This is a genomic window from Bythopirellula polymerisocia (assembly GCF_007860015.1).
In the GTDB taxonomy this organism is placed as follows: domain Bacteria; phylum Planctomycetota; class Planctomycetia; order Pirellulales; family Lacipirellulaceae; genus Bythopirellula; species Bythopirellula polymerisocia.
Genome location: NZ_SJPS01000001.1, coordinates 1 through 57,671 on the forward strand (window position 1 = coordinate 1; position 57,671 = coordinate 57,671).

The window sequence follows — 57,671 nt, forward strand, 5'->3', positions numbered from 1 at the left end:
GCAAAACTCGCTTCCAGTTGCTGGTCAGGCTCTACTGGACGGGGTTCTCACCCGCAAGGTTCCGCTGAAAGGTTTCAAAGTTGTAATTTACATCTCATTCCCCTTTCCCAAGCTTTGCTTGGCGCAACTGATGCAACCTCAGCTTCTTAGCACGACCGTAAAATTCCGGCGGTGGCTTGACCTCTGCAGGAAATAGCCAGCGTTTTGGCCTTCTGAGCCCTACTCTTTTGTCTGCTTTACTGCCGCTAAGGCTGACGTGACCCGAATCTTGTCGCAGATCGAGCAGACGACCACGGCACGGAAGCTTACTGGCGGTGTCAGGTGACGAAAGAGAGTCAATTCACGCTGGATACTCAGTGCTACTGCAATCCGTCGGATCGTTCCAAGCGCGACTTTGAAATGGCGCTGAGCCCTCGTATTGCGATCACTCTTTCAATCGGTTGCTTGTCGCGACATCACGATCGCGAACGGGAGCCAAGTGGGCATGCGATAGCGTTTTCGTATCAAATTCCCACAGATGGCAGGAAGTGGATAGACCAGTCGAGGCTATGTTATTAGGCTGCGACACAGTCATGACGTCTTGTTACGATGGTGTCCCGGCCCCAATTTTCTCGAGGGACAAATTCGTGCAAGAAGAACGCTGTCAAACAGCACTCACTATGCGTGGCCCGAAATTCCGTCTCCTGATCGACCGCCTGGGGTTTCTGGCGACTTTTCTTGAACGGCATTGGGTACGATAGGCGTTGTTATTTCTTGCAATCGAAACCGACCCGTGTCGGGCATTTTTCTCGAATCTGCTGTCTTAACTTTTTGGGCTTCACTATGTCACGAGACTTTTTATCATCACGTCGCGAGTTTCTAGAACGCGCGGCTGTCAGTACCGCTGCTCTAGCAGCATCCTCACCGCTCGCGTTCGGCCAGGCCGACGCATCGGCCAACGCTGACAAACAAGCCATGACCGTGCGCGGTCCGATCTCACCGAGCAAGCTCGGCACAACGCTGATGCACGAGCATATCTACTCCAACTTTACCGGCTACTACGAACTCACCTTGCCGATGTACGACAGGGTCGACAAGGACAAATACTTTGCAACGTCGCCTGAAGCGAAGATTCAAATGAAGGACCTTGCTTACCTGAATATGGGCGGATTCATCTTCAGCAAAGACGGCTGGAATCTGGCTGAAAAACAATTGATGGAACATGAGATCACGAGCTTTGCCGAATCCGGTGGGCACTCGATTCTGGAAGTTACACCTTGGGGCAAAGGGCAAGATGATGATTTCCATACGACGCTGCGGGAACTATCCGAGAAGACCGGCGTCAACATCATCTGCTCGACCGGTCTTTACGGTGGCGACGACCACTTCTGGTACGACGAAGCGCTCGCCATGTCCGACTCGCAATTGATAGAGACGTTTATGGGTCACGTGGAAAAAGGATTTGGAGATAGCGGCGTGCGAGCCGGTAGTCTCAAGACGGCTCCCAACGTTTGGACTGAAAACGAACAACGCGCCGCCCGCGCGGTCATCGCCGTGCAACAGAAAACGGGCTTGCCCTACACGATTCACCACGGTGCCAACATGGGGCCAAAAGAAGCCGAGGAAATGCAACAAGGTATTGTGAAGTTCGGAACAAACCCAGAGTGTACGATCCTAGCTCACGTTCAAAAATTCCTGGTGAACTACAGTCTGAAGTCGGTCGTCAAGAATCCCGAAGGTCGCATCGCGGTTGACCTAGACTTTTACAGACGGATGCTCGACCAAGGATTCATCCTCAGCTTTGATACCTTCAGCACGAACATGGGGCTAGAGCTATTCGAGTTTCTGTTGGAGGACAACGGTGACGTGCCCAACGCATTCGAAGGCGCCAGCGGTGACAATGATGTCGAGATGTTGGCAATGATTTACTTTTTAATTCAAAACGGTTACTCCAAGCAGATTGTATTGAGCCAAGACTGCTACTCGAAGGTTCACCTGCGTTCCTACGGCGGGCACGGTTACACTCGGGTTACCAATTTTGCTCTCCCACTACTGAAAAACGTCGGCGTCAGTGACGAAGCGCTGCATGACATGGTGGTCGGCAACCCTGCACGGTTACTAGCTGTGTAGCGGTCTGATCATCGGACGCCCGTCTCGGAATTACAAACACTGTCGAGCTAAGTCTTCAACCGTCGTTTCAGCGCTTCGCTGGGTGATTCGCCAAATTGCTTTCGGTAGCGTTCAGACAATCGCCCCATGTGAGTGATACCCGATTGCATCGCCGCCTTGGTGATCGCTCCTTTCAAGCGAGGAGCCGCAAAGAGGAATTGGCGAAAGCGATGCAGCCGCCGAAGCTCGAAAAAAGCCTGAGGACTCATACCGACCCAACCTTGAAAAGCACGAAACAACGTTCGTTCAGAAACTCGCAGTAGGCTGGCCAGTTCAACGTTTGAAGGGATCGATGAGTCATCTCGTCGGAGCGTATAGGCCACCGCCTGACTCACCAACAAAAAACCAGGGGTTGCACGCTCGACCGAATCGTGGACGTGGCCCTGGCAAGCGAACCATGGTTGTAGCACCTTGCGAAGTCGTCGTAAGACCGCATCGCGACGTGACAATAGATATAGTGAATCCGCTCGAGCAGCTTGAGTGTAGGAAGACGCGAGGGCATCCTGCTCGGTCATTCGTTTCACGTCCGCGCAGATGAGTTCCAAATCTTTGATCGCCGCGGGATCAAAACGTTGAAGCGGGGCGACGCAATCCAGATTCCAACCTAACGCTTGAACCAAGCGATCGTCCAATTCAATGCTCATCGAGCTTGTCGACCTGCCGAGTGCGTAATGTTGCTCATTGCCGCTTTGATAAAGCAGTCCGTCATGAACGTCGATCTCTTGACCTCGCCATCGCGTTGGTCCAACGGCATCCCGAACAAAACCAAATCCGAGCCCTCTTAAGAACGTCTCGCGAACAAGCATGGCCTGAGTTGCCGTGTGCCACTTGATCGCCACCCCAGGCAGTTGCACGACCCGCTCTCGAAAACCAAGTCTGCCAGCGGTCAGTTGGGTGTATTCAAAATCCCAACCCTCCGACCACGAAAACAACTCGTCAATATCATCAGTTGTAGTTTGCGTCGTTTCAGACTTGAAGTCCACAGGAAGAGGCCTCTCGAATCATGGAGGGAAGTGGCCCCCGAAATACTCTTGGGCGGAAAGAGTACGAACTTCATTTTGAAGTAGATCCGTTAACCATCAGGCTCGTACCGATCTTGGGCAAGTACGAATGGCAGGAATTCATCGGGACTTTCAAATCGTCGTAGAACGGACTGCAGTTGATCAGGTTAGGTGAACTTGGCGCTGACGGAACTCCTTGGAAAAGCGATTCGGCGTGGCTGATCTGGAAATTTCGCCATAATGGTTGCATAGTTCAAGGGGACGATTCATCTGTTCTTCGGTTCGACAATCGATTTGACAGTTCAGTTTGTGAATGACAATCGAAATCAGTTTTTTCTCACTTCAGCCGGGATTTCCCAATTGGAATTGCCTGAAACCACTCCAGGCTCGGAACGTTGCCTATTGTAGCAGAACGCGCCCCCCCGTTTTGCACAAATAACTTGCCACAAAAATCTTTCTTCCCAATGAAACACGACTAGCCGATTTTCGCTGGAAGATAATGCCAACGATTTCAGGAGGTAGTTGCGCCAATAGAGCCCCGCGAAGTCGTGAAACTGCCAAGTGGTGAAAGGAGCGGTGGAGACTCCTGTGAGGCCGAGCAGGCCGACGAGCCGTGGCTCAGCGACGCCTTGCTGGAGTGGGTGTTCGGGTCGACGTGGCGGGTCAAGAACTCATTGATGCGAGACACATTCAACAAACTCCCCCTTTCAGGGTTCCGGTTCGGAGGTGTGACGTTCGACGATTGTACTCCGACAAGCCGTCCTTGGTCGCGAGGAAAACCTACTTCGGTCGAATCGACCTCTTGCAGTTCGCGGATTTCCAAACTGCCCGAGGATGTACCATCCGATGTGACTTAAGCTCTCCTCAAACTGATGCAGGTGGTGGCGACCTCTTTCGTTACGCCACCAAATCGACAACAACTAATCCCTGGCTAGCGAAGTTCACTTCGACTACACCCTTCGGGCAAAGATTTGGTGTGTCCTTTGCACGCAACCCGTATGCCGTAACCCGCAAAAGAGTGAGACGCCAAAGCTAGTTACTGAGCTTGCCAGGACGCGGCGGCGTGGCAAACTGCCGCCAGAAACGGGGCTTGGTATGACCCGCCCTTTCCGGGGAAATTCCGGCGATTCTGCCGATCAATCGGCTCGGAAGGGAAAGGGTTCCAGGCTGAGCGACGCGGCAACTCGAACCCGCCACTTCTCCCCTCCGTAGGGGGGGCACCCCGGGCGACCGCTTGGCGGAGAGCGGTCAGTTCGGCTTCGGATTCCACTCCGTTGACATGATTCGTCCAACCACGAGATTTCTCCAACGGCCCTTCCGAAAGCGAACCACCGATTCCCTGGAATAACCGGTGGCTAGCGCCAATCCGCTCAAACATTAGATCCCATTTCTTAGGTTTGACATAGCACCAGGCCGGTGCGCAGCGGATTCCATTCGACGTATCGCAGTACTGTCCAGTAGTGCTCGTCGTCTGGGAGGGGAAACGCCTTAAAGCTGCCCTGCCATGGGAGAGGTACCCCCCCGCACGACGCTCTGGCCATTGTTGGGATGGGAATTTTCTAGAAAGAGGTTTGGCGAAATTAAAGTAGAATTCCCCCTTTTCTTCCTGCGATGCTTCCGCTGAAATCGCCGCAGCCATCCAAGTCGCCCTCTTTGGCATGCGCGGCGATCTGCTGGCAGCGTAGAGATGTCGCTTTAGTAGATCGATTCTGAGACTTTCCCGCGGAAGGTCCAATACACGATGACCGTATAGCTAAGTACCATCGGCATGCCAATGAGTGCAATGACTAACATGATACCTAGGGTTTTTTCACTTGAAGCGGCAGTGTAGATCGTCAGGCTGTAATCGGGATTGTTGCTGGCACTTACCAGATTAGGGAACAGGGCGACGCCTACCAAGGTAACTTGGCAAAGTATCCCGAGCGATGAGGAGAGAAAAGCCTGGCCGACTTTGCGGAGAAAGATGCAGCGAGGAATATTAGCAATCGCAAGTACATTGAGGACGACCGCTCCGATAGCCCAAGGGAAGTGCTCAAAGTTCAGCGTGGCGCGGGGTACCTTCACCAGCGTGTACATGGTCACAAGATTCCACAACACGAGATACAGCCCCCAAGCATGCCAAATCCAGCGATAAAACATTTTCTGCAAACTTCCGGCAGTTTTCAAATGTAGAAATAACCCACCGTGCAAGGCGAGCATCGCCACGGTCATGAGTCCCACCAGAATCGCGTAAGGACCCAAAAGGTCGTGAATGCCGCCGATAAATTCGCCCCGCTCGTTCAGTGGTATTCCCAGTAGTCCATTGGCCACCGTCACGCCAAATAGGAAGCTGGCCACGAGGCTTGCCGCGAAAAAGGCAAAATCCCACAGCCTACGCCACACGGCGGACTGGACCTTGCTGCGGAACTCAAGGCTCACGGCACGAAAAATCAGGCAGAACAACAGCAGCATGAAAGGAGTATAAAAGGCAGAGAAGATCGTCGCGTAGGCCTCGGGAAATGCGACGAAGAGCGCTCCACCGAAAGTAATCAACCAAACTTCATTGCCATCCCAGATCGGTCCGATGGAACTCATCACCAGCCGGCGCTCTTCGTCGCTGCGGGCTAAAGGATGAAGAATTCCGACGCCAAGATCGAATCCGTCTAAAATGGCATAGCCTGCAAGCAGTATTCTTAGCAGTACAAACCAAATGAGTTGGTAATCCATGTGAGATACTCATTCCTGAGAGTCGGTCAACGAATCATGGTGCTCCATCCACGAAGAAGCAGCCGCCAAGGCGCCGCCTCGCTGCGTGGAATCACTCTCGGCAAGGACCGGTTCAGGGCCATGCGAGATCTTTTGATGAAGCACGTATATCCAGATCACAAACAACAGAATATAAATTGCCGCAAACATGATGATCGATCCTAGCACTTGACCTGCCGAAACCGCGGCCGACACACCATCGCTGGTGCGAAGCCCTTGAGATTCGTCATAAACGAACTGCCCCGCTTCATCCAGTTTTGGTGAGCCTTCTGTCGTCCTTTCGAGCGAGGGATACACTATCCAAGGTTGGCGTCCTACTTCGGCAGCAACCCACCCAGACTCGTTCCCCGCGAAGGCAGGAATCACGGCCAGCACGAAAACCCACATCAGCCAGCGTTTTTCAAATAATCGTCCTCGCACACGCAGCCAACAGGCCAGTACGGTTGCCGCGATGAAGAACATTCCGATCGCCACCATGAGATGGTAACTATAATGACAAGGCGACTGGTGGACGATCCTCTTTCCGAAACTTATCGAGTCCGACGACCTCTTTCTCACGGTCTCCGAACAGTAGCAGTCCGATACCGCCAGGGATTGCCAAGTTCAATCGTACGGTTTCATTTTCCACATCGGGTATGCCGAGAAGGCTGAGATCGCCCGGGCCGCTGTGAAAATGGGCTTCGAACGCAGCCAGCTTAGCGGGCTGCGTTTCGTACACATTCTGTGCCTGCTTATGCCCGCTTACGAGAATGGCCAAGCTGGAAACCGTAGCGAGAATGAGTCCGCCCGTGAACGACCGTTCGGCAAACTCGCGATGCTTACCTTTGAGCAAATACCAGGCGGAGATGCTCATCACAAAAGCTGCTCCTAGAATAAAACATCCCAGCCAAACGTGGATCAGGCGATGTACGGTCGATGGATTGAAGACCATGGCCCAGAAGTCGGAAATTTCAGCGCGACGTATCACCTCGCCATTGATGACCCACGGCTCGCCGTCGCGCATCATCGGCACAATCTCATGCCCGGACGGAGTCTGTTGCCAACTATTGGCGACTGTGATCCAGATGGAGCTGAATATCGAACCCAGCGAAACCATTAGAGCTGCAAAAAAATGGAACCCTGGGCTGACTTTGTCCCAGCCGAACACCAGCACGGCCAAGAAACCGGACTCAAGGAAGAATGCGAAGATTCCTTCCGCGGCGAGTGCCGATCCAAATACGTCCCCCACAAAACGCGAATAGGTGGCCCAATTCGTGCCGAATTCAAACTCCATCACGATGCCTGTCGCGACGCCGATGGCAAAGTTGAGGGCAAATATCTTTGTCCAAAACCTCGCCGCTTCTTCGTATATGGACTCTCTCGTCCGGAGGAACATTCCCTCGAGGTAGACGATTACCACTCCGAGTCCGATTGTGAGGGGAGGGAACAGATAGTGGAACATGATCGTCAGGGCAAACTGAATCCGTGACAGCAGCACAACGTCAAGTTCGGCGAATATGGACATGGTTAATTGTATGAACCGCAAACGAGGCAAAGAGCTAACAAGCCATCACTACATCAGTTTTCTGATCGTGCCTGGTTCTACTGGCAGATGACTTAAAGAGCTGGCTACGGCGGCAAAGCACAATTCGAGGCTTCGCAAGTTGTTCCGTGCACTGTGCGACGGTTGGCGTTTCTCTTCGATCGCGCAGAGCAGTTCGCCCATCGTTCCGTGAAAACCATCAGGGAACCAGGTTCCTGTTAGCTCGGGTGAAATGCTTCCTTCCGACGTAATCAACTCGATCTGTTGGCTGGCAAGTTTCCGCCCGGCCGAGCGGATAAGCCCACGGCTTCCCGCGATGAGTGTGCGATCCCAAGAGCCACTCGGGACGTGGCCATCGAAAACTAGAGTCGCTTGGGCGTTCTCATATTCAATCGATGCTTGCCCCAGAAGCGCCGGTTTGATGGATTGTGAACTGGTCTTAGCTGTCGAGGCATAAACTCTCTGTGGCAATTGGTCGCCCATGACAGTGGTCAGAAAGTCAAACCAGTGGATCGCAAAATCGTAGAGAATCAACTGTTCGACGTTCTCGAATGCAGTTCCCTTGACCCAACTGTGATCCCAATGGACTCCGCAATGAACGCCAGCGATGTCGCCAATCATTCCGGAGTGGGCCACTTCGCGCAAGTAGCTGAAATGGGGCGCCCAGCGACCATTCTGATTGACGGCCAGTAGCACCCCGGATTTATCCGCTAAGTCGGCGAGACGCTCTCCCTCGTCCAGATTGAGCACGAATGGCTTCTGGCTCAGGACATGTTTGCCCGCTTTAAGACAAACGGTGATAATCGCGGGCCGAATGTCAGGGTGGGTAGTGACATCGACTACTTCGATATCGGCTAGTTTCAAGGCGTCACGGTAATCCGTAAATACCTGGGCCTCGGGATAGAATTGTTTCTTTCGTTTTTCGGCGTTCTGGCGATTTACATCACACAGCGCTGTCACCTGATAGCCAGCAGCTTGATACGCAGCCAGATGGTGCTCTGTGATGCCACCGCAGCCTATTAAAGCAATTTGAGGGGAGTACTTCTGGGGATCACGGGGAAGATACTGCAGCTTGGGAAACAATACTTCGGTATTTGACTTGGGGGGCATCGTCAAGAATTCTTTGGTAGGTGGCTGTTCACATAAGACGGCCAATAGCCTAGCAGGTTCCCCAGCCAACCGCCAATGTTTCAACGAAACCGAGGGAAATGAGACTATTGCCAGTCATTTGCCATACCAATTTGCCCTAGACGCGACCCTTGTAATTCTCTTGTTAAGTGCTACTTTGAGAGAGTACGAATCTGAATTTTTACCCGACACTTGTGCCCATGCTTCAAGGCTCCGCAAGGTTGGCGTCACCATATTCTGCTAGAGTGTTGATCAATGGCCAAATCAAGTGAAAACAAACGAATCTTGCTCGTAGACGATGATGCCGAAATCATTGAATCTCTGCGATTGGCTCTGGAAGCCCATGACTACGAAGTCATTATTGCCCGAGACGGCAATCAGGGTCTTGCCCTGATCGAGCGCGAATCGCCCGACTTGATTATCCTTGACATGATGATGCCCAAGCGAAGTGGGTTCTTGGTACTGGAACGTCTCAAGCGCATGGGTGACAAGCGGCATCGCATCATCATGATCACGGCCAACGAAGGAGCCCGCCACAAAGCCTATGCTGAGATGCTCGGCGTTGATGATTATGTCCGTAAGCCTTTTCCCATGGATCGCCTGATCCAAAGTGTGGATCGCCTGCTCGCCTAAGAGGAAATTGGGGAATGCAGGAATGGGGGAATAGTGAGGGAAAGATACCAAACAAAAATTCCCCCATTCCTGCATTTCTTCCGTTACTTCAACCGATCGCTAACGCGATGCGGCTAGTTTATGTTCTATGAGGCCTCCCCATGACCCTCCGCACCTGTTGGTCAATTCTCTTGGCATCGATGATTATTCTTCCCTTTGCGGGTTGCAATTCTCAACAAAAATCGCTCAATGCCGACTCAGCTACTTCGCCTGAGCAGCTAATCGAATACGTGGAAGCTTCCTTGCAGGAGATGCAAGCCTATAGTTTCAACTTAGACGTGCAACTCGATGTCACGGCACAGGGAGTCGAACAGAATATGGACTCGAAGTACGACATCAAGATTGAGAAACCCAATCGCTGGGCGATCGTACTTGAGTCGGGCACGATGGGTGGTTCTTCGGTCTCCGATGGACAGAATCTCACTTTGTTTTCCAAGATGCTTCAGCGCTACGCAGTAGAACCTCTCGATGAAAGTGCCTTAGCGATGGATATGCAAAGAGGGTCCAATCAAAACGCCATGCTCCTGGGGGCGGGTACATTCGTTGGTCTTTTTATGGGCGATGACCTCAAAGATTGGCTGCTTGATGGGGTTTCGGAATCTGACTTTGTCGGCGAGGAAGTGATCGACGGTGCGACTTGCCGAATAGCCAGTTTCCAGCAAGAAAATGGCATGCACTGGAAAATTGCCGTCGAAACGGGCCCCATTCCGTTCGTTCGCCAGTTTGTCTTGAAACCTGATTTCTTGAAAACGGCGGTGTCGCAAGCAGGCATGCCCGAGGGCATGGAACTGACGCTCAAGCTCCGTTTTGATAATTGGAACACCGACGCCCAATTCGGCGACGAGGTTTTTGTGTTCACTTCCCCGGAGGGGGCGAAGAAAGTCGATTCCATGTTCTCACAACTTGGCGGCGAGCCAGAGTTGCATCCTTTAGTTGGCGAACAGGCCCCCTCGTTTTCGGCTACGGATTTGGAAAGCCAGACGGTGCAACTCGATCAGTTCGCAGGTCAGGATGTGGTGATTCTCGATTTTTGGGCGACCTGGTGCGGACCCTGTGTCGATGCGCTCCCAATTATTTCGAGGGTTGCCAACGAGTTTAAGGACAAACAGGTCGTCTTCTATGCCGTCAACCAAGGGGAGACTGCTGACACGATCCGCGAGTTTCTGAGCAGCGAAGATCTCGATGTGCCGGTCTTGCTAGACCAAGAAGGGGCCGTCGGCAGTATGTTTCAAGTAAGTGGAATTCCGCAGACAGTGATCATTGACAAAACAGGCCGGATTCAGGTTGTCCATGTCGGATTCGGAGGCAATCTTGAGAAGCAACTCACGAAGGAACTAGAAGATATTCTCGCAGGGAAGGACTTGGCCGCCGCCGCACTCGGTGAGCAGGAACCCTAGCCCGTGAGGCACGCACTCTGGGAACTACTTCGCGGGCAACTCTATTGCTGGCCAGACATTGACTCCTGCTGTGACTTCTTTTGTGATTCCCGAAGTATCAGGATTGGCATAGCGACTCGGAAGTAAGTTTCTGCCATCGCGAATACTTTCTTCGCCACTGCGACGAGGGGCCCGCAATTCGACAGTGATCGCATATTTGCCGGGCTGTGCTCCGTCGCCACCTTTCAACGTCGTTACGCTAAACTGGCCTTGCTCGTCGGTTGTCGCCTGAGGTTGAGGAAGTTCTGCTGCTTGGCCCCCTAATGGATGCAATACCACTCGGGCTTCAGCAATTGGCTTACCTGATTGAAGCAAGGTGCCATGAATCGGCGCGAGCTCAGGACTTTTGGTCTCGCAACCGAGCAAGATACCCAGCAATAAGGCAAACAAGCCGCATCTGCCGAGAGCACAATGAAAGCAATACTCCGTTCCCTGGGATCTCATTCCGTGCTAGTTTCTCCACCTGCACGAGTTACCATGTCAGCCAGAGTTTTCAATGAAATGCTTTCGCTCAGAAACCGCACCGAGCCATCGGCATAGGCAAAATTGGCTCCCCCAGGATGCAAGCTATAGAAACAATGCCCCCACTCATTCGAATTATTGATGGACACCTCTCCAGGAATTATGCCAAATGCGGCCTTCCAAGGATTGCGGAGTCCAATTGGATAGGGATTATCCGTCGTGGCCCAGGCGCCACCCCGAGCCCGAATTGGTGGAGATCCAGTGTAATCGACTCCAAATAGCTGGCGTCCGCGATAAACATCTTCTCGGCCAGCACATTCACCCAAAAGAATACTGTTGGATGTCCCGTCGGAAATCGTGGTCATTCGATTGTGTTGATTGTTTTCATATTGCTCGCCTATGACTCCGTCGAGCACGGGATTGGTCGAGCCATCTGAAAGCAAATCATTCGAGTTCACAATTTGCTGGTCTGCGGGGAGCGAGAGATTGATGTCGGTGTGTACTCCCGTTGGGGGGAAGTAATCGCCACAGGCCCCTGTCTTGTTGGGAGGTGTGCTCTCAGGTTTATCCTGCAATCGATCTTGATCGGGAGTCGAAGGGCATAGGAGCAGTGGCAAAGGGACTTGGGCTATGCTGCGGTTTGGTTCCCGCCACCAATCCTCTTTGAGATCGTAGCCAGCGATGAGATTTCCTTGTTCGACAAATGGAAGTACAAAAGGTGCCCAATTGTTTTTGCCACGCGCGGGAGCCACAGGAGTCAGAGTCGCCAAAGGAAACTCCATGTGAGCACTTTCATAATTCATGAACGCGAGAGCCACTTGCTTAAGATTATTTAGGCACTGACTCCGCCGAGCCGCCTCTCGCGCCGCTTGAATTGCAGGTAGCAAAAGCCCCACTAGCACGCCAATGATTGCAATCACGACCAATAGTTCGACCAAGGTAAAAGCACATTTATATCGTCTCAAGCGATACCTCAACATAGGCTTCGTACTCTCTTTTCCAACGGTGTGCTTCTCATTTCGCCGTATCAAGTACACAATAGATGAATACCCTCGCTTCTGGAGTTTAAGTCCACTGGATATGCTGGTACATATCTCAATTTGCGACAGGTAGTGTTCGTTTTTTCGACACGCTTGTTTTAATTGCATAGAATTATGCGAGTCATACATCACCCGTGAGATCTCCACTTCGATATCAGATCATGTTTCCTTTGGTCGGGGTCTCACTCGTTAGCCTGCTAGCGGTTGCGTTGATCGATGCGTATCTTGCTACGACTGAAACACGCTCGACAATAGACCGTCAGTTGCAAGGAGTAGTTCATGTCCTAGCGACTTCCAATTTTCCACTTACCGACACAGTGCTCCAACAGATGAAGGAATTATCTGGTGCGGATTTCGTTCTGGCAGACCAACACGGCAATCACCTTTCGACCACATTGCGAGACTCAATTGTTGAACTTCCCGAAAGCAGCCTGAGCGACTCTGGTCAAAAGGTGGCCCTAGGCCCACAACTCACTGTTGCTGGCAAGCAGTATTTTCATTCCTCAGCGAAATTGCAGAATCGGACGACTAGAGATGGACCGGACATGCTCCATACCCTTTTCCCTTGCGATCAATACAATGCAGCTTGGCGAAGAGCCTTCTTACCCCCACTTGTTGTCGGCATCCTGGCCATTGGCGCGGTGGCAGCAGTTACCCAGTGGATTGCAGGCCGCATTAGCAATTCGCTCGGTGACTTAAGCACGGGAGTTGCTCGATTGGCGCAGGGAGAGTACGTGACTGTCGAACTACCTCTCAGGGATGACGAAGTGCGCGACCTGGCACAGTCGATCAATCACACTTCGAATCGATTAGCTGACTACGAACAACAGATTCGCCAAACCGAACAAGTCCGCACGGTAGCAATGTTGGGGGCAGGACTTGCTCATGAGATTCGCAACGCCGCGACCGGTTGCCGGTTGGCAATCGACTTGCATGCCGAAAACTGTGGCACTGTCACAAATGACGATGGATTAGCAGTTGCCAAAGGTCAATTGCAACTGATGGAGAATCGTCTTCAGAGCTTCCTCAAACTCGGCAAGGAAAACGAAAGCGTACCCAACGAAGAGGTTGATCTCAATGAGCTTGTCGAAAGCATATTGCCTCTGGTGATTCCAGCGGCCCGGCATGCCAAAGTTCAGATAGACTGGCGACCCGAAGAGATGCCAATCAAGGTGTTGGCCAACGCCGATACGCTCTCAATGGTGATCGTAAATCTACTACTAAATGCCGTCGAAGCCGCACAACGACATTCTGTGAATTCGTATACTCCGCCCCAAGTTCTACTGAGTGTCGGACGATCCTCCGACAATCAGGCAGAACTGCTTGTCTGCGACTCGGGAGATGGCCCTGCGACAACTATAGCCGAGAATCTGTTCCAGCCGTTTGTTTCTACCAAAGCCGAAGGAGTAGGATTAGGACTGGCCGTAGCAAGCCAAGTTGCTATTGCTCATGGAGGTAAAATTGATTGGTGCCGCCAAAATGGACAAACGGTATTTCGTTTTAGTGTTCCTTTAATGGAAAAGAGTTGATCCATGTCCAGAATTCTTGTTGTCGATGACGAGTCAGCGATCTGCTGGGGAATCAAAGAACTCGTTAAGTCGCTCGGGCACGAAGCGGAAATAGCTGCGTCTGCTGAGCAAGGGTTGAAGCTGGCCGCGAATTCTAGCTTTGATCTTTTGCTCCTTGATGTCCGACTACCGGGAATCGATGGGCTGACGGCGATGCCACAATATCGGGAACATCTGGGTATTGCGCCGATCGTGGTGATGACTGCTTTTGGAGACCTGGAGACAGCCGTTCGTGCCGTTCAGAACGGGGCGTATGAGTACCTGCTCAAACCGTTTGATTTGGCAGAAGTCCGTGCTACGATCAACCGCGCATTTGCCGCGAATTCCGCGGACAGTTCACCTGGTTGCACAAGGCTAGGCGAAAAGATGGTCGGCGAGACGTCCGTGATGCAGGAAGTCTTCAAGCGAATCGCGTTGGCTGCTAGTTCAGATGTTTCTGTTCTGCTGCAGGGTGAGCCTGGCGTTGGCAAGGTGGATGCTGCCCACGCAATTCACCATCATTCGTCCCGATCCACACATCCATTTGTGGTTGTCAACGCTGGGTCACTAAGTCCAACGATGGTCGAAACGGAACTCTTCGGACATACGCTTGGCACTTCGTCTAATTCAATTCAAGCACGAAATGGATTGCTCGCTGAGGCCAACGGGGGGACTTTGTTTCTCAACGAAGTTGCAGAGATTCCGTTGTCGATCCAAGCAAAGCTCATGCGTGTATTCGACAAGAGCGATGTGTTGCCTGCAGGATCCGATCGAGTGTTCAGCACGAACTTCCGCGTAATTTCAGCGACTAGCCGAGATTTGTCCCTCCGAGTCCAGGCAGGTGAATTCCGCCAGGATTTGTATTATCGCCTGAATGGATTCGAAATCACAATCCCTCCATTGCGCGAGAGAGTAGACGACATTCTGCTCTTAGCTCAGCACTATGCAAAGACTTTAGGAGGGGTGAATGCTTCTTTTGCAGAGAAGACTCAATTAGAGCTGACCAAGCGACAGTGGCATGGCAATCTGAGTGAATTGCATGATGCAATTAAGCATGCCATAGCTGAAACAGGGTCGGAAGTTATTCTCCCTTCACATTTGCCAGAACCCCTCCCTCTTCGGGCAGTAGAGAGCGAATCAACTAATCCCACTGAAACGTTGGAACAACTTGTAAGAAGGCGTGCAGCCGATTTGCTCGGCGATCCAGCCAGCGAAGGTCTGGTTTATGAAAGGCTTCTGGAAGAGATAGAGCCGACCCTGTTGCAAACTGCCATGGATCGCTTCGCCAATGAATATGCCCCTGCTGCTCGGGCTCTAGGTTTACATCGCACCACGCTTAAACGCAAACTCGACCAATATGGAATGGCAAAGTAAAGCCGCTTAGCGATTCAACTCAACCAAGCGCAATTGCACGCGCCAGAGGTTGCAACACGGATTCAACCGCATAATTGTCTACCACATGGCAGCACACCTCTTGCAGACGCTTGAGTACATCGGGGTAGGTTATTCCATTGGCCAAGCTTCCGTAGTGCCGCGCAGTGACGTACACGCTCAGTTGTTCTTCTTGGAATTCGCCTGTGCGAATCTGATAGGCGTTGGTTCGCGATTCGACACTCAACCGACATTGCAGCCGACACTCGTCATCCAGGGCAATCGTAATATTTGGTTCGTGGCTGATGATGGTCGCCCCTGGAAGCGATCCCAAACCTTCCATGGCCGGGCAAACACCTAGTGCCTCGGCGACGAGATGGTTGTGATTGCCCCGATAGTTGAAGTCGAATCCCATCATCAGATCGAGGGCTTCGCAATCAAGTGGGCTGACGGTCAGACCGTAGGGGGCAATCTCAAGAATGCGGCGATGCTGCTCCCAAGCGTCCTCAGCGCTCTCTGGGTTCACATACCCGGAGGAAATCCGTCGCGGTTCGACTGCACACCAGCGATGATTGCCGCGATCCTTGTCCTCTTCAAGCACGAAGTCACGTTTGTCCCGAGAGTAGAAATTCCGCATCTCGGGATAAGATTTTTGTAACTGCTCGAAGAAGTGCAACACCGTTTCCCGATTACTCGGGAGCTCCATCTCGGTGCTGAGATTCATGTTGATGTAATAGTCATCGGCGAGCGATTGATATGCATTCATCTTTGTGCGGCGACCTGGGTGAGCTCGACTAGGAAGCATTGGGCCATCGTGGCCGACAGCATTGGCTGATTTTTTCCGTCAGTCCTAGCTACTTACAGTATAGAAAGCGATCAACAAGGATTAAACCCCGTGGCTCAGGAAGACTGCAAAGTCAACTTATACCTACAATTCAATGACCAATTTCGAAGGTCCGATGACTAAAGGGTCAAATTTCCGGCCTGAGAATTGGTCTTTGGGCCTTGGTCATTGGACATTTTCTATGAGGTTTCTCAGCCTCTCGCCAAGCTTTCGTGAGCGGGCTTATAATGGCCCCAGGTCACTTCCTGTCTTTTTTTCTTGCGGAGAAAACCGATGCTAAAATCATTCGACTCGGCACTTGGTTTCATGGCTTTCTTCATCGACCGTGGTGAGGTTCTCGCGATTACGTTTGGACATCCTACAGGCGCTGTCGCGCGCGAGTCGCTCCATAAGCTCCTTGCCAGTTCTGGGATTCCCACGAGCGACGCCAACGCTGATTCCGTGGAAGATAGTTTTCTTGCCGAGCAGCTCGAAGAACGGCTCACGTGCTTTGCAAAGGGAGAAGCGGTCGACTTTGACGACTTGCCAATCTCACTTGCTGGACTAACTCGCTTTCAGAGACTCGTCGTTGCAGCTTGCCGAGCTATACCATGGGGAGAGACCCTTACGTATGGAGAACTGGCAGAATCGGTAGGTCACCCGGGGGCTGCGCGGGCCGTCGGATCAGTAATGTCCAGCAACCGAATTCCTCTGGTCATCCCCTGCCACCGCGTGCTCGCATCTGGAGGCCGTCTGGGAGGCTACTCGGCTCCGCAAGGACTCGCCATGAAGGAACGGTTGTTAGAAGCGGAACAAGCAGCACTCGCGGAGCTTGCCCAATAACCAGTTTTCTGCTGCCCTTTTTGAAGGTCTCTGCTAAGATGGAGCTATGGCAGAACCCCTGGTCAACATCGGTGAAGTGATCGTCCATGGGATCGTGTTCGATCCCAAAAATGGGGAGCGACTCCGCACTATGGATCTCAATAAGCTGCTCGAGTCGATCCCCCGCCTCTTTGAATTGCTTGAAGAACGCCAAATCGAATACGTTCTCGTGGGTGGCATCGCCATGCTGGTGTACGTTGAGGGCCGCAACACCCAGGACATCGACTTGATAGTCGCCCGTAAGGATCTGGAGAAATTGCCCGAAGTTACCATCTACGATGACAATCTAGAATTCGCCAGGGGCACTTTTGGCGAACTACCCGTTGACTTTCTCTTCACTCGAAACAAGTTGTTCAGCAAGGTTTGTGAAGAGTTTACCAAGAATGAGACCTTCGTTGAGCGGCAAGTTCCATGCGCTACCGTCGAAGGGATCGTGTTACTCAAGCTCTTTGCATTACCTTCTCTCTATCGGCAAGGGAGATTCGAGAAAGTAGACATTTATCAAAACGATATCCTCCGCCTTATCCGCGAGCATCGCCCCGCCACGGCTCCTCTCATGAAAGAGCTTTCGCAGCACATGCTGCCAAGCGATATCGAAGAACTTGAAAAGATTCTCCTGCAGATCGAAGATGAAATCGCCGCGTCCAAGCAGCGATTTCGCGGAACAGAGTGAAGATTTTAGAATGCGCATCAAACGACTTTTTCACGTGCACTTAGCTGCGCTGCTGTTTCTCTCTGCGGCTCCGTGCTGCGAAGCGCTGACGATCAATCTGCAATATCCTGGTAGCCCCCTATTTTCAGCGACACTCGACCCACTCGCTAAAGCGGCGATCAATGCAGCCGCCAGCGACCTCTCAACGGCAATTACTACTTCGCTCAACTCTGTCTCTCCTGACTTCTATTCAGGCTCCAGCGGTGGAGCAAACGTCACACTCGGGTTCGAGTTTAATTACCGAAATCCAGTTACCGACGCTCAGACCGTCATTTCCAATGCAACAATCTCGGCCAATGCCGTCAACATCTTCGTTGGCGCGCGCTCCTTGGGCGGGAACACACTTGGAGTCAGCTCCCCCGGGTTCGTGCAACTCGATAATTCGCAATTCTCGGGCGGCGGCAATTCCGGTGGGTGGCTCGGTGCGGTGGCGATCGCCGAGTCGAAGGCTGAGACGGCCTATAAGCGAGGTGGTGGTCCGATCGTAGAAACAGCAAAGGGCAGTGCCTCACTTGGCAATGTGACGGCCAATATCAACGTCGACTTCGGTATCACGTATGGCAGCCTCGCTCTCGATTGGGACGGAGACAACAATGGCGCAAAGGATTCCGACGCCCAGTTGAGCAACTTCTGGCACTTTAATCACACAACCGCTGTCGCTGCTGGAAAGAACGATCTCTATTCGGTAGCCCTCCATGAAATAATGCACTCACTGGGGATCGGTACTTCCTCGACTTGGAATGCCGTAAAGTCAGGAACCAGTTGGACAGGTGCACAAGTACTGGCGATTACCGGCAGCGGGGCCAATCTCATCAATTCGGCGGGAGACCACGCGGCATCGGGATTGATGAGCCGCCGTATCAGCGATGGTGCCCAGCAGGAAGTGGTCATAGATCCGACGATCACTACGGGCACACGTAAATCGCTCACGGAACTCGATCTGGCATTCTTGCGCGACATTGGCCATACGACCATCATCCCGAGTTTCCCTTCCACACCCGGCGACTTCGATGGTGATGGCGACGTCGATGGCACGGATCTGCAAACCTGGCGCAACTCATTTGCAGCCACTGCCAATGGCGACGCCGACAGCGACAACGACTCCGACGGCCGCGATTTTCTCATCTGGCAGCGCAACTATACTGGAGCGACTTCCTTCGTCGCCGTACCTGAACCCGGCGCATGCGTTCTCATTCTCACGATAGCGCTAACCCTCCCGCGTCGCAAACTGTTCCACACTCGTTAACCGCGATAGAAATCGCCAGAGAAGGTGTACGTACGGTACCCAACCGGGAATAACGAAGTATGCGCAAATGCATGACGGGCGTTAGCAAAATCAATATTGCGAAACTCTGGACCTCGTTTCATGTCCAATTTGCTTGCAGCCGCCTGCTTGGAGCAGTTATGCTACATGCTGGATTTGAATTAAAACTGGGGAGCAGAATATGATGTCGACAATATTTCATCGAACAAATACAGCTGTCGTTTTACTTGTCGGACTATCGCTCGCATTACCTGCTACGTCGGTACGTGCTGCCTTTACCCAAGAGCAAAGTTCCGTTCTCAACAATGCGAACTTTGATTCCCGCAGTGCATCGCTCGCGGATATCGACAACGACGGCGATCTGGATCTCATGTTTCAAGGTGGGTCCGGGGCGCAGCAGCTTTTTCGCAACAACTATGTTGGCTCTGGTGTGCTGACTTATACCAACATTACCAGCACGATGCCGACGAGTGATTTGGGTCCATCTTGGAGCGCGGCCTGGAGTGACTACGATGGAGACGGTTTCGTTGATGTGTTCGTCGGGCAGTCCAACATTGGCGCATCGGGAGATGTTTTCAAGAACAACGGCTTGGCAGGTTTTTCCAACGAGAGCATCCCCACCGGACTCGATGACCCTGGATTCCACCAAAACGTCGCCTGGGTCGACATCAATAATGATCGATTGCTGGACCTCATTATCGGAATGGAAGGTCCTGAGAAGCATGAAATTTATTTGCAAGGCCCGGGGCAATCGTTCACTCCCGTTGGCGCGGCTGTGGGGTTCCAACAAGACTTCGGAACCAAAGGCTACGGACTTGCGATTGGTGACTCCGATGGAGACGGGGATTTGGACATTTACATCTCCACCTGCCGGGGAGACAACAACATTCGCAACAATTTTTATCAGAACATGCTTGTCGAAACTGGCTCCCTCGGTTTTGTAGACATCGCCGACACCAACGGCACCCAGTTGATGACCAACAGCTACGGCACAGAATTCCATGATTTCGACGACGACGGCGATCTCGATCTATTCGTCGTGGGGGCGGATCGCCAGCCCAACAAGATCTTCCGCAACGATGGTGGAAACATGTTTACCGATGTTGATACGCTGACAGGGCACGCGTTGATCTCTGATGTTTCAGGCGACCTCAATGGTGGTCGCCCAATTGATTATGATAACGATGGTGACCTCGACCTCTTCTTCCACGATCATCTTGCCGCGGGTGGTAAGAATGCAGGGCGCAAACTTTATCGCAACGATGGCAATTGGGAGTTTACTGATGTGACCGTGGCGGAGGGACTCGACACCCAAAATCAAGGAGCTTACGACAGCGTGTGGGGTGATCTCGATCTTGATGGCGATCTTGATCTGGTTGCCCCCACGAATTCTTCTTGGCCTGAACATGTTTTCAAGAGTGACACGACAACCAATGGCAACCATTGGATGTTTATCGAGCTAGCCGGCCTGAAGGAGAATACCACTGCAATCGGTGCTTCGCTCTATGCCACGCTCGATAAAGGAACTCCTCAAGAGCGCACCCTCCGCCGCGAAGCCAATACCAACGCCGGCACATTCAATCAAAGTGATTTACCAGTTCATTTTGGATTAGGAGCGGCCACCTTGATCGATGAATTACGGATTCAATGGCCTGACGGAACGATCCAGTTGCTACACAACTTATCAGTCGACCAATACCTCACAATCAACTCTCCTGGCGATTTCGATGGTGACGGCGACGTCGACGGAGATGATCTTGCAAGATGGCAAACGGCATTCGGGACAAATGCTTTGGCTGATTCGGACCTTGATGGAGACAGCGATGGCCAGGATTTTCTCGCCTGGCAACGGAATTACGGCAAGGGTCTCGCTCCACTTACAACCGGGACAGCCATCCCAGAGCCTAGCGCCTTCGTTTTGCTACTCTTGGGTGCGGCGCAGTGGTTGGGAAAAAGACGCAGCCACTAAGCCGCTTCCAACGGACGTCGGTGGACGGCATTCGCGGCCCAGCGTTTGATCTTTCCCGCCGAGGGGGCATCGGTGGTCCGCAAGATGCGTAGCCCTTGTTTGGTTTTACATAGTTTTCTTACTTGTCGTACCAACTCCTCGGCAGGTATCGCGGCGATTTGCTCGGGGCTGGTGAAACCGCAAGCGACTAACAACTGGGCCGCGTAACTACGCAATTCAGGTATCTGACATACCAAGCGTGCCTGATGTTGCCACTCTGCAATTTTCGTTTCCGTCACGTGCCCCAACTCAAGTTCCGCGGTGGTGGCCGCCGCATTGGCATTGAGCAAGTCAGCGACAGTGCGAATCCCCACTCGCTCAAGATGCTCAGCCGTTTTGGGGCCTATCGAGGGGGCATCTTCGACGTCGCTTTCAAGACTGAGAAAATATCTTGCTGGTTGTTTAATTTCGCTGCGGGGGCGAACCACTTGCGAGTCCGTTTTAATTGCTTCTTCCGAAACATTGCGCGATCGACCGTTTCTATTAGATTGAGAGATTAGCTGCCCCCCATTAGACCATCTTCTCAGTCGAGCGGTATTGAAGCGCTTCCTGACATTCGCAAATCGTTGACCACGTTCAGATTGCAAAAACTCGTGGATGATACGCTCCAGCTGATCTACATCCGCCTCGCAGAGGTCTTTGTGGCAGGTAATCCCACAGGCTGCGAGCACTTGGGCATCATTGAGCGACAATCCAGCAACGTTACACATCAAGTCCATGTGAGCCTGCCATAATTTTACGGTCTCGGCAGAAATTTCATGGCGGTCGAGTCCACGAGAGATCTCTTCTGGCGAGGTACGCAGCAGTTCGCCAACCGTATGGAGATTAATTTTCTGGAAAACGTTGTGCGTTTCACTTCCAAAGACGGGAAACTCACTCAAGGAGCACTCTTCGGTCAGGTAGTAGTGAGTGTCCAATTGCTCTTCGTTAGCGCGAATTTTCAAGACGGGCGTGAGACTACCATCCTCGGTTTCCCGCACCACCCGCGTGAATGTCGTTTCTTGAGTTGTGACGGGTTCGATGGTTGGCTGGCAACGTAGTTTAGCAAGATCAAACACCTGACAATGGAGTGACTGAAATCGGCGCAAGGCATCGACATCTTCAGTGAACACCAAAACCTGCTGACCGCTTCGTGCAAACTCTGCCAACACGCCGGCCATTGCCGCGCTCCCTGCCGAATCTTGCCTCAGGAACGGTTCATCGAGGACGAGTGGTAGTTGAATCCCTCGCCGGGCAAATGCTCCCACCAGCGCCAGTGTAAGTGAAAGATAGAGTTGATCGTGAGTCGCGGTGGAGAGCCCACTTAAGGAAGTCGCATGGCCAGTACGGTCGATCACGGTCGGCGACCTCCCCTCGCGATCAAGCCGAATCTGCACAAACTGGCCGCCGCTTAATTGGGCCAACACATCTGACGCCCGCCAGACGCCTAAATCACGTGATTTCTTGTTCTCAATAGGATTAAGAGCCTGACGAATCGCAACTTCAAGCCTTTCAAGTTCAAATTGTTGTTCCTCAATTTGTTCATTCCCGACCAACCCGGCACGCTCGCGTTGCAACTGTTGCCAGCGCGATTCGAGTGAGGCAAGCTTGCTGTCTGCAGCTGCTTGCTCTTGCGACAATTCGTCCCGGCGACGCAATAGGTTTTCGTAGCGTCTCCGCAAATCAGCTTCTTGAACCCTACGAGGATCGTACCCTACCAGCAGAGAATCTGCCTCTCCAAGGAACGCATAATGGGAAGCGCATTCGCAATGTCCTTCAATCGGTGATTGAGGACGAAGAAGCGAAAGCTCTCCTTCTTGTCGGAGTTCATGAATGAGCGACTCGCGCTGTTCGAGAAGATGCTCTAAGCGCTCGCTCAGGTCGAACTGGGATCGGGCAATTTGGCGGGACTCTGCCGTCAACCGCTGCCTGCGAGCTAGTCTCTCTTGTTCGGTGATCAAACCGCAGAGTGTATAAACTTGTTGACGGAGCATCTTTGCCACGGGAGCAAGCTTTGCATGGGAGTCTTGACCGATGCATCGTGCCGGTTCGTTGGCCCGGGCGAGTAGTGCCACTTCTGCGTCGAGGTCATCGACTAATCGTTCTAGGATGCCTACCGACGCGCGACTGTCTGCTAGACAGCCTACTCGCTCGGCTGTTCCGTCGGGAGTGAGTTGCGCCAATTCGGCTCGAATAGTTGCTTCTCGAGCCTGCAAATCTCCCAGCGATCTGCGGCATCGGGCGATCTCCCCTTCAAGCAGCGCAAGCTGTTTGCGTTGCCCCTCCAGGTTCCGCTCGTTTGCTGGACTTGCTGCCAGATCGGTCAACGAGATAAGTCGTAATCGGGCCTCGCAATCGGCAATCTCACCGTTGACCTTGCGCTGTTCATTTTGCAGCTCGTCGAGTCGCCGTCGAGCGGTATCCAACAAGGCTTCGAGTTGAGTATGCTCTTTCGAGAGAACGCCACCTTCTTGCCGACGCACCGAAAGACACCTCTCGATCGACTCGGCAATGGTATCCCGTTGGCGAATAAGCTCTTCTATCCGGCGGCGATCTATCGGAGACTTCGTATTCGATTCTTTAGAACTGCAACAGGGTTGTGTTTTCAGCGGACTGCCGTTGGTAGGACCCGCGTTGGCCAACTCTGCGCAGAAGTCTCTGCTCAAGAGCCACTCGACCGAAGGTGCTTCGGCAAAGTCTACACCTACAAGTGGAGCAATCACCTTGGGAGACAAACTCGGTAGCAGCTTTTGGATCGTCCGATTATCAACCGGCTCGCCACCAACGGCGGCCACCGTCAACCGACTTAATCCCTCAGCATTCAAATGTCGGCGAAGTACATAGCTGCCCTGCGGGGTCTCAACAACCACCCGACCTTCGGTCAGGGGCAGGGTCTGGCCAAACTGTTGCCGCCACAGGCTAGTGGCTTTGCCAAAAAGAAGATGATTGGCGAGTTGGGCGACTGTGCTCTTGCCAGCTCCGGGTTTGCCAAAAAATACATTGAGCTGGGGATGAACGGGATCGGCGAGTAGGTCAGGCCAGGCCCCCCGGCCCGCGAGGCTCAATTGGGTGATTCGCATAGTTTCTTCCTTGAACTGGGCAATCTGCGGCCAGCCGGATGAGAAAGTTTCCGACTACTCCTCGACGGGGATCGGCCAGGCACGAGATTAAGCTGGCAAAGTAGCGAATTACCGCTTAATTCACAACACGGGTTTAATTTTCAGCGTGTGCTAGCATAGTCTTTCGACTCTTTACTAGTGTGGCCGGTCAGCCCGATCTATCGTGAATCCCGTTGAAAAAGTCGCTTCACAAGAAACCGTGCGGATCCATTCAGTGAAAGCGGGCATATAGAAGTTGGACGGAAGACGATTCAACATTCTCGGCAATCAAGAACCGAGGCGAAACATGAATTCACAGCCTACGGCAACATAGGGAGGAATCAATGCCTGCTGCCTAACCACGCGGGCGATGATCTGAATGGGTTTTGCACTGCTGGAAGGTATATGCAATGCGAGATAGGGAGCTGTCGTACCATCTGTCATTGCAAGGCCCGCTCCTTCGCTAGAGACATCCGTCATAATGACACTAAGCCCTTTGCCAGCAATCACAAAACTTGTGTCGAGTTCGATAACCGAGATCATCATCGGGTTGACGACTCTGGCAGAGCGACGTCGATTAACAACGTCTTGGGGCACCGCACGATTGGCGATCGACGCCAGATGGACTCGAATGTGGGCGGGAATTCCCGGAGCGTCACTCGTATCGAATTGCTCCTCGTGGATGCGCACCAGTGAACCGAATTCTGGAAGTAAATCGACATCGGGGAAAGCTATTTGGTTCGCTCCACAATTTGCACAAACCCATAGAGATGCCTGATCCAGCTGACTCGTCGTCAAGAGCGGAAGCTCGACATCACAGCTTTCGCAGGTGATATTGGTTGTCTGGGGTTCAGGGGTAGTCGTAGCGACCATGAATTGTACTTTCAGCACTTACGGGAAACGGCAATTTCGGTTTACACTATTCGTGCCTTTGAAAAAGTACTTTCGGATTTTTAGGTAGGAGGTTGATGGACTCCTTTCAATTCTTTCGAGGCGCGTTTTCGGTTCAGATTGTGACGGTTGCAGGAGTTGCAAATGGCGGATTATGACGCAGTGGTCCTGGGGTTAGGAGGTGTCGGCAGTGCCGCCCTGCTACATTTTTCCCAGCGAGGATTGCGTGTTCTAGGCATTGACCGCTTCACTACCCCGCACACTTACGGCAGCTCGCACGGGCATACTCGAATTATTCGCCAGGCCTACTTTGAACACCCACATTATGTGCCGCTCTTAATCGAATGCTACCGCAAATGGCAACAGCTCGAACAACTCGTCGGTAAGCAGCTTTATCACGAAATTGGCATTGTGCAGATTGGCCCCGAAACGGGCAACGTTGTCCCTGGAGTTCTCCGCGCTGCCCACGAACACAACCTGAATATTGACGAATTCACTTCTCAAACCTTGCGAGAACGGTGGCCAGCTTTCGCAGTTCCTGAGAACATGGTTGGCGTTTTCGAAGCCAAGGCCGGCTATCTCTTGGTCGAAGAATGCGTTCGCAGTCAGCTCGCCGCTGCCCAACAGGCGGGTGCCGAGGTTCAGGCACCCTGCGAAATATTGCGATGGGATTCTGGTAAACCCATCCGGATCCACACCGCAACTGGCATGATCACCACCGACCGTTTGGCCATCGCAGCAGGTCCCTGGGCAAACACTCTCTTGGGCGAACTCGATCTGCACCTTGAGGTCCGCCGCAAAAGCGTCTTTTGGTTTGCCAACAAGAAAGATTTCTCCGCTCAAGCAGGTTATCCGTGCTTCTTGTACGAACTCCCCCACGGTGTGTTTTACGGATTTCCGAAATTGGACACATCTGGCATCAAGCTGGCCGAGCACTCCGGCGGACAGAGAGTCGACGATCCGCTTACCGTCGATCGACAAGTGGATCCCGAGGATGCGGAGCGCATCGAGAGTTTCTCCAGGCAGTATCTCCCCGGCATCACCGGCAAGCAACTCGACCACCAGACGTGCTTCTACACGATGTCGCCTGACGACCACTTTGTGGTCGATCGCCACCCCCAGGACAAGCACATCGTCTTCGCCGCGGGCATGTCCGGCCACGGTTTCAAATTCACTCCAGTCCTCGGCCAGGCCCTAACTGATCTGGCACTCGATGGAGGAACCGACTTGCCGATCGAATTCTTGTCGGTGGGGAGGTTTTCCTCAGCCCCAGGATCTCCACTATTTTAAGGACTCACGATGACGACTGTTCATTTTTATTCTCGGGTGATACTCTGCTTGCTTGTTGGCGTAGTGTTAACCGGCACTTCAAACGCAGGGCGTCCGATAGAATCGGACCTGAAGAAGCAGCTTGATGCCGTGCTGGACAATCACTCTACCTCGCGCCAGACCACGGTGACCCTCAAAGTAATTGATCTCGAAAATGGTGAGGTGCTCTATGATCGTGGGGGAGATCGTCTGCTGACTCCAGCTTCTAATCTAAAGATTTATACTTCGGCGTGTGCGCTGGATTTATTTGGACCAAGTCACCAGTTCCTGACTAAGGTAAAAACTGAGGGAGTGCTGCAGGGAGGTGTACTCGAGGGTGACCTGGTTCTCGTGGGGGGTGGCGATGCGATGCTTTCAAGCGAGGACATGGCAAAATTGTCCAAGCGAGTGGTTGAAGAACTCGGCATTACCAAGATTCATGGGAAAGTGGTGATCGACAATTCACGCTACGCTTCTCCACTGAAGGGTCCCGGCTGGATGTGGGATGACGACCCTGACTACTACAACATGTCCGTCACCCCTTTGATGGTTGACTTCAATGTGCTCGAGTTGCAGCTTACTTCGTCAAGAGAAGGAATTGCGGCAGCCCTGGCCTTGCCCTCCAATTACCCGGCAGTCCAGTTGAGGCCGCGCAAGAGCTTCGGCGGAGAAACGATAGCAACGCGTCGACCGTTTACCCATCCAATTCTGGTTGCTGAAAAGGGGACGCTCGACGAGCCACAAACGGTTCGGCTCACCATGCACGATCCGGGCAAGTGGGTAAGCGGTGTGTTTGCTGCGATGCTCATGGAACGTGGTGTTGAGTTTTCTCCGCCAAATCAAGCTAAGAGATCTTCAGGTAATGCCAGTCCTGGTGAATTGGAGCACGCCGGTCCTACGCTGGCAGATACCCTCAAGCACTTCAATAACAAGAGTGAAAACGCCGTAGGGGAGGTATTGCTCCATGAAATCGCCATCGCCAACGGAAAAAAGAAACCTCACTGGTCCGACGGGGCCGCGTCGATTACCGAGTGGCTCATCGAAAAAGCCGGCTTGGAACAGGATTCATTCAAACTAGTCGATGGCTCGGGGTTGTCCCGCTACAATCTCATCTCTGCAGACTCCTCAGTTCGCCTCCTCGAGTTCATGCATCATCACCCACACGCCGATACCTTTTACTCGGCACTCCCTGCCTATGACGTGGAGCTCGCAGGCAGGAAACAACCACTCGTAGCCGCGAAGCCCGGGGGGATGGCTAGTGTCTCGACAATCTCCGGCTATCTCAAGACTACGAGCGGGAAGATGCTGGCGTTCTCGCTCTTAGCAAATGGCTATACAGGTTCGGCTAGCCCAGTGTTCGAGCTACGCCAGAAAGTCTGGCAGGTGCTGGCCAAAGACGGTGAACCTTAGAGAGGGTGAAGCGAACTATTCAACGAGACAAGAACGTGAGCCGAACAATCGCACCCTGGAAGTGAGTGCTCCCCGTTGAAGCAATCCAACTACTAGCTGGGTATGGCAAACGAATCCCTTAAAGACGTTTCCTCGCCGGAGTTGCGGAGCGAATCTTATTACTCTTCACTCAGAGCTGGTTGGATTTTTATGGGTTTCCAAGTCCCAAGTTGATTGACAGCAAGCAATTATGCACTCTTGGCATGTTCTCGATATTTCTGGTTCCAAACGTCGAATCAGGTGCTTTGGCACCTGGCATCCCACACTCCAAATCGTTACAATTAGCAGCAGATTCGTTTTCTATATTGCCTATGCACTCGGGGAGGAAACGGAGCAGGAACATGAAGCTGTTATCGTCAGTCTCTTTTGTGATCGCGTTGTTTGCGGTCGTTCTAAGTTCTTCTCAATCGCCAGCTACTCAAGTTGGCTCCAGTTCTGCCGATACCCTGTTCCGTCAGGCGCTAGCTGCAGCAGCCCGAGGCGAGGCCACCGAGTGCGAGCAACTTCTAGCCGAAGTGCTACGTACTGATCCAGATTATCAACTAGCCAGATGGTATAGCGGACAGGTGCACTACGACGGCCAATGGATGCCTATTAATGCGGTCGGCCAAATGGTCTCTTCTGATCCACGTTGGGATGAGTATCAAGCTCGCAAATTGGAAACTGGAAACAGTCCTCGTGAGCATGCCTCCTTGGCACGTTGGTGTCGGACAGAGGGTCTTAGCTATGAAGAGAAATGGCATTGGCTGAATGTTCTTGCTTCTGATCCGGACAATCGAGAAGCTCTGGGAAGACTCGATTTGCGGATCTATCAAGGCCAGTACATGAGCCCTGGTCAGATTAAAGAACACAAACTTCACGCAGAGAATGCCGAAGATGACTTCAAGGTTTTGACTAAGCGATATCAAAGTTGGATTGCAAAAGCGATCCGTGCCAATTCCGACGACATCGAAGACACCGTCAAGAAGGTCTCAGAGATTAACGACGTCGCTGCCATCCCTGCCTTGATAGAAATCTTCTTCCTAGACATGAAGACAGATAAAGCAGTTTTGTCGAAGTTGGGTGATGAGCAAGGCGGACGATTGCTCAGTGATTTGCGTCTGGCTGTGGTCCAAGCACTTACCCAGATGGAACAACATGAGGCTACTTGGGCTCTTCTCCAGATCGCCGTGGAATGGCCCGATCCAGAGGCGTCTAACCAAGCTGCCGAAGCTCTTATTCCTCGCGAAAAGTCGAGTTACATGCCGACTTTGATGGGAGCGTTATCTTCTCCACTGGAAGCCGCCATCTCAGTCAGAGTAGCTCCCAATGGTCAGTATACTGTCTACGAAGATATCGCAGAATCGCATCCACTCGTAAGAAACAGCCATTTTAAAACTAGCAAATTCTTGAATCAACATACTTTGACAATCAATAAAACGTCTACCGTTACCGACTACAGAGGCATGCGAGACTGGACGGATCGCCCTAAGGTATCGAGACAAACCGCTTCAGTATCAAAGACTTGGTCCGAGCGAAATCGGGATTTCAACAATGCTATGGCGCAGGCCTCCGGCAGCAGGGAGCGAATCGATTTGGAGAACTCGCTACGCGAGCAGCGAAATGCTAATATTCTAAAAGTTCTCAGAATCGTCACCGGCGAAGATCTTGGAAGTCATCCCTCCGCGTGGTGGAAAGATTGGAATATCTACAATGAACTCAACACTCCTGAGAAGCTGACCGACTACCAGACGTACGAAGAGCAGGATTACTCTCGGTACTCGTACCAAAACTATGCCCAGAACTATTCTGGGAGTGTCGGCACTCCACCTCCCAGACCACCGACAACCCATTCCTGTTTTGTAGCAGGAACTCCTGTTTGGACTCAGTCAGGTCCGGTCAGAATTGAAACGGTCCAGGTTGGCGACCTGGTACTAAGTCAAGATCCGTTTACTGGAAAGCTGGACTATCGTCCCGTATTGGAAACTAGTGTCGGCCCACCAAGTCCTATTCTGAACCTCGTTATCGATCATGAGACAATTTCCACGACGCGTGGCCACCGCTTTTGGGTCGTCGACAAGGGTTGGCAAATGTCAAAGTTCCTCAAGCCGGGAGATCGCCTCGTCGCTCAGCAGGGATGGCCCGAATTGCTCTCCGTGGAAAAGGCAAATGAAAGTGAAGCATTCAATTTGGTCGTTGGTCAATTCCATACTTATTTTGTGGGTAACCAAAAATTACTTGTCCACGACAAGAATTGCCCATTGCCGAATATAGCTTACCTGCCAGGAGTTGAGCAAATATCGGTCGTTAAACCGTCTTCGCTTCGGAATTGAGGAAGCAGCCTTAGACATGAGATTGAGCAGTGAATTTACGGCTGTAGCTCGGGGACAAATCGCAATCGAGTCACCTGAATCCCATCAAGTTGCGGGGTGAGAGCAGCGATCCAATACTTACCGTCGCGAAAAACAATTTCAGGGGCTGCGACGGGAAGCGACGCGACGATCTTTGAATCGTCTTCGATGCCGAAATCTGTGGGATCTGCCGACCGATAGACGGTCGTGATGGGATTACCTTTGTAATTCGAAGTGCGAAATAGGTAGAAATAGCCGCCATACTGAACGACATGGGGGCACTCGGCATGGTACCACATCGGTCCGGGAGATCCACCGGAGAGAATCTTGATCGGCGGCGAATCAGTCCAGTCTCGCAAGTCTCGCGACTGGCGAACAAACATGGCACCTTTTTCATTGGGCATGGCAGAGTAATAACAGTGCCACATTTCATCAATATTCAGTAGCATAGCATCACGGGCATTTTTTCCCTCGCCCTCTCCGAACAATTGAGGGCCCTTTCCTCCAAGGGACATACGATGGAAAGTTTTTCCGTCATCACTTTCAGCGAGGCAGATGTTGACCCAATCGCCATAGAACATCAAATACTTGCCGTCTTTTCTTAGCACAAAGGGTGCTTGCAAGCCACCTCGCTTTTCGCCATATTGGGGGTTACCACGCATCGCGATGCCCATCGACTTCCAGTTGCGATCAGTGAAATTCTGGCCCTCCCAGCGATGGAATAGACGCGTCACTCCTGCCTCCTTCGTGTTGCGAATGCACGACCATAGTTGCCATGTGCCGTCGGCTGCCTGCCAGATACCAAAGTCAACCGGCTCTTGTTCGTCACTTGTCAATTCGCCCAGGTCGGGATTGCCGGCGATTTGCCACCAACTTTGTTCGTCGATTTTTGGCACGGCTGGCGCTTCGAGCCCAACCTCCTTGGCGTTCTGTTGAATCCGCGTAGCTGCGGGAAGCGGCGCCGCGAACAGATTACGCACCACGGCAGGGAATCCTTTCAATTCGCTGAGCGCATTTTTCCACGCGAGTTGGTCGGACATTTCTAGCGAATTGGCTTCGCCAAGGCAGATTGCCAGATAGGCCGCCCTGGCTGCTGCTGGTCCTGACTTCAGCAGGTCGCTTGGCAGCCGCTGTGCAAATTGCTCGTGCAGCACTTCCCGCTCAGCCATGGCCGAGGTCAGTCCTTCGACATTTGCCGGTGGGTGGGCGCGTATCCGATAAAAAGTTTGCCCGTCTTGCGAGAATTCCGTTCCACCATTCTGCAGGATACACAGCCTGGCGCAATCGATAAGTTTGTCTTCGAATCCAGAGATCGTTTCATCCGCGGGCATGTCATCACGAGTCGTATTCCTATAAACGTCTTTTATATCCCAGCCTTGCGCATCCATCCATTTGCGGCCTTTGATCACGCCGAGAATCGTCGCAGAGGTGGCGGCGTTGTTGTCGCAGTCCCATCCGAAGTTGAAAGCGAGTTGCATCGTGCGGACGAGATCCCCCTCACCGTAGAGGAGGGCGGCAATCGTGGCAGCGGTATTCAACTCATAACCGTTCTGGTCGCGAAAACTGCCATCATGAACCTGCCAGTGCTCTTTGATGGCCTTGCGGGCTGGGCGCCAGTCCTCCGAATGCTCTGCATGAAGGCGACGCACTTCACCGACGATCTTGGCAATCTGCGATTGGGGATCGACGCTTGCGACCCCAGCATCCAGTATCTGGCCCAAGTCACTGGTGACAAATGCCGTAGCGATCATCGAAGTAAAGAGTTGAGTTGCCTGGGCTGGTTCGCCGTCGATCGTTACGTGCGTATAGTGAAGACCGATCCGGGCCGCCGACTGTGGCATGGCCGGCGCCATGAGTCCAAACGATTCACAACCAAACTGTCCAGCAATATTGAATTCCGACCAAGGATTGAGCCACCACATGCCGGTTAGGGGAGGGTCAAATCCGAGCTCCATCAAATCGCGCGCGTAGCGGTTTGCGCACCAGATTCCTCGATTGATGTGCTTCTTCCACAGTTCAATAACTCTCGCCGGAGTCAGTTGCACCTGGCCACTTCGCGCTATCTCCGAAACAATGACCCATTCCAAATCCGTATCGTCGTCTGTACGCGCACCCTCTGGAAGCGCAGGTACATAGTTTTCAACTTTTCCAGGCTCATCGATGTATTTGAACTCGTGGGGAAGCCCATTCAAGTTGCCGAGAATCTGAGCGAGTAAGCCTCCGCGAATCTTATCTTGGAGAGTCTCAGCCGATATTTGGACCATCGTAAACTTGTTGCTGCCGTCATCTGCATTGCCAATTTGTACCGTTGCGACAAGGGATGATAGTACTACAAGTACGTTTAGCAACCGTTCCATTATAGTTATGCCCTGCCTTCCCATCGTGTCAGGCAAGAAGAACTCTTGCTCTTCTTGAACTACGACAATCGAAATCTATTCATCACTTTGAAATAGCAGACAATCGACGATTCGTTCAACGTAGTCGGCCGGCGGTTCTAGTGCCGACCTGTTAAGCAGAATGACCACTGCCGCGTGGCGGTCTGGGAAACGTTGCAGCATTAAGGTAAAACCACGTGTGCCACCGGCATGCATCACGCGGCGCTCACCACGGTAGGTATCGAGAAACCAACCGTAGCCATAATCTTGCTGGCCACGATCTGTCCTCACGTGCGGGCTAAACATCTTCGTATAGGACGAATCGCTGAGCAATGCTTCTTGATCCAAGGTTGCTATCCAGTTTTGGAGGTCGTCCAAAGATGAATAAACTCCGCCATCACCGCGCACAGCGCTTGTCAAACTTTGATCGCCAACAATCCAATGGTTTTCGGCATCCAATTCGTGGCCATACGCCCTCTCGGGGACGCGGTTCATTCCTGCCACATACAGCAACGATCGGTTCATGCCAGTGGGCTCGAAGATCTCGGATTGTATGAAATCTTGGAAGGGACGATCGGCTGCGGCTTCAACAATCAAACCCAATAAAGCGTAACCGGAATTAGAGTAGGCGAATTTTGCTCCCGGCTCAAAGAGAGGCTCTATCGTTGCCCGCAGCAATTCAAGCACATTGAGATCCGTCAGCTGCAACGTTGTACCTTCGGGAATCAGCTTCTCGTAGTCAGGAAGACCGGAAGTGTGCGTCAGCAAGTGATGAACGGAGATTCTACACCAATATTCGGGACACTCGGGGAAGAAGCGATCAAGAGTATCATCGAGCCCGATGACCCCTCGATCAACCAACAGCAGAATCGCAGTCGCTGTGAATTGTTTGCTGACAGATGCCAAGCGAAAATTGGTCGTCACTGTACAAGATTCTGTGCGATCCGAGCGAAGATTTCCCCAGGCATGCTTGAAAACTACTTTGCCATCGTCAATTGCCATCACAGCCGCACCGGCGGAGGGAGGAAGCAGGACTTCAACTTTCTCTACAGTTACTGTGTTATCTGCCCGAGCGGTCCGAGTACAGAGCAGCATCACCAAGACGAGGCAAACTAGCCGCCCGAGACGAGAACGAGACAGATCAGAGAATGTTTTTGACATGTTATATATCGCAGGTAGTCTTTTCAGTTACTCTTCAATTCGAGTGAGCACCAATAGTCGGACGTCCATCACCGATTCACCAGGGATTTCTATCGCACGGAGTGTCAGTTCACCTATCGACTCCGAGAGATAAATTGTGCCAAGATCCAACGGCTCAAAGTCCTTAACTGGAGATTCCTCAGCAGGGAATCGGTTGAATTGCTCGGAAATCAAAGGTGGATCAAACGCTTTTACCACCTGTGCTTGAGTGGTGGAGTTGCCGAGTCGTAGTTCAACAAGTGATCCCTTATTCTGTTCACTGCAAGTGTAGTAAACTTCCGCGCGATAGGTGCCTGGTGTGGTGACCTCCACGTTCCAAGTAATGCTGTCTGATAGGCTTTTCCAATTGGTGAAATACGAGCAATTGGGGTGCTTGCTGGAACGTTTGATTTGGCCTTGACCCTCGGCATCGCGGGCAGGGAGTTGTGTGATATTTGAATCAGGATGCCCAACGACAAATGGCCTGGGCGGTCGAGATTTGCCGAACTGCACGTCTTGCAACCAGTTGTCTAGGGCCGAATCGAGTCGCTGAACAATGCCTGGATTCTTTGAAGCAATGTCTCGCGACTGCGAAGGATCCTTTGACAAATCGTAGAGTCGTTGCTGACTATCCAGCAGAAAGTGATCCCAACGGGAAGCCGTCTGGCCATTCCAATGTGTGAACAAAATTCTTGGGGGCCAGTTTTCATTCTTTCCCAATAACAAGGGCTTCAGACTCCGGCCGTCGATCGGCAGCCCAGGTTTCCCTTGGATGCTTGCCAGGTCGAGAAGAGTCGGGGAAAGGTCGATCGCCGCAACATTGTGAGTTACCTTCGAGTTAGGCTGAATTTGACCCGGCCAGCTAATCATTAGCGGCACGCGAACTCCCCCTTCGTCGGTCGAGCCTTTGATGCCGCGCATCTCGCCGTTCCATCGATATCCATTAGGTCCATTGTCACTGAAATATACAACGATTGTATTTTCGGTCAGTTCGAGTTTCTCTAAGGTGGTGAGCAATCGTCCCACATTCCAATCGAGGTTTTCACACATTGCCAAGGCCGCGCGGGTATGATCGAACTTCTCTTTTTCAGGTAGACTGGCCTTAGCGGCGAGTTGCTTCCCCTCGAATTTCTCCCACCAGCGGTCAGGAACCTGCATAGGTGAGTGGGGGGTATTGAAAGCCACGTAAGCAAAGAATGGCTTGTCGCGGTTGTGCTCAATGAATTCAATCGCATGATTCGTGATGTCGTTCGCCAGATAGCCATCGCCGCGAATGAGCGAATTGTTGCGCTCCAGCATGGGACTAAAATAAAGCCCCCAATGTCCTGAGCAGAAGCCATAGAACTCGTCGAAACCTCGACTATTGGGATGATAGGGGGCCTGCGTGCCGTTGTGCCACTTGCCAAAGGCTGCTGTCGCATAGCCTGCTTCCTTGAATGCGTTGCCAATTGTGGGGACATTGACATCCAATCGTTCAGCGCCGCTTGTCACTCCAGTAACCCCATCGCGGAGTGCATATCTCCCAGTCAAGAATTCAGCACGGGTGGGCGAGCAAACGGGTTCAACATAGAACCTGTCAAATACCGCGCCGCTCTGACCAAGCTTGTCAAGATTTGGAGTGGAGAGATTTGGATTACCGTGGCAACTCAAGTCTCCCCAGCCTTGGTCGTCGGCGAGGATTACCACAACATTGGGTTGAGCACCCTCCGCAGCGCGGCAAGAAATATCCCAGGCTGTCACTACGTTGAAACAACTTGCAACGAAATAGACAGTAACTCTTAAGGCATTTAGTGGCATTGAGTTGTTCGATCTATGGGCGGTCGTCAAGGAGATGTTCGTACCGCAGTTGGTTTAGCATACCACTCACGAAGAACATTTTCTGCCGGCTTTCCGTAAACGCAGAAGCCACGGTTGTCGACTGCGTCAGAATCTAGGTAGAGCTTTGCGGGCCAATCCCACCAGGTATAGCCCATGAACCAGGGTTCATTCCAGAAGACTTCCAGCATCGCTTCATAGAAGTTCACTTGTTCCTGCTGGTCTATTGGGCTCTCAGGATGTGCATCGCCGTGTGACCAAGGGTAGCGAGCGCACCCTCGCACACTTGTCACCCCGGTTTCAATGAACAAGATTGGCTTATGAAGTTTGGTACTTAATTCAGCCAATTCTTGCTTGATGCCGTTAAGTGCAGCGACAATTTCCGACTTGCTCGTTGTTTGTTTGACAGCTTCTTCCAGTGGTTTTCCAGGAGGCGGATCAACCGGATAGTATGCGCTGATGCTGATGACATCCACCATGTCCCACCATACTAAATCCTTTTCACGACCGTGATTGGCGTTATATGTGAGTTGGCCACAATAGATGTTCCGGACGTCTTTAATAACACTTCGCCATTGCTCAACTTGATCCTCAGTGGAATTCATCTCGCAGCCGAGGCAAAAGAGTTCCACCTGTTCGTCCTGGGCAATCTTGGCGTAATGCTTCAGGAATTCCGTGTAATTCTCCCACCACTTGCTCCATGCTTTTTCATCTATTACCATCCCTTTTCGAATTCCGGGCGTGTCACCCCAAGGATCGTACTCGCCATGAATGCCTTGCGTTTTTTCTTCATCCGTAACTGGTCGGAAAAAGCGAATCCATGCCCTCCAGACCCCATCTCGACTGTTTACGACGGGTTTCAGGATGATTTTTAGCTTGAGTTTTCTAGCCTGAGCAATTGCTGCGCGAATGTCTTCATCAGAAACCATATACGGATTGTTGGTTGACCAGCGAAACTGTGGGTTGTCATAAGCAGACATACTCGTCCCGAAAGCAATGCAGATCCAGTTGCAGCCCAGGTCGGCCATTTTCGTCATCGAGTCTTGAGCTTGCGGAGAAGCGTAGTCTCCATGCCTGCCATCCCAACCCCAGGTATAGCCTTTTACGAAACCGAGGGACGTCGAATCTTGAAATCCTTCTGCATGGACCAACATCGACCCGCTGAGCACCAGAATTACAAGTGATGAACGAAGTACATGGCCGAACATTGCCATGATTGGAATAACCAAGAGCTTGGAATAGAGACTAGTTCTTTTCGTCATCGTAAGCGATCTCAACTCGTGATATTTGAAATGCATTTTCCTCGGCGTCCGAAGACGAGGTATTCCTGATTCTTAGATAACTGCGGTCTTTTGCATCGATAGTTGCCTCTACAAGGACCGGCTGCAAATAGCCGTAATTCCCCGCGTCTCGCTCGGAGACTACTTGTTTAGTTCTAACTTGCTCAAACGAGTGTCCGTCGGAGGAAACCGCTATTTCACAAGCGGGGCTTGAAGAATTGCAAAACAGGAAGACCCGGATGCCGCTAGCAGGTTCCAAATTCTGATAGACCACCTGGCCCCCAGGGCCGAGTTCCTTGCGATGGATGTCTTCCTGGACTTGTCGGGGATGGTCCGCGCGTTGCTTTACCGCTCCAGCGGTCGAATGAAGAATCGATTCGTCCTGCATCTCATCGACCAAAAGCATGTGATTCACTACCACGGGGCCTATCACATTGGAGGGATCAGAGCTTCCGCGATTATTCTTGGCAATGACTCGATAATAATAGTGACAGCCTTTCTCGACGCTGGAGTCGGAGAAGAGAGGGCGATATTGCAAGGCAGCATCACTGATGTCTTGTCCAACCTTTTCCCAGGGACCTGATTCGTTATTGCTTCGCTCAACGTCGTAACACTTCGCGCCCGCAGATCCTTGCCAGGAAATACGGCTCGGGTGTTCGATCGGCAGGAGGGAAGGAGCAGCCGGTGCCGAGGGAGTCGGCAATTTCATGTCACGAATACGGTAGGCACTCCTTCGTACCAAATCCAGAACAGAAGTTTCCTCATAGCCCTCACCAGAATTAAATCCTGGCCAATGGTAGGCTTTGAATAAGTTTTCTCCGGAAGGTTCATCATGCCAATAGAATCCCCCCTCCCGATTGTGAAACCTTAAGCTCCACAAGAGAGCTCCTACGATGCCTTCATCGATGACGGTATTGAGGACTTCTTTAATCTCCTGCGCTGGCACAAATCCAAACTCGCCAACGAAATAGGGTTTCTTTCCTTTGGTCATGGCACGAGCCTTCAGAATGGGCTCGACAAAACCGCTGTCGGTATTGGGATAGTGATGCGTGGTAATGACATCGATGTTGGGGTCATCCAAGGATTCTTGTCTTACTCCGTGCAGGGAGTAACCGTCGATCACGAGGTGGTTGGGATCGAGTCTCTTAATGTGGGCAGCGATTCGACTAGTCCACTCTGGCGGACTGTCTAGCTCGTTGCCAGTCTCCCAGCCAAAGATGGCGGGATCGTCCTTGTAGGCAATCCCTGTAAAGGAGTTAACTCGTGAGAGAGTATATCGAATGGTTTCTTCGAAATCGGCGATGACTTGTTCGTCAGACCAGAACGCCTCGGGCGGCTTGCCACGAAACTTGGCATATTCTGCATGGCCACCCCACCACTTCCAATTGTCGACAAGGGGAATGATAACACGAATTCCTCTTTCCCCGGCGATTTGCAGCACCTTATCCAGCACACGAAAGGCTTCTTCGTTGAAATCGCCAGGGGCACGGACATGGACGTGCGATCCCATATCCGACCCATCGCGATGGACGCTTAAGACATAGGTTCGCACCACGGTGCCACCCATTTGCCGCACCGATTCGAGTGCATCCACTAATTCAAATTCGTTTGGCCAACGCCATGGGTTGGGATCGGAGAACGAGAAACTGTCTTCGATCAGATGCAGGTTGGGGATATTGAAGGAGATAAAACGAAATGGTTGGTCTCCGTCGTAGAGCTGGTCGCCTTTGCTGGAAAGAATATGACGCACGGGTTGCATTTCTTCTGCAGCTGCAGCCAGGGATGTAACTGAAACTACTGTAATAGCGACGAAGAATTGATGAAGGCGCTTCATTATTCGGTTTCAAACCTTGGAGAGAATTAGGAAGTAGACGAATTCCCTGATAGGTCGTCTACGGAGTTACTATGTGCCAAGTCAGGCGGATAGTCTTCCAGCTTGTCGTACCAATTAATCTTCAGAATCAGAGAGGTGATGAGAATCACCGAGACTGATATTACTAGGGATCGGTAGTCTTCAAGCACCAGATAGATACCTGCTACAGCTAGAGCGGTTTGCCATATCATCCCAACTGCGACATTAAACGAATCCCTTGCAAATGAGTGGTTGGCAATGGTATTGGGATACTCTTGTGCAACTAACTTGTGGATTGGTTTCCAAAATCCCCACGGGCGGACTTTTCGATAAAACTCTTTCAAGACCTCTAGATCATCGATGGGAGTCAATAAGCTTCCAGCAATGCATCCTAGAGTCGACACCAGCAAGATCAAGGGAAAACTATAAAGGGGAGTCACGCTTGGCATCAATTGAGGCACGATCGCCGCTGAGGCGATTCCTGCCGCCATGCCCCAGAAATAGCCGTAGCTATTAAACCGCCACCAAAACCATTTGAGCACGTTGGCTGCCGTATAACCACCATACAAAGCAGCGACAATCCATTGCACGATGTCGTTAAGCGACTTAGTAAAGAACCCGAATGCCGTGCCGATAATCACTACCGCGATCGAGATCGCATAACTCATCCAGACATAAGTCCTACTGCTGGCATCAGGGTTAATGTATCGCTTGTAGATGTCGTTCACGACATAGGCTGGTGCTGCGTTAACTGTTGCAGCATAAGTGGACATAAAAGCCGCCAGCAGAGCGGATATCAACAGGCCCAGAAGACCAACGGGGATGAACTCGCGCATTGCCAGGGGCAAGATAAGCTCAAAATCGACATCGCTCCCCATCGCAGCTAATTCGTCGGAGAAATGGCAGAGAGCGAGTACCGTGAGGCCGGTGATGAGCATGTACCTGGGCACCAAGAGCACGAGGCTGACAAGCCCACTCATCATCGCGGCTTCGCGCGGTGTGCGTGCCGATAGGACGCGTTGCATGTCGTAATTTGGCGCCGGTCCTGCCATGCTCTGCAAGACCCCTTTGAAGAGCATCAGCATGAAGAAAATGGAAAACCATTCCCACCCGTCGGCGGCAATTTTGTCGTTGGCAGCGTCGAGTATTCCCGTCCAATCGAGATCGAGTTTCCAGCCGAAGGACAGATCGCGCCACCCGACAGGAATCATTTGATCGAGTAGTTCGGGAGAGGTCTCACGAATCGCGATAATGCCGACCCACACACAAGCCAACGTCATAATAAAGAATTGCAGCACTTCAGTGAAAACAACACTGAACATACCTCCTTTGACTACATAGATGGTGGTGATCGCAGTGATAATCAATCCGTAAAGATTGACATTGGTATCAGGATCCGTTGAAAGCTGCCATGGGAGAAAGGACGCGGCAAACTTTCCAATTCCGATAAATCCGTATGCCAAGAATCCGATCACGTTGATCAATGCGAAGAGCACCACAATCAAATGCGCAAGTTGTGCACCCCGACCTTCACCAAACCGAAAGCGCATCCATTCTGCACCGGTCATGACTCGAGAACGTCGCAACCAGATCGAGAGAAACACCATCATGAATATCTGGTTGAAGGATGGCCACAACCAAGGGATCCAGACGCTTTTCAGCCCGTAGACAAACAATAAATAGACCATCCACATCGTGCCACTGATGTCGAACATCCCCGAGGCGTTCGACAGGCCTAGCATGTACCAGGGAATCGTGTTGCCACCAAGGAAGTAGTTGTCGATGCTCTTAGATGCGCGTTTGGATATCCAAAAGCCGATCAGAATTGTAACTGCGAGATAGCAGAAGATTATTCCGATGTCGATTGGGTGAAGCGTAAACATCGATCACCAGATAAGGGCGAATTGCAGAACTGCTTGTTTGCGTGGCTGGAAGAGTCAAGCTGATTTCTTTTAGAGTGGATCAGTAGCCACTAGTTTAAAATACTGCCGAATTTGCTTTCGTGAATTCAACCAATTCACTCAGATGGGCATAGGCAACACACGAGGAAGTATCTGCAGCACCGTAGTAAATCGCCAGTCGATCCTGCGTGGCATCGCACAAGGCAGCACAAGGAAACACGACATTCGGGACGTGGCCGGTGACTTCGTAGTCAGATTCAGGTGTGAGGACATGTTGATTGGTGCGGTAGAGTACTTTCCAAGGTTGATCGATGTCCAGCAGTGCGGCACCCATGCTGTAGACAAAGCCATTGCAGGTATCCATCACGGCGTGATAGATCATGAGCCAGCCGTCATCCGTCTCGATCGGGATCGGACCCGCTCCCACTTTCGTTCGCTGCCACCACTGGCCAACTTCCCCTCCCCCGCGACGCATCACCAGGCGGTGCTTGCCCCAATGGATCATGTCAGGACTTTGGCTGACGTAGATGTCGCCAAAAGGAGTGTGACCATCGTCGCTGGGGCGACTCAGCATGAAAAACTTGCCGTCGATCTTACGCGGGAAGAGTACTCCATTGCGATTGAATGGCAGGAAGGCGTTATCTATTTGAGTAAACTGCTGGAAATCTTTCGTGGTGGCCACGCTAATGGTGGGTCCGTTTTTCCCCCCACACCAAGTGACATAGTAGGTGTCTTCGATCTTGCACACTCGGGGGTCATAGGCATAGTCGTCGGAAGATACGACTTCAGGATCCCCGGCATACTGGATTGGTTGAGGTTCGATGTGCCAAACAAGCCCATCCTCACTCCATCCAGTGTGCAGATGAGGATAACGGGAGCGTAGTTCGACTCGAAACACGCCGGCAAATCCGTCACCAAAGGGAACGACTGCGCTGTTATAAATCCCTTGAGCACCAGGTATATAGTGTCTTCCGATGACAGGGTTTTCGGAATGTCGCCAGACAACGTCCTTGCAACCTGCAGGCCGCTGCTGCCAAGGGATCGAGGCTCCGGTGCCTGAAAGTCCTAATTGAACCTTGAATGGCTTTTTTTCAAGCGTACCCATGGCGTTGCCGTTGCTAGAGTCAATTCCTGAATCGTTCTTCATACTAACAAATTCCTCGCCGATTGGCTTACTTGCTATGTCGCGTTGTCGCGTTAGTAGCCGAAGTCTCATCCTAGTCTAACTACTAAATCCATTTGTTTCAAGTAGTTGAACAGTTCTTTGGAGGAGTTGTCCCAGTCAGAGCAATTGGACCAAGCTTGGATTCCAAAAATAAGATATCTGCCCCGATACCTTTGTCACAGTTGCCATGTCGGGGTTTTCATAGGATCATGACTAGCTGTCCTGCTCGATCTCGTTTAGTAAGGGGTGGCTTCTCACAATGTCTGGTTCTTCTGCACCCCGCCTGAAGGACGTTGCTCAGGCGGCCAATGTCTCCATGAGCGCTGCGTCCCGTATCTTGCGGGGAGAGTGTGATCGATTTGGCGAAGATACCTGCGAGCGAGTTCTTCAAGCGGCCCGCCAACTCGGCTGGCGCCGTAATTTGCTTGTCAATGGAATGCAAACCGGCCGAACGAAGATGATCGGCGTGATGATCCCTCCATTTGATTCCTTCTGGGTGGATGTGCTTGCAGGTATTCATCTCGTGCTGGCGGCGGCCGACTACCTCCCGATTACTGTCTGGGTCGGCGACTGCCAGGAAATCCCCCATTTCGAAAAGGGTGACGAGCAAGGACTCGAGCAAATAAGCCGTCTGCTAGATCGCAGAGTCGATGGCCTAATCCTCTGGCCTTCTTTCGCAGTGGCATATTACAGCCATTTCCGCGAACTTATCGAGCGGCGGGTACCCGTCGTAGTTATTGATCATGAATTCTCCGAAGACCAGATTGCTGACTCCATCGAAACCGATGAACAGCGCTCTACCAAAGCAGTCGCCGAGCATCTGATCTCACTCGGCCATGAGAATATCGCATGTTTTTCTTCACGAGAGACCGCCTGGCAGGCCTGGGCCGTGCGGCGACGAGAGTCTTTTGAGAAGGCAGTAAGAGAACATAAAGGAGCTAAGGTCAACAGTTGGCGACTCAATCAATGGGGTTCCAATGGAGTGGAAGTCGCCGAAGAAATCCTCACCCAAGACCCCCGGCCATCAGCTGTATTCACGGTCACTGATCATGAAGCGCTCTTTGTCTACGAGGCGGCGGCCAATTTAGGTCTCCGAATCCCTGAAGACGTTTCCGTTGTGGGTTTTGCCGATCTCGATTTTGCGGCAGCCCTGCAACCTCCTCTGACGACAATGCGTCAGCGTCCCAAAGAAATTGGCCGACGGGCAGCCCAACTAGTTCTAGACCGCCTGGACGGCGATTTTGCTGATAATCCACCTACCACCATTCGCGTAAGTGCGGAACTCATTGTACGTGGCTCTTCTACCCAGCATGCTTAATCTTTGCCGAAGAATTTGATATGGGCACTTTTCCGGAGTGAGCCTATTTGCGGCGTTCCGCTTCCACGAGTTCTCCGAAAAATGCCTCTTCTTACGCTGTAGGGCTGGCTCATTGTCGCCTGTGATTAAGAGAAATAGCTTCTTTTTGGTGAATCACTACAGAAATGTAAAATCGTCAGGTTCTTCAGAAAAAAACATCGGTTTTCGTGCTCCTATATTGTTGACATTGCTTGTGCAGTCAGCATAGAATGAAGTCAGTTAAAGTAGTTGAACGACTGTCTTATCGGCAAAACTGCTTGAACTGAAGCTTTTCTTGATTTTTGAGTCCATTCGAGTGTCGATGTCTTTTTTCTATTTTTGGAGGGAGAGTTCTAATGAGTCGCATCGCTGTATATGTCTGTTCTCTTGTAGTTTTTCTGGCAGTTTGTTCGGATTCCTGGGCTCAGTCGCCCAGCGTGCTTTACACCTGGGACGGAGCGCCAAGCATTGAAGACTGGAAAAAGAATTTTGGAGCAACTGGCTCAGATGTGTTGTTGAATAATAACACGCCTGGAGAATTGAAAATCATCGAAATTGGAGCAACTCCAGGCTTGTCAGTTGCTATCAGTGATGGTGCGAACCGAGTGAGAGAGTCGTCGACGGTTTCAGGGGGATTGGATCTGACCGGTCTGAGCTTTTTGGAGTTCGACTTAGGCCACAATGGAGCCGGAAACGTTGACGTTCAGTTCTACATCCAGGGATCGCCATCGTTTACTTATGTTTCTCTAGGCCCAGATGTGGCGGTCACTCCTGGTGTAAGCACGTATCAACTTCCACTGGCTGGTCTTACTTTCGAACAACAGGTCTATATTCGGACCGTTGGTTTTAATATTCGTGACCATGCGGCAGAAGGTAACCTTGTATGGACAGTCAATGAAGTTCGTAGCGCTGGAACCCCACTCTCTGTTCGTGATTTGGCAACACACAACGTGGGTTCTTCCGACGGAGGCCTGCAAGGTGTCTTCGGCAATTTCGATCTTGGTGCGATCATTGGCAACGATGGAGCCCAAAATCAGACGGGCTTGTCGCACGATGTAGTCACTGGTTCCCTGCAATGGACCGATCGAGGGGGCTCCGGAGACGCTAATGATCCCAGTGGGGCGGCGATCGCGTATGGAAATGGCACGGTCTACAACGGGAATTCATTTAATGAAAGAGTTACAGATCTTTCAAATTACAATTATGTGACCTATCGAGTATCTGCAACGGACGTTACCGGTGGTGGCGGATCAGTTGATGTGCAAGCTTACTATCAGACTGGATCTGGATTCACTTATCAGTCTGCAGGTGATATGTCACTTGCGATTGACGGTGCATTCCATGAGTTAACGTTCCCATTGGCGGGAGTGACGGATCGCCAAAACGTGAACTTGAGCGGTTTGAATCTTGGAGCTCATGCAAATGATATTCAAATGAATATTGATTTGGTGCGCTACACAATGGTTCCAGAACCAAGTTCACTGGCAATCCTCGGCATCGCCACGGTTTTGTCGACCGCAGGGGTACGCCGACGTTTTGCCTAGGACTTGCTGATAAAAGGAGTTTTGTACTCGATTGGCTTGGAGAAGCCGATTTTTTGAATCGCAACCCGGCCCGGACAGAAGGATGTGTTCCGGGCCGTTACTTACCCAACTACATGAACGTTTTTCTATTACGAATTTAGGCGATTGAATTGGCTGTTCAGCTAATCCAGGAATATTCATTGAGGAGGCCCTAGGCATGCATGCACGTTTGACAAATCAGTTGGTTTTCAGATTGTTATTGGCAGTCACCGCTGGATCAACTGTTCTATCCGGTTCAACGACAGCCCAAGCACAACTACTTTACTCCTTTGAGACAGGCTTGGAGGGTTGGGCTGCAACTGGTTACTCGACTTCCGATTTTATTAGTGTTGCGACTTCGACCATGGGGGCCACAGTCGGCTCACAGAGCATGGCAATCGAAACAGGTCCCACTTTTGGCTGGGACGTGAGGATGGATGTAGGGCCAGGCGATACGAGCATTTACAATGCCTTCAATACGGTGGCAGCCGATCTCTCGAAGTACACGCTTGACTTTGATGTGTCTATTACTTCCGACAGCTTCGCAAATGTTGCCAGTCCGGGAAATTTTTTCTTGATCAATGTGGCGGTAAATAGTGACTCGCCTAATTTTCCCTCCGTCACAAATGTGACTCCCAATCTAACGGGAATGACAGGTACGTTCCCTGTAAGTATTCCCATGACTTCAATTGCAGTGGCACCAAACTCAAGTTTCTATGAATTGAATATCGGCTCCAACAGCGACCACGTGAACGGTGCTGGTGGTCAGGGCGTCAAATACTTTGTGGACAATATCCGTTTCAATCAATTGCCAGACTTAGAGGAAGTGACCCTTTTCTCCTGGGAAACGCCAGATAATCCTGCGACTCCGAGCGTAAATGAACAACTCGAAAACTGGACGACGGGATTTCAGCCTGGACACGTTCATTCAATTTCCTCGCTGGGCGCGACCGATGGAAACTCTTCCTTACAGATCAATCGGCAATCCCAGACCTCTCCAAATTTTACCTGGGGTAGTCAATTTATTCTCAACTCCGATATCAACCCCGATCCCCTGATATTAGAAGTTGATCCCGTGATTCAAGCTCAGATCGACGACATCGTCTCGAAAATCAACGGAGGTCTTTCAGCCGCGTTCGATGTGAGATTCGATGATCCATTCCCCAATTCGCCAGGCTATAACCGATTTGGCGTTCATTTCTCAGATGACCAAGGGACGTTCTACGACGCGGAGGGGGGGAATCTGGGTGCTCCCCCAATAGGCGGAACAGGCGTAACGACTGTTCCTTTCAACACAATGATCGACAATACTTCTGGACTAAGTTTGGCCGAAGCGGGACTGAGAGTGGGAACTACCTTTCTGCGCATTGGTCTTTCCACCAATACGGACGGAGCCGGCATCTACCAAATCGATAATTTCCGGATTATTCGCCCAGTCTCTGAAGACACTGGCGACTTTGACGGCGATGGTGACGTGGACGGACATGATTTCCTTGTTTGGCAACGTGGTGGATCTCCGAATGGGATTAATTCAGGAGACTTAGCAATCTGGCAAGCACAGTATGGCACATCACCTCCTTTGGTAGCTGGCCTGGCTGTTCCGGAACCATCAGCGCTATTATTGACACTGATCGCCAACGCGATGGTTTTTGCTTGCGGGCGCCGCAAATGACATCAAACTAACTTGAGTACAACTCCTTGTTCTCAAGTTTGTTGTGATGATCTTTTCATTGCGTGACTGTTGAACGAGGTGCGGGGGCAGACCGCAACTTTTTACTTGACTTCTTGGAATGACTATGCCAGATCCAACTCGGCGAGTGATAGGAATCAATCACTGCGTTCCAGGCTGTAAAGTGTTTCCTTAGGGAAGAAGTAGACGTAGTATTACACGGATTGAGATAGGAACTTAAAATGAGTCGAGGCGGACAAGATAAGTCTCTCGGAGCGGAGGTAAGAATCGTGTTATGGCAATGCAGTAGCATTAAGCAAAAGGCGTTCACCCTTGTAGAGTTGTTAGTGGTAATCGCCATCATAGGGGTTCTGGTCGCTCTTCTTTTGCCTGCTGTGCAGGCCGCGCGCGAAGCTGCACGTCGCACCCAGTGCCAAAATAACATGAAGAATGTCGCACTGGCGATGATGACTTATGAGTCGACAAAAAAGTCTTATCCTGCTCCTGCTTACATGGTGCCCAACGGTCCGGCTCAGAATACACTTGTGGATAATGTCTTATACACCAACTGGTTGATTGAATTGTTGCCGCAACTTGAATTGGCAAATCTCTACGATCGCATTGACGCCAAATGGAACGTAGCATCTGCGGCGAATTCGAAACGGATTACCGACTCTGCCTCAACAACTCCCAACGACGTGGAGGAAATAGCTACCGAGATATCAGTTTTGTTGTGCCCCAGTGACAATGGTCGGGGAAATCCTTTTGTAGGAGGCTTGAACAATCTCACCTGGGCACGGTGCAATTACGGCCTCAACGCATACCAATATTGGGGCAATAACGACAATAATCGGATTGCCTCAGGAAATAATGCGGCAAGTGGCAGTAAACTTGCCGACTTCCTCGACTATAATATCGGCATGGGGCCCGTTGATTCCAAGGGATTCGCACTCAAACGCATCTCAGATGGATTGAGCAACACGATTATGATTGGCGAAATGCGGGTTGGTCTGAGTCCTCGAGATCGCAGAGGAGTTTGGGCCATGGGGATGTGTGGTTCGAGCTTCCATTGCCGTCATGCTTCCGATGTTCTCGGTGCCGTGAATTCTTGCGGTGGTTCTGATGACGACGTGCAAGGGGCAACCGACATTATCGCCGATGTAGGAGAAGCAACACTACGTGCTGAATGTATGATGCCCGACAGCAGCGTCAATGCCAGCGGTGAATCGGTGGTGCGAAGTGTTCACATCGGCGGTGCTTTCGTAGCCATGGCCGATGCGAGTGTGAGATTCATCAGCGATTTTATCGACTCGGGAAATATCACGGGAGGTGCATGTATTGGCTGTTCCAACCCAAATGACATACTTCAGCAGAATTTTGGAGTATGGCAGAGACTAAATGTCTCTACGGATGGCATGGTATCCGGCATCATTGAATAGTCTGATAGGATTAAGTGGCACTCATTTATCCAACTCCTTTAATATGGCTATTCTAAGAATGAACATGATGAGGACTCCCCTAAGTAGGATGCTTAAAACCTCGCTACTGCTTGCATTGCTTGGAGGTTGCCAGGGTTCGGTGTCACCTTATGACTACATTCCGGTCTCTGGCCAAGTCACCTATGAAGACGGTACACCGATTCCTTCGGGTGGTTTCGTTTTAAAGTTTTATGCACTCGATGCTCCTAAAGTGGAAAACATGAGGCCACGACCAGCCCAGGCAGATATCGATAGCAACGGTAACTTTGAGTGTGCCACGAGCTATAAATATGGTGATGGATTGATTCCTGGAAAACACCGCGTCGTCATTTTTTATGCAACCGACAAAAACGGCAAACTGCTAGTTCCCAAGGAATATATCCAAGCAGGGGATTCTCCGCTCATCATCGACACGGCCGATGCCCCACTCGAAATCAAAGTCCCCAAACCATAAACACCTGCGGTGGTTCGAATGCATCATGTCCACCGCCAAATTTTTCTCGTTTTGATAGCTGTAGGCCTGCTTCTGATAGGCGGATTCGCTGAGTCCACTATTGCCAATCCCACAATTTACGAACCAGGAATTGACCCTGGCGTGGGTTTCAACTTGGTCTCCTGGGGTAACTTCGCCAACGGTGCCACAGTCTGGCAAAACGCTGTGCAGGCGGCCTACAATGCAGGCTTCGATGAGGTGTCGCTCAGCCCTGTGCGATTCTATACGCCAGGATCGGGTTCTATTGCTAGCTCGTCGAGCAGCGGCCCTGAACTGAGCCACATTGCTGCTGGAATAATCCGCGGCAAGCAGCTTGGTATGCGGGTGACGGTTAATCCCTTCGTGGAGCCCGTTGGATTTACTGGCTGGAGAGGGACTTACAACCCTTCTCCAGGGAGTGCCGAGTCCAACACGTTCTGGAACGACTATCAGCAATACCTCGTCGACGTGGCAGCTGTTGCCCAGGCCAACGGTGCCGACTCGATGACCGTGGGGACTGAATTGCGCGCCCTGGAACTCAACACGGGAAACAATGCCAAGTGGACGTCGGTGATCAACGCCGTCGATTCGGTTTTCAGCGGGTCGCTCGGCTATGCCTCGAATTGGGATAGCTACAACAGCACTAACACTGCGAACACGATTTGGGACCACCTAGCGATCGACTACATTGGCATCGATTCCTATTTCACGAATTTGCTGTCTAGTGGACAGTCCAACGCTTCAGGGTCTTATCCGAATCTCAACTTTATCACCCAAGTCGAAAATGCTTGGAACAACAAGCTCGACAACGAGATTCTTCCTTTCGCCGCTGCCCGAAAAGGGGGTGCAGGATTGCCCGTCGAATTCACTGAAGTAGGTTATTTGCCCTACAATGGGACTACGGTCAACCCTCAGAACGGCAGTGGCACACTCGACCGTGACGAACAAAATATGGCATTCGAGGGCTTGATGCGGGCCCTTGATGGTCGTAAGGCCGCTGGAGAATTTCTCGCTACCCACATTTGGCAATGGGATATGCAAGGCTCCGGCGGGAGCCAGTGGAATATGAATCCCAATGGAGGAAATCAACCCACCAATCAACAGACCGCACAGTGGCTTTCTAGTTTCGTCAAAGGAACCAATCCTGATCCTGGGGGCACGACAACAACGCCGGCCACGCAAGTCCTGTATAGCTTTGAGGCCGGTCTGGACGGTTTTTCATTTCCCGGTTTCAGTGGCAATAGCGTAAGTAGTCTCGCACAAGCCACCGGCACGGGAGCGACCGAGGGAACCCACAGCCTGGCGATTACGAAAACCGACGACGATTGGACCTGGGACGCCCGAGTACAAATGACAGGAACGCAACTTCAAGCGATGCAGTCTGCTCTCAACGACAACATTAACAACTATGTGCTAGAGCTGGATGTCACCTACGATGCGGCGGCACTCCCTAGTGGACTGAGTGACCTCAACATGCACGTTTCCTTTCAGCCCACACCGGGAGCCTGGACCCAGGCTTATCCCTTTGCAGATATCAACGGTCGGGTTTCACAATCGTTTCACGTCGAGATTCCTCTTAACACTTTTAATCTTACGACAGGATTGAGTGGGCTGGCACTGCATATTGGCTTCGACGGGGCCTGGCCCAACGGCAGCAATGCCACGATGTATATCGATAACATCGCACTCACCGATTTGTTTCCCGATATCGCAAATGCCGACTTCGATGGCGACGGCGATGTCGACGGCCAAGATTTCTTGGCTTGGCAACGTGGCTTTGGTACAGGGACAACCTTGGCTCAAGGCGACGCCAACGGGGACAACATTGTCGATTCCAGCGACTTGGCCATTTGGCAAGCCCAATTTGCTAACGTGCCATTTCTAGCTACGTCGACAGTCGTTCCTGAGCCTGCTACCTGCTGGTTGATAGCTTTTGGTGCAGGAATTCTTTTTAGACGCAAACTTGCCGTATGAGTAGAGCACAATAGATCGATCTGTTCTTGAATTCTGAGAAGACGTCAGGACAAACAGGTTAGGTCTGCTTCTAGCGATAGAGTCCCAAACACTCCGTCACGCGACTAGAGAATTAAGATAGCAAACCGATCATATCGATTTCTACTTCGATGTTCCCGATTTCCGTTTCTTTCCTGGCCTCCCAGCAAGTATCAGGCTGCTGGCGAGGAGAAGCAAGACTCCGCTTGCTGGCTCGGGGATGACTCCAAAATGCTGATTCGCAAATTGATAGGCACCGATGCCTATCGCAGATCCCATGATGCGTCCCGCGAAGTCGTCGGGAGGAACATGAATTCCACCCCACAACCGGGAAATGCCGGCTTCGTCGGCAATCGACTCAGAGGCAGCGGCATGCGCTGGAGCGTGGCGGGTTCCGACGCGGTCTGTCATCTCCGCGCGCTGTACCTGAGCCAACCCGGCAGCTGGGACGACTTCTGGAAGAATTACCTAAACTAACCACAAACGTGACGCTCACACGCTAGGGAAAACAGGTTTGGTAGGTCAACGTTTAGGTCAAGGCACTAGCGTAGATGAGAATTGCCCCCGTTCAATTTAAGCCGATACTCTTTGACAACGCTTATGGTTAATGCAGTTGGTATGGCTGATGGGGTCATCTGTGCTGTGGAACCTGTTCTGACTGGAACAACAACCGAGTGCTGCTTGGCAGTCAAAGTTGCACTGAAGAAGGGCTCGTCATCGTCGATACGGACACGAACGAAGTCGTTCTTCGAAGTGAAGTGTGACTTGATTGTTCGCTGTGGCGAAGTACCTCCGGCTTTAGGACAGTTATCGGAGTGTCTTCCGTAACTCTGGGAGCCAATACGTCTCTTCCGACGACCAATTCCAGTTCGCACTGCGATCTATGCGAAAGAATACAGGGGAAAACGCCACGTGAGAGATGCTCGGAAAGCATCGCTATGATATAATGAGTGGGAAGACATTTCCCTGCCTTCAGGGAGCCCATTTCATTGCTAGCGTTTCGACCTCGCGCCGCATATCCGCTTGCATGATGTCGCAAGTTAGGCGTGTTCGACTTCCAAGAGTGAGAAACAGAAAAGTGAAGCTACCCCTATTAGCTGCTTCAATTGTCGGGCTGTTCGTTAGTGAAGTGTCTGCGCAGACCTATCGGTATGAAGCCGAAAATGGCATTCTAAGTGGCAACGGCACGTCCATTCAGTCCAACGGCGGCGCCTCAGGTTCGCAATATGTCCGGTTCAACAGTGGCGACAGCAACAACAGAGTCACTGTTGAGCCTCTAGACCTTCCCGATGGTCAGTACGAGATGTGGGTTGGCTACCGATCTCCTTTCGGCGAGAAGGGCTATTACTTTGATGTCGGTGGTGTTTCAGGGAGCGGAATGTTCGATGCCTCTTCCACCTTCGGCGACGACCTGGCGGGATTGTTCTCTGTCAGCGGTGGACTCAGCGCGGCTTCAATTTCTCAGTACTGGGGCTACCACGACGTTGACTATCTTGAGTTTCGCACCTATGAACCAACCGAAGTGTTACCCGTCTCGGCGACTTTGGTGAATGCCAACTCTGATAGTCGCACTCGCATGTTGATGCAGTTCCTTACCGACATCTACGGAAACAAAACAATGAGCGGGCTGCAGCACGACGTAAACTCGGGTACGAACACGTTTCCACCCAACAGCTATGTGTCCAAGTCATGGGGCCTGCTGCCTGCTGTCCGGGGTTCGGACTTCATCAACTATTCCCCATCCCGCACGATTCACGGCCAGCTCAACCATAACGAAACCGAGGATACGATCGCATGGGCGCAGCAGACTGGCGGTGTTGTGAGCATGACGTGGCACTGGAACGCCCCGGACGACTTGATCGACCAGCCGGGCATGGAATGGTGGCGCGGCTTCTACACCAACTCGACTACGTTCGATCTTAACGGCGCTCTAAATAACCCTGGTGGCGCCGACTACAACAAGATCATCAGCGACATCGACACGATCGCAGTTGAGCTGCAGAAATTTGAGACTGCCGGCATCCCTGTCATTTGGCGCCCGCTGCACGAGGCAGAGGGTGGTTGGTTCTGGTGGGGAGCCCACGGCTCGGATAACTTCAAAGAGTTGTGGAACATCATGTACGACCGTCTCACCAACCATCATGGCCTGGACAACCTGATTTGGGAATTCACGGACCTGGGCGACTCCGACTGGTACCCAGGTGACGATAGGGTCGACATGGTAGGTTTGGATATCTACACCGACCCCAGCGATAACATGAGTGGACCTTGGCTGGACGCTTTAGACCGGTACAACGGGAATAAACTAATTGCGCTCTCCGAATCGGGCACTCTCCCTGACGCGGATGAAATGGAACGGTGGGGCATCGCCTGGAACTACTTCTCGACTTGGAATGGGTTCGATTCCAATTTCACCGCGCAGCAACTCCAAAACACGCTGGGCGATGAGAATGTGCTTACCGTCGACGAGTTACCTTGGTTCCCGTGGGCTAGTGCCGTACCGAGCGACGGCGACTACGACAACGACGGAGACATAGACGGCAACGACTTTTTGTGGTGGCAGAGGTGGGATGGGTCGGACACTGGGCTGGCGAATATCAAGGCCAACTTCGCCCTTAACATGAGCGACGCAGGCTTGGCTACCGTGCCTGAGCCATCCCCGTGGATGCTGATGCTGAGCGCTGCACTAGTATTCTCTTGTAGAGGTCGCCGCGAATCTTAGGTGCATACCTGGGCGCTAGCAAGATAACGGGTCACCTTCTGCCTTTCTCGATTAGTTTCTTCTTAGCAGCTTCCTGAGGGGGGTTACTGCCATCAGCCAAGCGGTCGCCGGCGATTTCCCAGAAGAAGACACCGCGGAGCCCCTGCTTCATTGCCCACTCTGTTTTGAGGGCAATCGACTGGCTATCGTCATAGCAGATAATCTCCGAGCCATCCTGGGCTATTAGCCAGGGGTTCTTCGTTTCGTCGTCCCAGAATCTTTTCCAATTCGGAGTGTTTTTCAATTTAGAAATTTGCCGAAATGTCAGAGCCTCTTTGCTCGGCCGGGGTGCATTGAGCGTGGATGCATAAGGTTTTTTTACAGCAAATACTTTCCCATAGAGTGGAATACCCACTGTCAACCTGTCCGGAGGAAAGTGGCGTTCCTCCAAAAGATATTTTATCGTCGACTCGGTGGAGAGCGCAGGGCGCTTTGGATCTTCGGAAGAGGAATGTAGAGGAGCATGGTGACCGGCAAATTCAGCCCAGCGACCAGTGTAGTCATAGGTCATGATGTTGACCCAATCCATGGTCTCTAGAAGAAATTCGTTGCTGAGCCATCCCAAAGTCCGCGGATGCGATGCCGCTGCCATCGTTAGAACCATGGCCCGATCCTTCTTCTCGCCCAACTCGTCGAGCAATTTGCGAAAGCGGCGAGACAATCGCTCGAAACCAACGATCTCAATATTCGTATCAGGGTATTCCCAGTCCAAGTCAATTCCATCGTAATCGTACTTGGCGACAATATCCATAACGGCCTGGACATAGCGATCCTCGGCTTCTGCATCGAGCGACATCGCAGCAAAGTTTTCGTCGTAACCCCAACCTCCTAGAGAGATCAAGACCTTTACACCCTCATCGTGGGCATCCCGCGTTAGCTCGCGGTTGGGAACGGCGTCTCCTGATTGCAGGCTTCCGTCCTTCTCCGCCACGAGGAAGGCATGTGCAAGATGGGTATACAGGTCAAAGTTGATTTCGCTTGGCATGCCGGCAACGTATCCCAAGAAGACCTTTTCAGGGGTCACTTTGCTCGGTGTTGCCGGGTAAGCGTTGGAATAAGCCAGTATGCCAAGCAAGAGTGCGTTTACGAAATTCGCGATACGCATGATTGATTACTCCGTTCGCAATCGACTAAAGAGCTTAAATAAGATGAACGTACTCAACAGGGCACCTCCCCCGAGTACCCAGGCCTGAACCAGATTGCCATACACGATGCCACCGATCGTAAAGAGCGAACAGTAAATGGCCACGCACCCGAGAAACACACACAAAAGCTGCACGGGCATTTCCCACGCCTGACCGTGAATCTTCTCGTCGATCATGTCCCCGTCAGAGCGTGCTTCGGCGACGACCTTTGCCCAGCCTGGACCACCCGGATGACATCGACGAAAGAAGCTTCGCAGGGTCGCATTGCTCTCTGGCTTGGTTACGAAGGTGCCCACGAGCCAGGCAACGGTCGTAGCCGCCACGCTGATCAAGAGTTTCCCTGTGAATCCATCGATAGGGCCCCAAGTCGTTGCACTATCATCGACAATCAATACGAGCGCGAAGGCGAAGAGAGCGGAGACGACCATCGCAAATATCTCTGACCAGGCGTTGATTCGCCACCAGAACCAGCGCAAAAGATAAATGGCCCCCGATCCAGCCCCGGAAAGTAGCAAGATGTTGAATGCCTCGGTCGCGCTGGTAAGTACCAGCGAGAGAGATCCCGCCAAAACCATCAACAGGACCGTGCTGATGCGTCCCTTCTGGACCAGGTCTTTTTCAGTAGCACTCGGTTTGACAAATCGTTTGTAAAAATCGTTCACAACATAGGAAGAACCCCAGTTCAAGTGTGTTCCGATGGTAGACATATAAGCCGCAATGATCGAAGCAATCACGATCCCGAGAAATCCTGGCTTCAGCTTAGAGATCATTGCCGGATAGGCGATGTCCTGGGCGATGACCGATTCATTGACATGCGGGAAAGCTGACTGGATGTCTGTCAACTCTGGAAAGCAAACCAGCGAGGCAAGTGCAACGATGATCCACGGCCAGGGGCGCAAAGCATAGTGGGCAAAATTGAAGAGCAGTGTTGCACCGATGGCATTCTTCTCATCCTTGGCGGCCAACATCCGCTGGGCGATGTAGCCTCCACCTCCAGGTTCGGCGCCCGGATACCACACTGACCACCACTGCACGGCAACCGGAATGAAAAGCAACGGCACCCATTGTGCCGAATCAGAGAAGTCAGGAAATATCTTAATTTTGCCAGACACGTTGGCTTCATGCAGCAGGTCGGCCATGGAATAGTTCCTAGCGAACTCTGTCGCCTGATCAGTCGCAATCGTGCCAGCTTCGACCGCCCTTTCGGCAGCCGTTTTAGCTGCCTCGCCCAAGGCAACCACGGCAGCATAGACCGCGCCAAACATAGCGATGCCATATTGGAAGAAGTCGGCCCAGATGCACCCCTTGAGACCGCCGAGTGTGGCATAAATCACCACGCCGAGTGATCCATAGAGCACGCATTCCCATTTTTCCAGGCCGAACATGAGCGAGCCATACTTGATGATCGCCAGGGTGACCGAAGCCATGATCAGGACATTGAAAAAGATGCCCAGGTAGATAGAGCGAAACCCACGCAGAAAAGAAGCGGGCTTTCCGCCGTAGCGTAGTTCATAGAACTCGAGGTCGGTCATCACGTTGCTGCGCCGCCAGAGCTTGGCGTAGATAAATACGGTGACCATGCCCGTGATAAGAAACGCCCACCAGGCCCAATTCTTGGAGACACCGCTTTCCCGCACCATGCCTGTCACCAGATTGGGCGTATCGGCAGAGAATGTGCACGCCACCATCGAGATTCCCAAGAGCCACCAGGGCATCCCACGTCCTCCCAGGAAGAACTCCGCAGAACTCTCCCCCGCAGATCGAGACGCCCAAATGCCGATCCCGACCACCACTACAAAAAATATGGCGATGATCGCGTAGTCGATCGCGTGAAGCTGGATTGAGTAACTTGCAGCTAGAATCATGATTTGTGGTATATGCAAAAGGACTAAGTCTTCTGTGCGGTTTAGTTTACCAGTTCACGCAGATCACAATAGTTGAAATTGCAAGACGATCAAAGAGGTAAAAAGAAGTTCACCATGTTCGGAGCCTGTCCGAATACAAAGTTGTTACCGAAGTTTTCTATTGTCTACCAGCCAAGGATTGCTGCCGATTGCAATCGTTCGTTACAATGAAGCAATGGTTACTCATGAACCAGCCCGCCAGGAAGCAACCCGATGACCGACACCTCGGCCGAGTCTGTTCCAGACTTAGTGGACTCGATCTACCGCACCGAGTCGCGGCGGGTGTTTGCTACGCTTGTCCGGTTACTCGGTGATTTTGATCTGGCTGAGGAATCGCTTTCCGATGCCTTTGCTGCGGCGCTTCAGCAGTGGCCCCGTGAAGGGGTGCCGGACAATCCTCGTGCTTGGCTTGTTTCGGCGGGGCGTTTTAAGGCCATCGACGCCATGCGCCGTCGAGCTCGTTTTGATGCCTCGCTGGAAACGCTCGCGCAGCGTATCGACACGTCAGAGAACGAACTAACCAACGAAGAGCAGGTGGCTGATGATCGCCTGCGACTGATATTTACTTGCTGTCACCCAGCAATCGATCCAAAGATTCAGGTGCCACTGACGTTGCGAGAGGTGTGCGGATTGACAACGGAAGAGATCGCGAGCGCATTCTTGACCTCACCGCCGACGATGGCCCAGCGAATCGTTCGTGGGAAGGCCAAGATTCGTGACGCGAAGATTCCTTTTGCCATTCCGTCTCTGGCTGATTTACCTGAACGGATTGAGGCGGTGCTTTCAGTAATTTATCTGGTGTTTAACGAGGGCTATTCTGCGTCAGCAGGTGCAGAAGTGACGCGTACAGATCTTTCGGATGAGGCGATTCGCTTAGCACGGCTGCTGTTGCAATTGCTTCCCGATCCAGAGGTCATGGGCTTACTGGCATTGATGTTGCTGCACAGTTCACGTCGCACGGCCCGACTCTCGCCTGAAGGGGATATCATACTACTGGAAGATCAAGACCGGGAGCTATGGGACCGTGATTTGATTGCTGAAGGGAAATCACTCGTACAGAGTTCGCTATCTTCGGGCCACTTTGGTGAATATACGATCCAAGCTGCGATCTCGGCGGTGCACGCGGACGCTGCCAACGCTGCTGAGACCGATTGGCAGCAAATTGTAGCTCACTATGATCTCTTGCTTCGCGCGGCTCCTTCTCCGGTCGTTGAGCTTAATCGAGCAGTTGCCATCGCCATGTGTGATGGCCCCGAGGCTGGTCTCGCTCTCATCGAGGCGATTCTCCAACGTGGTGATCTGACTGAATACTACCTTGCTTACTCGGCGCAAGGTGAGCTTCTGAGGCGTATGGGTCGCTTAGCGGAAGCGCAGTCTTCATTTAATCACTCATTAACCTTGGCTAAGCAAGAGCCCGAGCGGCGTTTTCTGAGTAAGAAAATCGCGATGCTTAAAGAGACCGCCGATCAATAACCCCAAAAAATGAAAATATTTCGCCAGTACTGTCGATTTGCCCATTTACCATTCGACTACTTGGAAACAGGCCATTTTTTGCCGGTTTAGAACAATCTATTGTTGAGGTGGCATGATGAAATTCGTGTGCATGGGATTTATCGAGGAATCAAAGTGGGAGTCGGTGCCGGAGGAAGAAGGCCAGCGGCTGATGAATGAGTGTTTTGACTACGACGACGAACTGCGTCGAGGTGGTCACTTTCTTGGCGGGGAAGCCCTTAAATCGGCTAGAGAAGCGGTAACATTGCGGTTCACCAATGGAAATGTCGCTGTGACGGACGGACCGTACGCTGAAACGAAGGAAATGCTGGGAGGCATTCTCTTGCTCGAAGCACGCGATCTGAACCACGCAATCAGCTTGATGTCCAAGCACCCGGGCGTGAAAATGGGACCCTTTGAGATTCGTCCAGCTGATGAGCAGGTTAATGCGCTTGTGGCCGAACGCGATGCCGCGTTC

Annotated in this window: 42 protein-coding genes and 1 pseudogene (1 of these 43 running past the window's edge); 23 read left to right on the forward strand and 20 right to left on the reverse strand. The window is 51.9% G+C overall.

All coding sequences use genetic code 11. The annotated features are described in order from the left end of the window. Positions 1-196, forward strand: a 196-nt coding sequence (locus tag Pla144_RS24980) for a hypothetical protein (protein WP_231936101.1), incomplete at its 5' end; no start/stop codon positions are given. Positions 197-822: 626 nt separating this feature from the next. Next, positions 823-2,109 carry a phosphotriesterase family protein gene (locus Pla144_RS00005; RefSeq protein WP_146447286.1) on the forward strand — a complete coding sequence of 429 codons (1,287 nt, stop codon included), beginning with the start codon at positions 823-825 and terminating at the stop codon, positions 2,107-2,109. A 47-nt stretch (positions 2,110-2,156) separates the two neighbouring features. On the opposite strand, the gene Pla144_RS00010 is transcribed toward Pla144_RS00005, so the two are convergent. Further along, on the reverse strand, positions 2,157-3,131 hold the full coding sequence (locus Pla144_RS00010) for a helix-turn-helix domain-containing protein (protein ID WP_146447287.1): 975 nt from the start codon (positions 3,129-3,131) through the stop codon (positions 2,157-2,159). 566 nt (positions 3,132-3,697) lie between these two features. On the opposite strand from Pla144_RS00010, the gene Pla144_RS00015 reads away from it, so the two are divergent. Continuing rightward, entirely contained in the window at positions 3,698-4,006 is a 309-nt protein-coding gene (locus Pla144_RS00015; RefSeq protein ID WP_146447288.1) for a hypothetical protein, read from the forward strand. A gap of 179 nt (positions 4,007-4,185) precedes the next feature. On the opposite strand, the gene Pla144_RS00020 is transcribed toward Pla144_RS00015, so the two are convergent. From Pla144_RS00020 to Pla144_RS00035, 4 genes and pseudogenes are all read right to left on the reverse strand, one after another. Next, the gene (locus Pla144_RS00020) at positions 4,186-4,809 is read right to left on the reverse strand and encodes a hypothetical protein (protein ID WP_197530261.1); all 624 of its coding nucleotides are present in this window, start codon (positions 4,807-4,809) and stop codon (positions 4,186-4,188) included. A gap of 35 nt (positions 4,810-4,844) precedes the next feature. Then, positions 4,845-5,855, reverse strand: coding sequence for a cytochrome d ubiquinol oxidase subunit II (gene cydB / locus Pla144_RS00025; RefSeq protein WP_146447290.1), 1,011 nt, complete (start codon positions 5,853-5,855; stop codon positions 4,845-4,847). A gap of 9 nt (positions 5,856-5,864) precedes the next feature. Next, a pseudogene (locus tag Pla144_RS00030) lies at positions 5,865-7,398 on the reverse strand (cytochrome ubiquinol oxidase subunit I). Between the two features lie 48 nt (positions 7,399-7,446). Beyond that, positions 7,447-8,526 carry a Gfo/Idh/MocA family protein gene (locus tag Pla144_RS00035; protein WP_146447291.1) on the reverse strand — a complete coding sequence of 360 codons (1,080 nt, stop codon included), beginning with the start codon at positions 8,524-8,526 and terminating at the stop codon, positions 7,447-7,449. Positions 8,527-8,799: 273 nt separating this feature from the next. Between Pla144_RS00035 and Pla144_RS00040 the strand changes: the two genes are divergently transcribed. Next, a complete protein-coding gene (locus tag Pla144_RS00040) occupies positions 8,800-9,177 on the forward strand; it encodes a response regulator transcription factor (protein ID WP_146447292.1) in 378 nt (125 codons plus the stop codon). Positions 9,178-9,317: 140 nt separating this feature from the next. Further along, the gene (locus tag Pla144_RS00045; protein WP_146447293.1) at positions 9,318-10,613 is read left to right on the forward strand and encodes a redoxin domain-containing protein; all 1,296 of its coding nucleotides are present in this window, start codon (positions 9,318-9,320) and stop codon (positions 10,611-10,613) included. A 24-nt stretch (positions 10,614-10,637) separates the two neighbouring features. Here the strand turns inward: Pla144_RS00045 and Pla144_RS00050 are convergent, their stop codons facing one another. Both Pla144_RS00050 and Pla144_RS00055 read right to left on the reverse strand, forming a co-directional pair. Continuing rightward, complete coding sequence (locus Pla144_RS00050; RefSeq protein ID WP_146447294.1) at positions 10,638-11,042, reverse strand: carboxypeptidase-like regulatory domain-containing protein; 405 nt, start codon at positions 11,040-11,042, stop codon at positions 10,638-10,640. Between the two features lie 50 nt (positions 11,043-11,092). Next, a complete protein-coding gene (locus tag Pla144_RS00055) occupies positions 11,093-12,079 on the reverse strand; it encodes a DUF1559 domain-containing protein (protein WP_197530264.1) in 987 nt (328 codons plus the stop codon). Between the two features lie 236 nt (positions 12,080-12,315). Here Pla144_RS00055 and Pla144_RS00060 point away from each other — a divergent pair, with 236 nt between their 5' ends. Both Pla144_RS00060 and Pla144_RS00065 read left to right on the forward strand, forming a co-directional pair. After that, positions 12,316-13,683: a sensor histidine kinase gene (locus tag Pla144_RS00060; RefSeq protein WP_146447296.1), complete on the forward strand. Its 1,368-nt coding sequence runs from the start codon at positions 12,316-12,318 to the stop codon at positions 13,681-13,683. A gap of 3 nt (positions 13,684-13,686) precedes the next feature. Next, positions 13,687-15,075, forward strand: a complete 1,389-nt coding sequence (locus Pla144_RS00065) for a sigma-54-dependent transcriptional regulator (protein ID WP_146447297.1) — start codon at positions 13,687-13,689, stop codon at positions 15,073-15,075. Positions 15,076-15,094: 19 nt separating this feature from the next. On the opposite strand, the gene Pla144_RS00070 is transcribed toward Pla144_RS00065, so the two are convergent. Then, on the reverse strand, positions 15,095-15,877 hold the full coding sequence (locus Pla144_RS00070; protein ID WP_231936103.1) for a hypothetical protein: 783 nt from the start codon (positions 15,875-15,877) through the stop codon (positions 15,095-15,097). A 312-nt stretch (positions 15,878-16,189) separates the two neighbouring features. On the opposite strand from Pla144_RS00070, the gene Pla144_RS00075 reads away from it, so the two are divergent. From Pla144_RS00075 to Pla144_RS00090, 4 genes are all read left to right on the forward strand, one after another. Beyond that, on the forward strand, positions 16,190-16,738 hold the full coding sequence (locus Pla144_RS00075) for a methylated-DNA--[protein]-cysteine S-methyltransferase (protein ID WP_146447298.1): 549 nt from the start codon (positions 16,190-16,192) through the stop codon (positions 16,736-16,738). 46 nt (positions 16,739-16,784) lie between these two features. Further along, positions 16,785-17,450, forward strand: a complete 666-nt coding sequence (locus Pla144_RS00080) for a hypothetical protein (protein WP_197530265.1) — start codon at positions 16,785-16,787, stop codon at positions 17,448-17,450. Between the two features lie 10 nt (positions 17,451-17,460). Beyond that, positions 17,461-18,735 carry a hypothetical protein gene (locus tag Pla144_RS00085; protein WP_146447299.1) on the forward strand — a complete coding sequence of 425 codons (1,275 nt, stop codon included), beginning with the start codon at positions 17,461-17,463 and terminating at the stop codon, positions 18,733-18,735. 199 nt (positions 18,736-18,934) lie between these two features. After that, on the forward strand, positions 18,935-20,722 hold the full coding sequence (locus tag Pla144_RS00090) for a CRTAC1 family protein (protein WP_146447300.1): 1,788 nt from the start codon (positions 18,935-18,937) through the stop codon (positions 20,720-20,722). Here the strand turns inward: Pla144_RS00090 and Pla144_RS00095 are convergent. Both Pla144_RS00095 and Pla144_RS00100 read right to left on the reverse strand, forming a co-directional pair. Then, positions 20,719-23,820: a DUF4332 domain-containing protein gene (locus Pla144_RS00095; RefSeq protein WP_146447301.1), complete on the reverse strand. Its 3,102-nt coding sequence runs from the start codon at positions 23,818-23,820 to the stop codon at positions 20,719-20,721. The genes Pla144_RS00090 and Pla144_RS00095 overlap by 4 nt on opposite strands. 306 nt (positions 23,821-24,126) lie before the next feature. After that, positions 24,127-24,711, reverse strand: a complete 585-nt coding sequence (locus Pla144_RS00100; protein ID WP_146447302.1) for a hypothetical protein — start codon at positions 24,709-24,711, stop codon at positions 24,127-24,129. A gap of 162 nt (positions 24,712-24,873) precedes the next feature. Between Pla144_RS00100 and solA the strand changes: the two genes are divergently transcribed. The 3 genes from solA to Pla144_RS00115 all read left to right on the forward strand — a co-directional run bounded on the left by solA (position 24,874) and on the right by Pla144_RS00115 (position 29,798). Next, on the forward strand, positions 24,874-26,019 hold the full coding sequence (gene solA, locus Pla144_RS00105; protein ID WP_146447303.1) for an N-methyl-L-tryptophan oxidase: 1,146 nt from the start codon (positions 24,874-24,876) through the stop codon (positions 26,017-26,019). Between the two features lie 9 nt (positions 26,020-26,028). Continuing rightward, a complete protein-coding gene (dacB, locus tag Pla144_RS00110; RefSeq protein ID WP_146447304.1) occupies positions 26,029-27,447 on the forward strand; it encodes a D-alanyl-D-alanine carboxypeptidase/D-alanyl-D-alanine endopeptidase in 1,419 nt (472 codons plus the stop codon). Between the two features lie 380 nt (positions 27,448-27,827). Further along, positions 27,828-29,798, forward strand: a complete 1,971-nt coding sequence (locus Pla144_RS00115) for a polymorphic toxin-type HINT domain-containing protein (RefSeq protein ID WP_197530266.1) — start codon at positions 27,828-27,830, stop codon at positions 29,796-29,798. Between the two features lie 35 nt (positions 29,799-29,833). Here Pla144_RS00115 and Pla144_RS00120 read toward each other — a convergent pair whose 3' ends face one another. From Pla144_RS00120 to Pla144_RS00150, 7 genes are all read right to left on the reverse strand, one after another. Then, a complete protein-coding gene (locus Pla144_RS00120) occupies positions 29,834-32,173 on the reverse strand; it encodes an ADP-ribosylglycohydrolase family protein (protein ID WP_197530267.1) in 2,340 nt (779 codons plus the stop codon). A gap of 75 nt (positions 32,174-32,248) precedes the next feature. Next, a complete protein-coding gene (locus Pla144_RS00125) occupies positions 32,249-33,352 on the reverse strand; it encodes a serine hydrolase domain-containing protein (protein ID WP_146447307.1) in 1,104 nt (367 codons plus the stop codon). Between the two features lie 27 nt (positions 33,353-33,379). Further along, positions 33,380-35,167 carry an arylsulfatase gene (locus tag Pla144_RS00130; RefSeq protein WP_146447308.1) on the reverse strand — a complete coding sequence of 596 codons (1,788 nt, stop codon included), beginning with the start codon at positions 35,165-35,167 and terminating at the stop codon, positions 33,380-33,382. Between the two features lie 26 nt (positions 35,168-35,193). After that, positions 35,194-36,447, reverse strand: a complete 1,254-nt coding sequence (locus Pla144_RS00135) for a glycoside hydrolase family 113 (RefSeq protein WP_146447309.1) — start codon at positions 36,445-36,447, stop codon at positions 35,194-35,196. Continuing rightward, positions 36,431-38,299, reverse strand: a complete 1,869-nt coding sequence (locus Pla144_RS00140; RefSeq protein WP_146447310.1) for a cellulase family glycosylhydrolase — start codon at positions 38,297-38,299, stop codon at positions 36,431-36,433. Before Pla144_RS00140 ends, Pla144_RS00135 begins: the two co-directional genes overlap by 17 nt. 26 nt (positions 38,300-38,325) lie before the next feature. Continuing rightward, positions 38,326-40,200, reverse strand: a complete 1,875-nt coding sequence (locus Pla144_RS00145; RefSeq protein ID WP_146447311.1) for a sodium:solute symporter family protein — start codon at positions 40,198-40,200, stop codon at positions 38,326-38,328. Between the two features lie 94 nt (positions 40,201-40,294). Continuing rightward, positions 40,295-41,365 carry a glycoside hydrolase family 130 protein gene (locus Pla144_RS00150; RefSeq protein ID WP_231936104.1) on the reverse strand — a complete coding sequence of 357 codons (1,071 nt, stop codon included), beginning with the start codon at positions 41,363-41,365 and terminating at the stop codon, positions 40,295-40,297. Between the two features lie 277 nt (positions 41,366-41,642). Here Pla144_RS00150 and Pla144_RS00155 point away from each other — a divergent pair, with 277 nt between their 5' ends. The 6 genes from Pla144_RS00155 (at position 41,643) to Pla144_RS00180 (ending at position 49,874) form a co-directional block, all read left to right on the forward strand. Next, the gene (locus tag Pla144_RS00155; RefSeq protein WP_146447312.1) at positions 41,643-42,701 is read left to right on the forward strand and encodes a LacI family DNA-binding transcriptional regulator; all 1,059 of its coding nucleotides are present in this window, start codon (positions 41,643-41,645) and stop codon (positions 42,699-42,701) included. A gap of 374 nt (positions 42,702-43,075) precedes the next feature. After that, a complete protein-coding gene (locus Pla144_RS00160; protein ID WP_146447313.1) occupies positions 43,076-44,263 on the forward strand; it encodes a PEP-CTERM sorting domain-containing protein in 1,188 nt (395 codons plus the stop codon). Positions 44,264-44,459: 196 nt separating this feature from the next. Then, complete coding sequence (locus tag Pla144_RS00165; protein WP_146447314.1) at positions 44,460-45,953, forward strand: hypothetical protein; 1,494 nt, start codon at positions 44,460-44,462, stop codon at positions 45,951-45,953. A 239-nt stretch (positions 45,954-46,192) separates the two neighbouring features. Then, positions 46,193-47,389, forward strand: a complete 1,197-nt coding sequence (locus Pla144_RS00170; RefSeq protein ID WP_146447315.1) for a DUF1559 domain-containing protein — start codon at positions 46,193-46,195, stop codon at positions 47,387-47,389. A gap of 88 nt (positions 47,390-47,477) precedes the next feature. Beyond that, on the forward strand, positions 47,478-47,882 hold the full coding sequence (locus Pla144_RS00175) for a hypothetical protein (protein ID WP_197530268.1): 405 nt from the start codon (positions 47,478-47,480) through the stop codon (positions 47,880-47,882). 18 nt (positions 47,883-47,900) lie between these two features. Next, entirely contained in the window at positions 47,901-49,874 is a 1,974-nt protein-coding gene (locus Pla144_RS00180; RefSeq protein WP_146447317.1) for a glycoside hydrolase family 113, read from the forward strand. A gap of 141 nt (positions 49,875-50,015) precedes the next feature. On the opposite strand, the gene Pla144_RS00185 is transcribed toward Pla144_RS00180, so the two are convergent. After that, on the reverse strand, positions 50,016-50,303 hold the full coding sequence (locus Pla144_RS00185) for a hypothetical protein (protein ID WP_146447318.1): 288 nt from the start codon (positions 50,301-50,303) through the stop codon (positions 50,016-50,018). A 667-nt stretch (positions 50,304-50,970) separates the two neighbouring features. On the opposite strand from Pla144_RS00185, the gene Pla144_RS00190 reads away from it, so the two are divergent. Continuing rightward, positions 50,971-52,614 (forward strand): glycosyl hydrolase, encoded by a 1,644-nt coding sequence (locus tag Pla144_RS00190; RefSeq protein WP_197530269.1) that lies wholly within the window; start codon positions 50,971-50,973, stop codon positions 52,612-52,614. Between the two features lie 31 nt (positions 52,615-52,645). Here Pla144_RS00190 and Pla144_RS00195 read toward each other — a convergent pair whose 3' ends face one another. Continuing rightward, on the reverse strand, positions 52,646-53,758 hold the full coding sequence (locus Pla144_RS00195) for a glycoside hydrolase family 18 protein (protein WP_146447320.1): 1,113 nt from the start codon (positions 53,756-53,758) through the stop codon (positions 52,646-52,648). A gap of 6 nt (positions 53,759-53,764) precedes the next feature. Next, the gene (locus tag Pla144_RS00200; protein ID WP_197530270.1) at positions 53,765-55,681 is read right to left on the reverse strand and encodes a sodium:solute symporter family protein; all 1,917 of its coding nucleotides are present in this window, start codon (positions 55,679-55,681) and stop codon (positions 53,765-53,767) included. 234 nt (positions 55,682-55,915) lie between these two features. Between Pla144_RS00200 and Pla144_RS00205 the strand changes: the two genes are divergently transcribed. Together Pla144_RS00205 and Pla144_RS00210 are read left to right on the forward strand one after the other, a co-directional pair. Continuing rightward, the gene (locus Pla144_RS00205) at positions 55,916-57,175 is read left to right on the forward strand and encodes an RNA polymerase sigma factor (protein ID WP_146447321.1); all 1,260 of its coding nucleotides are present in this window, start codon (positions 55,916-55,918) and stop codon (positions 57,173-57,175) included. Between the two features lie 112 nt (positions 57,176-57,287). After that, on the forward strand, positions 57,288-57,671 hold the 5' portion of the coding sequence (locus tag Pla144_RS00210) for a YciI family protein (protein WP_231936105.1). 9 nt of this gene lie beyond the right edge of the window; the window shows 384 of its 393 coding nt (coding positions 1-384); it begins with the start codon at positions 57,288-57,290; the stop codon falls past the right edge of the window.

Excerpts from the sequence above, each read along its gene's own strand:
- Pla144_RS00020 (WP_197530261.1), bottom strand. The coding sequence starts at position 4,809 with ATGCCAAAGAGGGCGACTTGGATGGCTGCGGCGATTTCAGCGGAAGCA.
- Pla144_RS00115 (WP_197530266.1), top strand. The coding sequence starts at position 27,828 with ATGAAGCTGTTATCGTCAGTCTCTTTTGTGATCGCGTTGTTTGCGGTC.
- Pla144_RS00035 (WP_146447291.1), bottom strand. The coding sequence starts at position 8,526 with ATGCCCCCCAAGTCAAATACCGAAGTATTGTTTCCCAAGCTGCAGTAT.
- Pla144_RS00160 (WP_146447313.1), top strand. The coding sequence starts at position 43,076 with ATGAGTCGCATCGCTGTATATGTCTGTTCTCTTGTAGTTTTTCTGGCA.
- Pla144_RS00150 (WP_231936104.1), bottom strand. The coding sequence starts at position 41,365 with ATGAAGAACGATTCAGGAATTGACTCTAGCAACGGCAACGCCATGGGT.
- Pla144_RS00085 (WP_146447299.1), top strand. The coding sequence starts at position 17,461 with ATGCGCATCAAACGACTTTTTCACGTGCACTTAGCTGCGCTGCTGTTT.
- Pla144_RS00205 (WP_146447321.1), top strand. The coding sequence starts at position 55,916 with ATGACCGACACCTCGGCCGAGTCTGTTCCAGACTTAGTGGACTCGATC.
- Pla144_RS00075 (WP_146447298.1), top strand. The coding sequence starts at position 16,190 with ATGCTAAAATCATTCGACTCGGCACTTGGTTTCATGGCTTTCTTCATC.
- Pla144_RS00100 (WP_146447302.1), bottom strand. The coding sequence starts at position 24,711 with ATGGTCGCTACGACTACCCCTGAACCCCAGACAACCAATATCACCTGC.
- Pla144_RS00180 (WP_146447317.1), top strand. The coding sequence starts at position 47,901 with ATGCATCATGTCCACCGCCAAATTTTTCTCGTTTTGATAGCTGTAGGC.
- Pla144_RS00130 (WP_146447308.1), bottom strand. The coding sequence starts at position 35,167 with ATGCCACTAAATGCCTTAAGAGTTACTGTCTATTTCGTTGCAAGTTGT.
- Pla144_RS00195 (WP_146447320.1), bottom strand. The coding sequence starts at position 53,758 with ATGCGTATCGCGAATTTCGTAAACGCACTCTTGCTTGGCATACTGGCT.
- Pla144_RS00070 (WP_231936103.1), bottom strand. The coding sequence starts at position 15,877 with ATGCTTCCTAGTCGAGCTCACCCAGGTCGCCGCACAAAGATGAATGCA.
- Pla144_RS00170 (WP_146447315.1), top strand. The coding sequence starts at position 46,193 with ATGAGTCGAGGCGGACAAGATAAGTCTCTCGGAGCGGAGGTAAGAATC.
- Pla144_RS00135 (WP_146447309.1), bottom strand. The coding sequence starts at position 36,447 with ATGACGAAAAGAACTAGTCTCTATTCCAAGCTCTTGGTTATTCCAATC.
- Pla144_RS00060 (WP_146447296.1), top strand. The coding sequence starts at position 12,316 with ATGTTTCCTTTGGTCGGGGTCTCACTCGTTAGCCTGCTAGCGGTTGCG.
- Pla144_RS00065 (WP_146447297.1), top strand. The coding sequence starts at position 13,687 with ATGTCCAGAATTCTTGTTGTCGATGACGAGTCAGCGATCTGCTGGGGA.
- Pla144_RS00125 (WP_146447307.1), bottom strand. The coding sequence starts at position 33,352 with ATGTCAAAAACATTCTCTGATCTGTCTCGTTCTCGTCTCGGGCGGCTA.
- solA (WP_146447303.1), top strand. The coding sequence starts at position 24,874 with ATGGCGGATTATGACGCAGTGGTCCTGGGGTTAGGAGGTGTCGGCAGT.
- Pla144_RS00140 (WP_146447310.1), bottom strand. The coding sequence starts at position 38,299 with ATGAAGCGCCTTCATCAATTCTTCGTCGCTATTACAGTAGTTTCAGTT.
- Pla144_RS00090 (WP_146447300.1), top strand. The coding sequence starts at position 18,935 with ATGATGTCGACAATATTTCATCGAACAAATACAGCTGTCGTTTTACTT.
- Pla144_RS00080 (WP_197530265.1), top strand. The coding sequence starts at position 16,785 with ATGGCAGAACCCCTGGTCAACATCGGTGAAGTGATCGTCCATGGGATC.
- Pla144_RS00120 (WP_197530267.1), bottom strand. The coding sequence starts at position 32,173 with ATGGAACGGTTGCTAAACGTACTTGTAGTACTATCATCCCTTGTCGCA.
- Pla144_RS00145 (WP_146447311.1), bottom strand. The coding sequence starts at position 40,200 with ATGTTTACGCTTCACCCAATCGACATCGGAATAATCTTCTGCTATCTC.
- Pla144_RS00165 (WP_146447314.1), top strand. The coding sequence starts at position 44,460 with ATGCATGCACGTTTGACAAATCAGTTGGTTTTCAGATTGTTATTGGCA.
- dacB (WP_146447304.1), top strand. The coding sequence starts at position 26,029 with ATGACGACTGTTCATTTTTATTCTCGGGTGATACTCTGCTTGCTTGTT.
- Pla144_RS00005 (WP_146447286.1), top strand. The coding sequence starts at position 823 with ATGTCACGAGACTTTTTATCATCACGTCGCGAGTTTCTAGAACGCGCG.
- Pla144_RS00040 (WP_146447292.1), top strand. The coding sequence starts at position 8,800 with ATGGCCAAATCAAGTGAAAACAAACGAATCTTGCTCGTAGACGATGAT.
- Pla144_RS00045 (WP_146447293.1), top strand. The coding sequence starts at position 9,318 with ATGACCCTCCGCACCTGTTGGTCAATTCTCTTGGCATCGATGATTATT.
- cydB (WP_146447290.1), bottom strand. The coding sequence starts at position 5,855 with ATGGATTACCAACTCATTTGGTTTGTACTGCTAAGAATACTGCTTGCA.
- Pla144_RS00155 (WP_146447312.1), top strand. The coding sequence starts at position 41,643 with ATGTCTGGTTCTTCTGCACCCCGCCTGAAGGACGTTGCTCAGGCGGCC.
- Pla144_RS00095 (WP_146447301.1), bottom strand. The coding sequence starts at position 23,820 with ATGCGAATCACCCAATTGAGCCTCGCGGGCCGGGGGGCCTGGCCTGAC.
- Pla144_RS00175 (WP_197530268.1), top strand. The coding sequence starts at position 47,478 with ATGCTTAAAACCTCGCTACTGCTTGCATTGCTTGGAGGTTGCCAGGGT.
- Pla144_RS00185 (WP_146447318.1), bottom strand. The coding sequence starts at position 50,303 with ATGACAGACCGCGTCGGAACCCGCCACGCTCCAGCGCATGCCGCTGCC.